The sequence below is a fragment of the Mesorhizobium sp. M1342 genome, assembly GCF_040317955.1.
GTDB lineage: Bacteria > Pseudomonadota > Alphaproteobacteria > Rhizobiales > Rhizobiaceae > Mesorhizobium.
The window spans coordinates 1-56,706 of record NZ_JAMYLI010000033.1; the positions used below are offsets into that span (position 1 = coordinate 1).

A 56,706-nucleotide genomic window follows, 5' to 3' on the forward strand; every position below is an offset into this window, starting at 1 on the left:
CCCCCCCCCCCCCCCCCCCCCCCCCCCCACCCCCCCCCCCCCCCCCCAATGATACTTACCGACAGAGAGATTCAAATCGCAATCAGCACAGAGGCGATACGAATAGAGCCCGTCCCCGATCTATCATATTACAGCTCAACCAGTCTTGACCTTACGCTCGGTGACCTACTTACCGTTTTTAAAGACCCAAAGATAGGCTTAGGTATTTGCATCGACCCTTCGGAGAAGGGCTATAATCACGAAGAGGTGATGGTCGAAACAACCAGCCCGATCAAGATTGATCCCGAAGCTGGCTACGAATTTAAACCTGGCCAGATGGTCCTAGCTTGGACTCGTGAGGTTGTTGAGCTGAAAATTCATTCTCGGATTGCAGCGAGAGTGGAAGGAAAGAGTTCGCTGGCCAGATTGGGGATCGGCATCCACCTGACAGCCCCGACCATACATGCTGGCTTCGCCGGTCAGATTAGACTTGAGATGGTGAATCACAACAAGCTTCCGGTGCGGTTGCGCATTGGAATGAAGATTTGCCAGTTGATTTTTGAGCAGACGCTTGGCACCCCCACAAAGGGCTACGAAGGCCGGTTTGCCGGCCAAAAGGCTGACGCGAAAAAAGGATAACCCAAGGTACTTTCGAAAACTTGGAAGCGGTCATACCTTGCGCACGGAGGGACCGGGGATGGTAATCAAATGTCGCCGCAATGGCGCTTATTCTGGAGTCGGCTCCGGGTCTGTTGACGGCGTTGTAAGGGGCTATCAGGGCGGCACGGTTGATATCGCCTTTTCGACAGGCGGCCTCTATCGAGGTACGACGTGGCGTGTGGAAATTTCCCAAATGTCATTTGAAGACGTAGCTAAGGCTATGGTCCTCGCAAATCCAGCTTATGCGATACGAGCCTTCGGTGCCGCGCTCGCATCATTCGACAGCGCTACCCAGCCGTAGGGGAATGGCCAATCAAACCTTATCCCACATGGCGGCGATGAACTGACAAGCGTTCTCCATGTTGCCGATCATCGCCTTGGTGTTCTTCGGCGCCTTGTGAATTTCCCCGGTCTGCACGTCTACCGACCAACAAAGATCGAATAAGGGCTGCCGATTGCCCGCAAGGTTCGCACCAACTTGCATCAGTACAAGGGTGGCAACAAAGCGTCCCATCTGGTCCCGCTTCGATTTTGCCTTATCTGTTTCGTCCTCGTCCGGCTTCGTGAGACGAAAAAGCGCAGCGCCAATGCACTCAACGCCTTTCACTGGACAGTGAATGAGAACATCGCAATTTACCGAAACGCCCACACCACCAATAGCCAGCATTGGTTGTTTCGGCGGAGACGGAACGAAATCGAATCCCTTTAGCAAATTCACCATTTTGCCGAAGGATTCCATAACGTCCAACGACTTGGATGCGTCCTCCCGACTCCATGCAGACAATGAGGCATCGGAGGCCTTCTGTTCAAAAGAGCCGAAGGCCGCAGCCAAAATCTGCTTCCCCTTGATAGGGTCACACATAGAAGCGGCAATAGCCGCTCTCACGTCAGAGTATCGAAGGGCTACCGCGCCTCTCTTCTCTTTCGCGCGCTTAATAATTCCCATTCGGCCCGTGTCGCCACTCACCATAAATCGCGCTAATTCATTTGCTGAGATGCGAGGCTCGGCATGATATTTTATATGGGAGCTTGCCATGGACGATGACTTCTTCGTTGCGACTCGAATCGATGAACATAGGAGTCTGTGCATCTCATCTATATCAAAGAAGACGTACCTAGAAGTCGGCGCCGAGTTTTTCCCCAGCGACCGTGGATACTTCATTTGCGAACACGACGATCGACAACCATCTGCTGGATTGTCTGTGCTTGCCAAAGTCGCGTCATTGGAAGCCGCCTACCGACTTGTGGACCTTTGGCAATCGATTACTCAACCTGCTCGTGAGACAGTGACCGGTCACTAAGATTTCTTTGGCTTGTCTTCTTTCGTCGGCGTGGCCTTCACCACCTTCTTCAAGACGCGGTCAAAGGCTTCCTCGAAGGCGGCGGCTTCATCGTGGAAGTAGGGACGGGGCGGACATGACTTATTCTCGGAACGGGGCTCTAACGTTCCCAAAAAATACCCCTGCGGAATAGGTCTGTTAAATATATAATCGCCCGGGAGATGGAAGAACGCTGCAGCTATTCGCTTGGCCGGTCCGCCGGATAGGGCGTCTTGACCAGGATCGCCATGCCGATGCCCAGGAACAGCACGATCACCGCCATGCCGAGCCGCGCCGAGCCGCTGGCCAGGGTGACCGACGCGACCATGAACGGCGCCAGGAAACCGGTCGCCCGCCCGGCCAGCGCATAAATGCCGAAATAGCGGCCGGATTCTGCCGCCGTGACGCTGCGCGCCATATAGGATCGCGACGACGCCTGCACCGGCCCGAAAGCCACGCCGATCAACAGGCCGAAGAAGATGTAGGCCTTTTCCGCTGCCGTGCCGAACAGGCCGCCGCTGTCCGGTCCAGGCATCATCCAGAGGCCGAACAACGTATAGCCCGGCCCAGTCGAGACGATGCCGATCGTGGCGATGCTGAGCAGGACCAGCGAGATCATGACGATGGTTTTTGAGCCAAGCGCCGTGTCGAGACGGGCTGCGACCAGGCAGCCGAAGATGGCGACGACGTTGAGAATGATGCCGAAAATACCGATCTCGGTGATCGACCAGTGGAACATCGCAGCGGCGAAAGTGCCGCCCAACGCCAGCAACGCGTTGACGCCGTCCTGATAGATCATGCGGGCGACCAGGAAGCGGAAGATACCGCTGCGCTTACGCACCTCGCCCAATGTCACTTTCAGCTCCGCCAACCCCTCTCGGACAGCCGGACCGATCGGCAGGCCCTTGATGGCGTCGGGGGTGAAAAAGAACATCGGCAGGATGAACAGGAAGTACCAGCCGGCTGACAAAGGCCCGGTTGCGCGCGCGTCCTCGCCGAGCTTCGGGTCGAGCCCGAACAGCGGGTCGATGCCGATGATCGTCTTGCCGGTCTCCGGCGAACCGGCCAGGCAGGCGACGACGAAGATCAGCGCGATCATGCCGCCGAGATAGCCAAGGCCCCAGGCCATGTTGGAGATCCTGCCGATCTCGCTCTTCGGCACCAGGCGCGGCATCATCGAGTCGTTGAACACCGTCGAAAACTCCGCCGCGACCGACGCCAGGGAGAAGAAGAACACGACCAGGAAAAGGTTCGAACCGGGGGCCGCGAACCAAAGCAGGCAAAGGCAGGTGATCTTGACCGCGGCAAAGAATGCGATCCAAGGCTTGCGCGGTCCGGTCTGGTCGGCGATCGAGCCGAGGATGGGCGACAGCACTGCAATGACAAGGCCGGCCGCGGCAATGCCGTAGCCCCAGGCCGCTTGCCCGGTTTCCGGATCGCTCGCCATCCGCGACACGAAATAAGGCCCGAAGATGAAGGTGGTGACGACGGTGAAGAACGGCTGCGCCGCCCAGTCGAACAACATCCATCCCCAGATGCCGCGCCCGGACGCACGCTGCACTGTCTCTACCGTCATGATGATCCCCCGGCACCGGTTCCGTGTCGGGCGCCATGTCTGCATGTTTCATGCGCTCATGCAATGAACGAAGCTTGGTGCCGTCCCTTGCCCCTGCCCGGGGTTCATTGTTGGAAAACCCAGCAATTGGCTTTCGTCCGCGGCGCGGGCCAAGCCCTTATTTTTTCTCGTGAGGGAAGTCGGACCGAAGGTCCGGCACCGTCCTCCACCCCCTGCTTCGCAGCGATTGCCGCCGTCGCGAATTTCTTGATTATTAAGTTGACTCTTTTTATCCGGTTTGACTAATTGCGCTCGCGTAGGGCCGGAAAGTCACCGGTCGAACGGCTCGATATTGGTCTGACAGGAATAAGAGATGACGATTGGTCGACAGGCATTGTTGCGCACTCAGGCAAGGCGATTGATTGCGAGCAGTGCCTTGATAGCGGCATCTTTTGGAGCGATGGGGGCCGGCCGGGCCCAGGAGGTTTCGCCGGACGATGCAACTCAACTGGAAACGATCGTCGTTACCGGCAAGTCGGACCGCGTTGTCGGGCCCGATCAAACGATCGTCGCCGAGGATACGGCGACCGGCACCAAGACCGATACGCCCATCGTCGACGTTCCCGCCTCGGTTTCAGTTGTAACCCAGAAGGAACTGGAGGCACGCCATGTCGAAAGCCTCCAGCAGGCCGTGGCCTACACATCCAGCGTCCTCACCGACGAGTTCGGCAACGATGACCGATACGACTATATTCGTATCCGCGGTTTCGACCAGACATCGCTCGGTACTTATCGCGATGGCCTCACGGCGCGCATCCCCGCTTGGTTCACGGCCAGCCGTCTCGAGCCTTACGGACTTCAGCGCGTGGAGGTCCTGAAGGGATCGACATCGACGCTTTTTGGTCTCAACGGCCCTGGCGGACTGGTCAATGCCATCACCAAGCGGCCGCTGGACCAGAAGCAGGGGGAGATTTACACGTCCTATGGCGACGGTACCAAGGAGGTTGGCGTTGATTTTGGCGGACCGATCGACCCCGATGGCGTGTGGACCTATCGGCTCACCGGGCTGGCCAAGGATGGCGATCAAGGATGGGACTATTCCAACGACGATCGGCTTTACATCGCGCCCGCGTTGACCATCAAGCCCGAGGAAGGAACGTCGCTCACCATCCTGACTGACTATTACAAGCGAGACGGGACAGGAGCACGCGGCACCCCGGCTGGCGGCAATATCGACGTCGGCACATTCCTGGGCGAGCCGGATTTCAACCGCTTCAACACGGAGCAGGTCGATATCGGCTACCAGTTCGAGCACGAGTTCAACGAGAACCTCACCTTCCGCTCCAATGCCCGCTACACGCATTTGAGCCTCGACTACGCCGAGGTCTACGGCGCGTCGCTTGACCCCACGGCGGATCGCACGGCATTTTCCGTCGATGGCGTGTCCAACCGCTATGCCTTCGACAATCAGTTGCAATACGATACGGGCTGGCACGGGATCGACAGCAAGACGCTTGTCGGCGTCGACTACGCCAATGACAACACCCGCGAAAACATCCTCTTCGGTACCGCCGGTCCCATCGACATCAACAATCCGACCTATTGCGGTCTGTCCTGCATCAATCTCGGCCCCTACGTGAACTGGCGGGTCAAGCAACAGGCGGTCGGTGTCTATGCCCAGGAGCAATTGACGTTTGACGACCGCTGGATCGTCACCCTGGGCGGGCGCTGGGACCGCGTGCATACGACGGCGGACTATCTCGACTCGGGAACGCAGGACGACGACACGGCATCCGCCTTCACCAAGCGCGCCGGCCTGACCTACAAATTCACCCCGAACCTCGCGGTCTACGCCAACTATTCGGAAAGCTTCCAGCCGCTCGTGGCGCCAAGCGCCAACGGATATGCGGTCTCGGGTTCGCTGAAGCCTCAAGAGGGCAAGCAGTATGAGGCAGGCATCAAGTACAAGCCCGACGGCTTCGACGGCCTGTTCACGGCCGCGGTCTTCGACCTTACCCAAACCAATGTTCCAACCTATGTCACGCCTGTTGTCCAGCAGCAGATCGGCAAGGTCGGCGTCCGCGGCATCGAACTCGAGGGCAAGGCTGCCATCGCGGAAAACCTGAACCTGACGCTTGCCTATTCCTACTGGGATGCCGAGATCCTGGAAGACGGCATTGGCGGTAATGCCGGCAATCGGCCGCAGCGTGTTCCTCGCCACCTGGCGTCGGCCTGGGTTGATTATACGCTTCCCGAGGAAGGACGGCGTGGCGACCTGACCATCGGCGGTGGCGTGCGCTATATCGGGCAAACCTACGGGGATGACGCGAACACGACTTCGATTGGCGGCTACGCACTGGTGGATGCGGCGATCAGCTACAAGATGACCAAGGACGTGACGTTGGCCCTGAACGCAACGAACCTGTTCGACCGGAAGTATTTGACAACCAGCTATTACGGAACCGAATTTTACGGCGACCGGCTGAAAATCGTCGGCACGCTCAAACATTCCTGGTGAGCTTTTTGAACGCAGGTTTCGAAGCGGATGGCATTCGAAAAGAGCCACACGCATCCGGTGATGCGTGTGGTGATCGTCGGCGGTTCACATCCCCGTCAGATCGCTCATCAGCCCCGACGCCACCGACAGCCGCGACACGGTGATGTCGCCGCCCTCGGTCAGTGCCTGCAGCCGCTCGCGGATGCGCGCCACCCGCTCGCCGCCGGCGTCCAGCCAGGCAACCACCGGATCGGCCGTCTTGGCGTGGCCGGTGAGTGCCGCCACCGCGATGCCGCGCCGTGCCGCGCCGATCGTGTCGGTGGCGCGCGACAGCGCCAGTTGATCATAGTAGTCCGAAGGCGTGATCGAGCGTGCGGCGTCCTCGACACGCGGGATGCGGAAGGCATCGCTGACGGCGAAGAACGCCTTGGCCGCGGCGACGATATCGGCGCCGGCGGTGCGCGCCGTCAGCGCGATGTCGGGGATAAGTTCCGCCACCTCGCTGAGCGCCAGTTGCCCGGCCAGCCCTTCCGGCGCGCCGCTCTTGAACAGCCCGTGCCGCTTCTCCTCGATGCGCTCGCGCGAGAAAGCCGGCAGCAGCGAAACGAGCTTGGGTTCCAGCGCCTTGCGTGCGTCCTGCAGCGCGGCGATGCGCTGGCCAAGCGGTGCCGTGCCGGCATCGTTCTTCAGATACCAGCCGCTGGTCACATAGATCAGCCGGCTGACCATCTGATAGAGATCGAGCTGCACCTGGCCGTCGATCTGGTTGTCGAGCGCATCGATCTCGCGATAGAGCGCCGGCAGTGCAAAACCGTCGCGCACCAAGGCGAAGGTCCGCACCACGTCAGCGGCGGTGCGCCCCGTGGCTTCCTGCAGCCGGTTGACGAAGGATGGGCCGCCGCGATTGACCAGATCGTTGGCGACGACGCGCGTGATGATCTCGCGGCGCAGCCGGTGGCCATGGATCTCAGTGGCGTATTGCTTCGCCATCCGGTCCGGGAAGTAGCCCATCAGGTCGCGATCGAAATGCGCGTCATCAGGCACGTCGCTGGCGACGATGTCGGAAAACAGCACGATCTTGGCATAGGCGAGCAGCACGCCAAGTTCGGCCCTGGTCAGCGGTTCGCCACGTGCTTCGCGCTCGGCGAGCGCTGACGGCGACGGCAGCGTCTCCACAGCGCGGTCGAGCAGGCCACGCGCCTCCAGCGCCGTCATGAACCGGCTCTGATGCGCGATGTCGGCGAGGCCGCGCTTGCGGGCGATCGAAAGCGCCAGCGTCTGCTGGTAGTTGTTGGACAGCACCAGCGAGCCGACCTCGTCGGTCATCTCGGCCAGCAGCTTGTTGCGTGCCGGGCGCGTCAACGACCCCTTGCGCATGGCGGACGCCAGCGCGATCTTGATGTTGACCTCGACGTCGGAACAGTTGACGCCGCCCGAATTGTCGATGGCGTCGGAATTGCAGCGGCCGCCATTTAGGCCGAACTCGATGCGCGCCCGCTGCGTGACGCCGAGATTGGCGCCCTCGCCGATCACCTTGGCGCGCACGTCGAGCGCGGTGATGCGAATGGCATCGTTGGCGCGGTCGCCGACCTCGGCATTGGTCTCGGTCGATGCCCGCAAATAGGTGCCGATGCCGCCGAACCACAGGAGATCGACCGGCGCCTTGAGGATGGCGGTCATGATCTCGCCCGGCGTGGCGGTGGTCTTGGCCAGGCCGATCGCCGCCGCCGCCGCCGCCGGCAAGGTGATCGACTTCTGGTTGCGCGAGACGATGATGCCGCCTTCCGACAGTTTCGTCTTGTCATAGTCCTGCCAGCTCGAACGCGGCAGCGCGAACATGCGCTCGCGCTCGGCCATCGAGGCTGCCATGTCGGGATCGGGGTCGATGAAGATATCGCGATGGTCGAAGGCGGCGATCAGCCGGGTTTTCGGCGACAAAAGCATGCCGTTGCCGAACACGTCGCCCGACATGTCGCCGACACCGACGACGGTGAAGGACGAGGTCTGGATATCGCGGTTGATCTCGCGGAAATGCCGCTTGACCGCTTCCCAGGCGCCCTTGGCGGTGATGCCCATCTTCTTGTGGTCGTAGCCGGCCGAGCCGCCGCTGGCGAAGGCGTCGTCGAGCCAGAAGCCGTGCTTCTCCGAGATCGCGTTGGCGGTGTCGGAGAAAGTCGCCGTGCCCTTGTCGGCGGCAACCACGAAATACGGATCGTCCTGGTCGCGTCTGATGACGCCGGCTGGCGGGATGACACCGTCGAGCCCGATATTGTCGGTGATCGACAGCAGGCTGGAGACGAAGTTCTTGTAGGCCGAGGTGCCGGCCGCAAAGATGGCGTCGCGGCCGGCGCCCATCGGCAGCTTCTTGGGATAGAAGCCGCCCTTGGCGCCGACCGGCACGATGACGGCATTCTTGACCTGCTGTGCCTTGACCAGGCCAAGCACCTCGGTGCGATAGTCCTGGGCGCGGTCCGACCAGCGCAGACCGCCGCGCGCCACCGGACCGAAGCGCAGATGCAGACCTTCGACCTCGGAACCGTAGACGAAGATCTCCCGCCACGGTCGCGGCGCCGGCAAGCCCTCGACCGCGTGCGAATCGAGCTTGATCGCCAGCGACTGGCCCTTTTCTTTCGTATCGGCAACGAAATGATTGGTGCGCAGCGAGGCTTCGATCAGATTGAGATAGCGCCGAATGATGGTGTCGTCGTCGATGTTGGGAACGTCTTCCAGCGCATCCTTGATCTTGGCCTTGAGGTGCTTTGCCGCCACCACGCCTTCTGTCTCGGCCGTTGGGCCAAGCCGGGCGATGAACAGCGCATGCAGGCCGCGCGCGATGTCGGGATAGCGGTTGAGCGCAGCGGCGATGAAATCCTGGCTTTGCGGAATGCCCACCTGTTGCAGATAGCGGCCATAGGCGCGCAGGATGGTGATCTCGCCAGACCACAGGCCGGCGGTCTGGGCGAGGCCGTTATAGCCGTCATTGTCGACGTCGCCGCGCCAGACGGAGAGGAATGCGTCCTCGAACAGCGCGCCGCCATCGGTCAGGTCGATCGGCTTGCCGTAGCTGTTCTCCAGTTCCATGTCATGAATGAAGACCAAGCTGGACTGGTCATCGCCGACCTCGAAGGTGCGTTCGCTGATGACGCGGAAGCCGATGTTTTCCAGCACCGGCACCCGGCGCGACAGCGCCACGGGACTGCCGTGGTGATAGATCTTCAGCGCCGCCTGGTGCGGCTTCTGCTCGGCGTGGCGATAATAGTCGATGGCGATCGGATTATCGGCGCTGATTTTGGCAATGCGCCGAGCATCGGCCAGCGCCACCGCCGCGCTAAACGAATCGCGGTAGCTTTCCGGCAGCCGCGCGGCGATCGCCTTCAAAGCCTGGTCGCCGCCACTGGCCTCGGCCGCATCGGAAAGGGCGTCCTCCCAGGTACGCACGATGTCGCGGATCGCCGCCTCAATCGTCGCTTGTTCGACCTTCGGCGTCTTGCCGCCGGAGCGGCCGATGATGAAGTGCACGCGCGCCAGCCCGCCCTCGGGGAAGGCCGGGTAATAGGCCGACAGCCGGCCTTCGAATACGGTTTTCAGATACGAGCCGATCTTCTCGCGCACGACGCTGTCGTAACGGTCGCGCGGCACGAAGACGAGGATCGAGACGAAACGGTCGAACTGGTCGGCGCGTACCAGCGCCCGCACGCGCGGCCGCTCGACCAGGCCAAGAATGGCTGCGGCGTGCTTCCTCAGCACCGGCACCGGCACCTGGAACAATTCGTCGCGCGGATAGCTTTCCAGAACATTGATCAGCGCCTTGCCGGAGTGATCGTGCCGGTCGAAGCCGGACTTGGCGATGATGGTTTCGGCCTTGGACCTGAGATACGGGATCTTCATCACCGAGCGCGTGTAGGCGGTCGAGGTGAACAGGCCGACGATGCGCAATTCGCCCGCGAGTGTGCCCTTGGCGGTGTAGGTCTTGACGCCGATATAGTCGAGATAGATGCGGCGGTGCACGGAAGACTTGGCATTGGCCTTGGTGACGATCAAGGGCTCCGGCCCATGCAGGAAGGCGCGGATCTCCGGCGTCGTCGTCACCGCTTCGGTGCCGCGCCTGAGCACCAGCACGTCGGGGTCGGACAGGATGCCGAGGCCAGGCTTTTCAGCGCGCTCCAGCGTGCCGCTTTCCTCGCCGCCGGTGTATTTGAACTCGCGCATGCCAAGGAAGGTGAAATTGTCGTCGCGCAGCCACTCCAGGAAGGCGAGGGCCTCGGCAACGCTCTTCTTGTCGAGCGGCACGGCCGTATAGCGGAATTCCGAGATCGCCTGATCGAGGCGGGCCAGCATCGGCCTCCAGTCGTGAACGGCGGCATGAACCTGGCCAAGGATCTTGCGCAGCCGCTCGCTCAATCCGCTCGCCTGCTCGGATGTCAGCCGCGGGATGTGGACATGGATGACGCTCAGCCGGTCGTGGCTGCCATCGTCCTTGGCGAAATTGCCGTCGCCGAGGATTTCTTCCACGCCGCCCTTGCCGTGGCGCACCACGATAACCGGATGAGTGACCAGGGTCGGTTCGCCCGATGTCTCGGTGATCTCGCCGAGGATGGAATCGAACAGGAACGGCATGTTGTCGTTGACGACTGTGACAACCGTCATCGGGCGGCCGTCTCGCACAACGCCCGAATCGGCATCGACGGCGACGACGCACTCGCCTTTCCTGTGAGTGGCGACTGCCTGGCCGGCGAGATCGGCGGCACGTTCCAGGTCGGCCACATCGTAGGGAGCAATGTCTTCAGCCGGCGCGCGGGCGAGCAGATAGTCCGCAAGCCTGGCTGGCATTTCCTCCGCTCTAATCGCTGCCGTGGCTTTTTTCTTCGGCTTGCTCGCGGATTTCACGCTGGCCATGACGCAATTCCCTCCCGTCAATGCTTTTACGACTATGGTAGCAGATGACCGCTGTTTGGCGACAAAGGTTTGACGGCTTGCCAAGAATTATCGGAATTTGGCGACAAGATGCCGCGCAACGAGGAGAAATGACCCATGACCGGCAAAATCACCGCGCTTGACCTTGGCCAGGCAGAGCTGAGCGACGCGACAAAAGCCTATTTCGCCAAATGCGAGGAGAAGCTCGGCCTCGTCCCCAACGTGCTCAAGGCCTACGCCTTCGACGACAAGAAGCTGCGCGCTTTCACCGACATGTACAACGATTTGATGCTGGGTGATTCCGGCCTCTCGAAGCTGGAGCGCGAGATGATCGCGGTCGTCGTCTCCTCGATCAATCATTGCTACTATTGCCTGACCGCGCATGGCGCGGCGGTACGTCAGCTGTCCGGCGACCCGGCGCTCGGCGAAATGATGGTGATGAATTCCCGCGCCGCCGATCTTTCGCCCAAGCAGACCGCAATGCTCGAATTCGCCGTCAAGCTGACGGAAGAACCGGCTAAGATCGTCGAGGCCGATCGGGCCACCCTTCGCAAGGCCGGCTTCACCGACCGTGACATCTGGGACATCGCCTCGACATCAGCCTTCTTCAACATGTCGAACCGGGTGGCTGCGGCAATCGATATGCGGCCGAACGACGAATACCACGCCATGGCACGGTGAGGCGCGGCAGCTGGGCCAGGTCGAGCGTTATATTAGCAGTTTCGCATTCTCGTTGCTTGTTTGCCGGTTTGGTCCGATGATCGGCAGGCGGCATGACCGCATGCCGGTTCGATGCCGCTCACCAAGGGAGGAGAACATGGCGAAGTATCTCTACGTCTATCATGGCTCGGGCAAGATGCCGACCGACGAGGCCGAGCGGAAAGCCGCAATGGACGCCTGGAACGGCTGGTACGGCAAGCTCGGCTCGGCCGTGGTCGACGGCGGCAATCCGGTCGGCATGTCGAAGATGGTGCTGCCCGGCGGCAAGGTCGAGAACAATGGCGGCAGCAATCCGACCGCGGGCTACACGATCGTCGAAGCGAAAGACATCGACGAAGCCGTCGCCAAGGCCAAGGATTGCCCGATCCTGATGGATCCGGGTTTCAGCGTCGAAATCGCGCCGATCATTGAAATGATGTGACGGGTTAGGACCGCGCCGCGATCGCGGCCGCCGCGCCGGCCATCGTCGTCGCGCTGACACGGTTGGCGATCTTCATGGCGCGCTTGCTTTTCAAAAGCTTGCGCGCCTGTGATGCAGCGAGCACCCAGGCGAGATCGATGGCGACCAGCACCACGGCCATGGTCGCCGTCAGCTCGACCCAGCCGACAATGCTGACCGAAGCGAGGTCGATGATGGTCGGCAGCAGCGCCAGGTAGAACATCATGATCTTGGGATTGCCGAGCGTCACCGCCATGCCGGCAAAGAACAGCTTTGCCGGAGAATCCTCGCGCGGCATCTCGCCCTCTTTCGCGTCGACAGGGGCGGTCCACATCTTCCAGGCGAGATAAGCGAGATAGGCAACGCCGACCCATTTCACCACGACGAAGGCGAAATGGAAGGTCTGCGCCACGACAGCCAGGCCGAACACCGCCAGCGACAGCCAGATGCCCTCGCCGATCCACATGGCGAGCAGGAACGGGAACACGTCGCGAAATCCTTTCGAGATGACGCGGGCGACAAGCGCCGCGATCGATGGCCCGGGCGAGCCCGCGGCAACGAACAGAGCGGCGGCGAAGATGAGCAGCGAGGTGAGGTGCATAACCGGGTCTCTGGTTGAAAACCTTCGATTTCGGATATTAGCGCAAGTGGCTCGGCTGCGGTAGCACCGACAAAAGACCCTTGTCGGTCCAGCATCTCGCGGCTAGAAAGGCCGCCGCGAAACAATTTCGAGCTTCACTTTGCCTACGTAACCGCCGGTCTCGCCAACTCCCCCGACACAAGCATGACACCGCGTTCGCGGTGTCTGTTTTCGTTTTCCATGTGTTCTTCTGGGCGGCGGTTCGAGACCGGTTTGGCACTGCTGAACCGCGTCGCGCGGCTTTTGCCCGTGACACCCGATTTCCAAAAACCGCAGCTTCTCGCCACGCCGTGCCCGCATGGGCATCTCGACATCGCCGGCCTGATGAACTTCCCGACGGGAAGGGCTTATCGGCATGTCTGGACCACTGCGTATCCATTGGACGATCGCACCCAAAACCCCACCTCGGCCGCTCATCAACTGCAATCGCTGCGGCACTGTGAAGGCCTATTGCAGCAGCGGGAAATTCCGCGTCAACGCCAATGGCAAACGCATCGACGTGTGGCTGATCTATCGCTGCATCGACTGCGACAACTCCTGGAATTTCGGCATTTTCGAGCGCTGCAACCGCCGCGACATCGACCCGGCGCTGCTGGCGGCACTCGAAAGCAACGATCCTGCACTCGCTCATCGTCATGCCTTCGATGTAATCGCGTTGCGCAACCGGATCGGGCGCGTCGAGGAGTTCTCCGATGTCAGCGTTCACAAGCGCAGGCTCGGCGACACCAGGGAAGCCGCGACCGTGTTGGAAATCCAGCTTGGGCTCGAAATGCCGACATCGCTGCGACTCGACCGGCTGCTCGCCGGCGAACTTGGCATCTCGCGATCACGGCTTCAGGCACTGGAGGAGAAGCGGCTGCTCATCGTTGACCCGGATGGAGCAAAGGCCCTGCGCAAGCCGGCCCGCGCGGGAATCGCGATCCGCATCGATCTGGCCGGCGAGACCGATCGGCAGGCCATCATCGCGGCTGCCGGTGAGTGAACGAAGAAGGGGCGGAACACTGGTTGCTCCGCCCCTCTCGATTGTTGGAAAATGTAGAGAGCTTACGCCGCGCCGACCGCCTTGGCCGACTTCTCGAAGCGCTTGCGCTCGTTCGGATCGAGATAGAGCTTGCGCAGACGGATCGTCTTCGGCGTCACCTCGACCAGCTCGTCGTCCTGGATCCAGGCCAGAGCCTTCTCCAGCGTCATGCGGATCGGCGGCGTCAGCTTCACGGCCTCATCCTTGCCGGCGGCGCGGATGTTGGTCAGCTTCTTGCCCTTGAGCACGTTCACTTCGAGATCGTTGTCTCTGGAGTGGATGCCGATGATCATGCCCTGATAGACCTTGACGCCGGGATCGATGACCATCGGACCGCGGTCTTCCAGGTTCCACATGGCGTAGGCCACCGCCTCGCCCTGCTCGTTGGAAATCAGCACGCCATTGGTGCGGCCCGGCAATTCGCCCTTGTAGGGCTCATAGGCATGGAAAAGCCGGTTCATCACGGCGGTGCCGCGCGTGTCGGTCAACAGTTCCGACTGATAGCCGATCAGGCCACGGGTCGGCGCGTGGAAGACGATGCGTTGGCGGTTGCCGCCGGATGGGCGCAGTTCGACCATCTCGGCCTTGCGCTCGGACATCTTCTGCACGACGACGCCGGCATGCTCCTCGTCGACGTCGATGACGACTTCTTCGACCGGCTCGAGCAGGTCGCCATTCTCGGCCTTCTGCATGACGACGCGCGGACGCGACACGGCAATCTCGAAACCCTCGCGGCGCATCGTCTCGATCAGCACGGCCAGTTGCAATTCGCCGCGGCCGGAGACGAAGAACGAATCCTTGTCAGGCGATTCCTCGATCTTCAGCGCGACATTGCCTTCGGCTTCGCGCAGCAGGCGGTCGCGGATGACGCGGCTGGTCACCTTGTCGCCTTCGGTGCCGGCCAGCGGACTGTCGTTGACGAGGAACGACATGGTCACGGTCGGCGGATCTATCGGCTGCGCATGCAGCGGTTCGCTCACGCTCAGGTCGCAGAACGTGTCGGCGACGGTGCCCTTCGACAGGCCGGCAATGGCGACGATGTCGCCCGCCTGCGCTTCTTCGATCGGCTGGCGCTCGAGGCCGCGGAAGGCCAGTATCTTGGAAATACGGCCGGTTTCGATCTGGGTGCCGTCATGGTGCAGCACCTTGACCGGCTGGTTGGCCTTCAGCGTGCCGCTCTCGATGCGGCCGGTGATGATGCGGCCGAGGAACGGATTGGCTTCCAGGATGGTGCCGATCATGCGGAACGGGCCTGGATGAACGGTCGGCTCCGGCACATGCTTGATGACGAGGTCGAACAGCGGCGCCAGTTGCTGGTCCTTCGGTCCTTCCGGATTTTCCGAAACCCAGCCATCGCGGCCTGAACCGTACAGAATCGGGAAGTCGAGTTGCTCGTCGGTGGCGTCGAGCGCGGCGAAAAGATCGAACACCTCGTTGACCACCTCGACATGACGGGCGTCCGGACGGTCGATCTTGTTGATGACGACGATCGGCTTCAGGCCGACCTTGAGCGCCTTGCCGACGACGAACTTGGTTTGCGGCATCGGCCCTTCGGCTGCGTCGACCAGCACGATGGCTGAGTCCACCATCGACAGGATGCGTTCGACCTCACCGCCAAAATCGGCGTGGCCGGGGGTGTCGACGATGTTGATGCGGGTATCCTTCCAGTCGACCGAAGTCGCCTTGGCCAGGATGGTGATGCCGCGTTCCTTTTCGAGGTCGTTGGAATCCATGGCGCGCTCGGCGACGCGCTGATTGTCTCGGAAGGAGCCGGACTGCTTCAAAAGCTGGTCGACCAGGGTGGTCTTTCCATGGTCGACGTGCGCGATGATCGCGATATTACGGATTTTCATGTTCTGGTCTCGGAAGCGTTGCAGGCAGCAGGCCAAAAGGCGCTGCCTCTTTCGGTTGCGCGGCTCATACAGGGTTTTTCGCAGTTGCGAAAGAGGAGGAGCGTCACCAAATACTCATCAAATCTTAAGCATCTGCGTGTGAGATGATTTTGTTAACCAAGGCGGGAACCCTTTGGGGCCCGGGCAGTTCAAACGTCATGACCGATAAACTCAACCGATTCTGGCCGCTCATCGCGTCCGTTGCCTTCGCCGTCCTGCTGGCCGCCAACGCCGCGCAGTCGGCGGCGACGATGAAGGAATCACGGCCTGCCTTGCCGTCGGAGGCACAGTCGGCCGAGCAGATTTTCGCCGACGCACCAGACGGCGTCGACCCGATGGTGACCGGCCCGGTCAGCGCCGCTTTCAAGCAGCGGCAGGACACCGCCAACTGCGACAGCGCCATCTGGCCGAATATCCCCATGGTCTGCTACCCGGACTAGTCGGCGCTTCCCGCCCCGTCTTGCCAGCTTCGCTTTGCGAAGCCGCCGCGCCGACCCTCCCCACAAGGGGGAGGGGAAAGCGCGCTTATGCCGAGCGGACCGGGTCGAGCGTCACCTTGTAGAGTTCGTTGTCGTCGCGATCCATCAGCCGCACCGTCATCTGCTCGCTGGCGCCTGAGATATCGACCAGCCCGAAGAATTGCAGACCGGCCGAGGGCGGCAGGTTCTGTCCCTGTTCGGCGGTCGGCGCCTTGATGAACTTCAGCTCCGGACCGAACGTCATGTCGAAATCGTTGGGACCGAACGTGCCGGCATGGATCGGACCTGAGACGAATTCCCAGAACGGATTGAACTCCTGGAACTGCGCCTTGTCCGGGTTGTAATAATGCGCGGCCGTGTAATGCACGTCGGCGGTGAGCCAGACGGTGTTGCTGATGCCGGCATTCTTTATGAAGCGCAGCAGGTCGGCGATCTCGAGCTCGCGCCCTTTTGGCAAGCCATTGTCGCCATTGCTGACCGCCTCGGCGCCGACCTTCTTGGCGCCGTCGTCCCACACGATGAGGCCGAGCGGCATGTCGGCGGCGATGATTTTCCAGGTCGCCTTCGAATTCGCCAGTTCGCGCTTCAGCCATTTCGTCTGCTGTTCGCCGAGCATGCGCGATTGCGGCGTCATCTCATCCTGCATGTCGGGACCATTGGGGCCGCGATAGGAGCGCATGTCGAGGAAGAACACGTCGAGCAGCGGCCCATAAGCGATCTTGCGATAGACGCGGCCGGGCTCGGAAGGTTCGTAGCGGATCGTCGTCATCTCGTGGAAAGCCCGCGCCGCGCGGGCCGCCAGCACGTGGATGGATTTTTCCGTGTAGCGGCTGTCGGCGCTGAGATCCTTGGAATCCGACCAGTTGTTCAGCACTTCATGGTCGTCCCACTGGTAGAAAGTCGGGCAGATGGCGCTCAGGCCGAGCACGTTCCTGTCCATCATGTTGTATTTCCACTGGTCCCGGTATTCATCCAGCGTCTCGGCGACTTTGCGCTTGCCGTCGATCAGCACGACGTTCTTCCACTTGCCGCCGCCGGGCAGGTCGACCTCGTCCTTCATGGCGCCGTCGGCATAGATGGTGTCGCCCGAATGCAGGAAGAAGTCGGGCGTGTGCTTGCCGATCGTGGCGTAGGTCTTCATGCCGGTCTCGTCGATGCCCCAGCCCTGGCCGGCGGTGTCGCCGGACCAGGCAAAGCGGATGTCGCGCTTCGAGGCTGGCGCCGTCCTGAAACGGCCGGTGATCGGCTCCGAAACGGCGTTGATGTCGGCGAGATCGGCCGATGTCATGCGGTAGAAGATATCCTGATCGGAAGCGAGGTCGGTGAGCAGCCGCTTGACCGTGTAATCGCTGGCCGGCGACGTATCGAGCGGCGCCAGGCGTGTCGCATTGGCGAAATTCTCCGTTGACGACACTTCGAACATGACGCGCGACGGGCGATCGGTGCGCGTCCACACCATGCCGCTGGTTGCGTCGACATCGCCGGACTGAACGCCATGGGTGAAGGAAGGCCGCTGATTGGCACGCGAATAGTAGGGCAGCGCCAGGCTGGAAACGCCGGCCAGGCCAACGGCGCCGGCGGAAGTGACAAAAGCGCGGCGGGTCATCGAAAGCTTGTTCATGGCTGTCTCCTGGATGGCTTGAACGGTGCCACCAAAATCCAGCGTCAATGTTTCAGGCGCATATCGGGATGATGAAGGTTTTCTGACGATTAACAGGCGGGTGGGCGTTTGCGCGGACGGCAAAGCTGCCGATCTCCCCCACGAGGGGGGAGATTGCAGCTTGGCCGGTAGCGCCTCTCCCTAAGCCGCTTGCGGCTCCGGATCGAACGCCGGCTTGCTGGTGTTGATCAGCAGCGAGATACAGGCGGCGGCGATTGCCGTCATGCCGGCGATCAGGAACGCCAGTTCGTAATTGCCCTGCAACTCGCGCATGGTGCCGCCAAAGGCGGCGGCAGCGGCCGCACCGATCTGGTGCCCGGCGACGATCCAGCCGAACACGATCGGCCCGCTGCGGTCGCCGAACGCCTCGTTGGCGAGCCGCAGCGTCGGCGGCACGGTGGCGATCCAGTCGAGACCATAGAGCACAGCGAAGATGATCAAGCTGGTCGCCGAGAAGCCGGAATAGGGCAGATAGATCAGCGACAGGCCACGAATGCCATAATAGACGCCGAGCAGCTTACGCGGATCGAAGCGGTCGGTGAGCCAGCCCGACAACGTCGTGCCGATCAGGTCGAAAATGCCCATCATCGACAGCAGACCGGCGGCCTGCACTTCGCCGATGCCCATGTCGCCGCAGAACGCGATAAGATGCGTGCCGACCAGCCCGTTGGTGGTGAAGCCGCAGACGAAGAAGGTGGCGAACAGATACCAGAACACCCGCGTGCCGGCGGCACGGCGCAGCGTCGAGAACGTATGCGCAAGAAAATTGCCCTGTGACGCAGGCGGAGTGGGCGGCACGTCGTCAGCCTCGGCGCCGTAGCGCACCATGCCGATCGATGCCGGCCGCTCCGGCACCAGCAGCCAGACCAGCGGTATCAGGGCAGCGGTCGCGATCGCGACCGCGATGACAACCGGCTGCCAGCCGCCCGACTGCGCCAGAGCGGCGATCAGCGGCAGGAACACCAGCATGCCCGAGGCGCTGGAAGCCGACATCAATCCCATGACAAGGCCGCGATTGGTCTTGAACCAGCGGTTGACGATGGTCGCGCCGAGCACGCTGGCGACAGCGCCGGAACCAATGCCCGAGAACACGCCCCAAGTGATGAACAAATGCCACGGCTTGGTCATCAGCAAGCTGAGCGCCGTGGAGCCCGACATCACCACCAGCGAGGCCAGCAATGTGCGGCGCAGCCCGATGCGCTCCATCAGGGCCGCGGCAAATGGCCCCGTCAGGCCGTAAAGCAGGATGCCGACACCTGCGGCCAGCGAGATGATGTCGCGCCGCCAGCCGAAACTGGTCTCCAGCGGCAGCATCATGACAGAGGGAGCGGACCGCAGACCGGCCGCGACCAGCAGGCTAAGGAAGATGACGCCGACCACGACGAAAGCGTAGCGCTGGCCAAATGGGCGGGATTGAGCTATCATGTTACTGACCGGTACGTTGCAGGTGGAGTATGTATACGTACCGATCGGTAACATTGTCAATCGAGCCACACGATGCCAACGGACAAAAATATTGATCTGACCATCAGCGACGGTCATGCGTCGGCGCCGCCGAAAGCAGCCAAGAAGATCCTCGATGTGGCCTATGACCTGTTCTACCGGCGCGGCATCAGGGCGATAGGCGTCGACGAGATCGTCAAACGTGCCGGCGTCACCAAGCCCAGCCTCTATCGCAGCTTTCCGTCCAAGGATGAACTGGCCGCCTCCTATCTCAGGCAGTACGATCTTGAATATTGGGAGCGTTTCGACGAGGCGGTCGCCGCTCATCCCGGCGAGCCGCGCGCACAGATCAAGGCTTTTCTGACCCGCATCGGCAAGCGCACGCAAGTGGCGGATTATCGCGGCTGCGGCATGACCAATGCGGCGGTCGAATATCCCGACCACAGCCATCCGGCCCGCGTGGTCAGCGAGGCCAACAAGCAGGAACTGCGCCGCCGGCTGCGCGCCATGGCGGCCGCGATGGGCGCGCAAGACCCTGACACGCTCGGCGACGGCCTGCTGCTGCTGATCGAGGGCGCCTATATCAGCGGCCAGCTGTTCGGGCTCGGCGGCCCGGCCCAGGCGGTTGCCCGCAATGCCGACCTGCTGATTGAAGCGAGCTTGAAGAAATAGCGTTTGACGCTACGCTGCAGCGGCTTGCAACGGAGATTGACCGCCATGCGTGCCATTCTGATCCCGCTTGTTCTGGTCGGTCTCGGTCAGGCGGCGCAAGCCGACGGCATTTCCAGCGCCTACACCGATCTGGATTCGAAAACGGACTGCGTGACCTACGCGCAGGCAGAAGAAGGCGACGGCGACTGGGCCGAACTTGCCTGTTCGGGCTATCGCGGCTATCCCGTACTGATCGCCTATGACGACGCGCGTGAATCGCTGTTCTACGGCTTTCCGCCCGGCGGCGACATGACGACGGTCTGGGAAAGCTTTTCCGGCTTCAATTCGTCCGGAGCCAAGATCGAATGGCGCATCGAAACCAAGGGCGACACGGCAGTGCCCTATGCCGCCATCCATCGCCGCTCGATCAGCAATCCCGAGGACGAGAAAAAGCCGACCGAGGTGCTGCTCGTCGCCAAGGTCGGCCAGATGGACGCCCGCGACGGCTGCACCGTCGGCCTGGTGCTGGCCACGGGCAATCCCACCGCCAACGATCAGGCGCGCAAGCTTGCCGACGGCAAGGCACGGACCTTCGCCTGTGGCAAGGACAGGCGCACTGTCATCGGCAACGTGCCGGCTTTCGGCCGGGTGGATAACTAGATCAGTTGCTTAGCACGGAACTTCTGCCACATGCAGGTCGCACACGTTGGGATTGACCGAACGCCTTTGACTTCGTCATCCACGGGCGCAGCAAGGAGCGTAGCGACGCAGCGCAGACCCGAGGGTCCATGCCGCGACATCAACACCGCCGCAGCGGCGCAGAATTTTGTCCCGCCGCTCACGTCACCGAGCGTCACGGCATGGATACCAGGGTCTCCGCGACGCCGCTTCGCGGCTGCTCCGCCCTGGTATGACGAAGTCGCGGGGCCTCGCGAGGCCTAGGCCCTGCGAGGTTGATGCTCCGCAGAGCCTAAGCCCAGCTACTTGCTCGCCTTGGCCCGCTCGATCGCGTCGACGATCATCTTCTTGGCATATTTGGAATCGTGCCAGCCTTCGATCTTGACCCATTTGCCGGGCTCGAGATCCTTGTAGTGCTCGAAGAAGTGCTGCACCTGCTGGCGCGTGATGTCGGGCAGCTGGGTGTATTCGGTAACGTTCTCGTAGCGCAGCGTCAGTTTCGGCGACGGCACGGCGATGATCTTCTCATCCTGGCCGGCATTGTCTTCCATGATCAGCACGCCGATAGGCCTGACGTTGATGACGCAGCCCGGCACCAGGGCGCGCGTGTTGCAGACCAGCACGTCGATCGGATCGCCGTCGCCCGACAGCGTGTGCGGCACGAAGCCGTAATTGCCGGGGTAGCGCATCGAGGTGTGCAGGAAGCGGTCGACGAACAGCGTGCCGGCTTCCTTGTCCATCTCATACTTGATCGGCTCGCCGCCGATCGGCACCTCGATGATGACGTTGACGTCCTCAGGCGGGTTCTTTCCGCTGGCTATGGCTTCGATGCGCATGGCTTAAATCCCTCTCTCGATGGACGATCGATAGCGGGCGGCGCGTCATGGTGCAATGCGGCGAATGGTGCTGGCTGCGATCGGAAGAGGCGGGCGGCCGAAAAGCCGGGCTGTCATTCCCAGACGAAAGCGACCTTCTTGAGCGCCTTCTGCTCGAATATCTCGACGCCTTCCGCAACGTCGCGGCCGCCGGCGCCGGCATAGAAGGCAAGCGCGTTCTGGTTGTCCTCCAGCGCCCACACCACCATGCCTTTCAACCCGTGATCGGCCAGACGCGCCCTGGCTGCCGCGAACAGGCGGCTGCCGAGCCCGATGCCCTGATATTCCGGGCGCAGGTACAATTCGTAGATTTCGCCTTGCTGGCGCAATTCGCGGGCGCGGTTCTTGCCGATCGTCGCATAGCCGGCGATCTTGCCGCCGATCTCGACCACCAGGACGGTGGCGGCGCGGCGAATCGCATTCGCCCACCAGTCGGTGCCGCGGCGGTTGATCATCGATGTCAGGGTACGGTGCGGAATGATGCCGGAATAGGCGCCGCGCCAGGCCTCCAGATGCACCTCGGCGATGGCACTGGCATCGCGCGGGTCGGCTTTCCGGATGTCGATCGTCAGCGTATTCATGATTTGTTAACCATAAACCCGCATCGCCCGATTGCAAGAGTCCCGGCGGCCCGCCGGCTGCTTTCTCACAGGCGGTCACCACCTAAGACAGGGCCCTCGAAGCTTCACTGGAAGGACTCAGATTTCGACCAAATGGTCGTCGAGTTCGTTGCTGTCGCCCACTGTGACCGGGAAATGCTCGGCCAGTACCGCACCCACCTGCTCGATCGCCTTGACGAAGCCGTCGGCAAGCCGGTCGTCGCCGGCATGCGCGGTAAGGTCGCGCACGACACCGTCCCAGACATGCTGGCCGACCTTGGCGTCGATGCCCGAATCGGCAACCACTTCGGCATAGCGTTCAGCGATCGAGACGAAGACCAGCACGCCGGTGCGCGCCGTGGTGCGGTGGACGTTGCGGGCAAGGAACTGCTTGACCGCGTTGGCGTGCGCCGCCTGGTAGCGCAGCCGCCTCGGCACCAGATGGATGCGCAGGCCTGGCAGCGCCCACAACAAGGCCAGCACGCAGGCAAGCGCCAGGAGCTGGGCGAGTACGAAATGCGGCAGCCGGATCGACAGCCACCAGGCCTCCAGACCGTAGCCGACCGCCAGGCTGACGATCAGCATGCACACGGTCGCCATGAAGGCGGCCGGGAAGAAATAGCCGTCGCTGGCATGGGCCACGACGCAGTAGATCTCGCCGTCGGTTTCCTCCTCGGCGCCGCGGATCGCGGTTGCGATGCGCTCATGATCCTGCGGGCTGATTGGTCGTGTTGCCATGATATGTCTCACCAGCTTCCTGAAGAACCGCCACCACCCGATGAGCCGCCGCCACCGGAAAACCCGCCACCGCCGCTTGACCCCGAAGACCAACCACCACCGGAGCTCCCCGACGACCAGCCGCCCGAAGACGAACCCGTTGTCCAGCCACTGCTGCCCGAGTACCCGCTCGGCCCACGGCCGTAACGAAACGTCATGCCCAGCCATCTGTACACGCCCGGCGACAGCTTCGTGCCGAACATCGGCGGCAGGAACGCCATCGCCAACCCGCCGAAAAACATGGTCGCCCACAGGATCAGGAACACGGCAACGATCGGATCGATGGACGTGCCGTCATCGGCGGTATTGCGCTTGCCTCGCGCTTCCAGTTCTTCGGGATTGCCCTTCAGTACCATGACCATGTCATCGACGGCTTTGCTGATACCGCCGGAGAAGTCCCCGGCGCGGAAGGCCGGCACCATGTCGTTTTCGATGATCAACTTGGTGTGCAGGTCGGTCAGCGTACCTTCCAGCCCATAACCGACCTCGATGCGCATCTTGCGGTCGTTCGGGGCAACCAGCAGGAGCACGCCATTGTTCTCGCCCGCCTGGCCAAGTTTCCAGAAGCGGAACAGGCGGTTGGCGTAGGGCTCGATCTCCTCGCCATCGAGGCTGGGGATCGTCGCGACGACGATCTGGTCGGAACCTTTTGTCTCGAAGTCGGCAAGCTTCCGCGTCAGCTTCGCCTTCGTCGCCGCGTCGATGATGCCGGCATTGTCGACGACACGGCCGGTCAGCGCCGGCAGGTCGGCCGCGTAGGACATGACGCAGGAGAACAGCACGACCGCGGCAATCAGGACAGCCGAGGCGAGGCGGTCGCGTTTCGACAGGCTGATGCTAGGTATCGTCATGCCATCACCAGCTTCCCGACGAGCCGCCGCCGCCGGACGAACCGCCGCCGCCGGAAAAGCCTCCACCGCTGCTTGACCCCGAAGACCAGCCGCCGCCGGAAGTCCCCGACGACCAGCCGCCACTGGAAGATCGCCGGCTTGGCTCGAAGGTCATGCCGAGCCAGCGGTAGCGGCCGGGACCGAGCTTCTGGCCGAAGATCGGCGGCAAGATGGAGACAGCAAGACTGCCGACCATAATGGTTATCCAGATGCCGATGAACACGGTGAAGAACAGGTCGCCGGACTCGAAGGGCGCCTGCTGGTTGCGCTTGCCGCGCGCCTCCAGCTCCTCCGGATTTCCTTCCAGCACCATGATCATGTCGTCTACGGCTTTGCTGATACCGCCGGAGAAGTCCCCGGCGCGGAAGGCCGGCACCATGTCGTTTTCGATGATCAGCTTGGTGTGCAGGTCGGTCAGCGTACCTTCCAGCCCATAACCGACCTCAATGCGCATCTTCCGGTCGTTCGGGGCAACCAGCAGCAGCACGCCGTTGTTTTCCTTCGCCTGGCCGAGTTTCCAGAATCGGAACAGCCGGTTGGCGTAGGGCTCGATCTCCTCGCCATCGAGGCTGGGAATCGTCGCGACGACGATCTGGTCGGAACCTTTTGTCTCGAAGTCGGCAAGCTTCCGCGTCAGCGCCGCCTTGGTCGCGGCATCGATGACGTCGGCATTGTCGACGACGCGGCCGGTCAGGGCGGGGAGATCGGCGGCGATGGCGAGTGGCAGGAAGAGGAAGCTGAGAATGACAGCCAAGAATGTCAGGCTGGCGTTTCTTGGCACCCCCCTCTGTCCTGCCGGACATCTCCCCCGCAAGGGGGGAGATTGGCTGTCATCACTGACGGCTCTTTTCCTGTGATGTTGAAAATTGGCCAATCCGCCAAAGCAGCCGATCTCCCCCCTTGCGGGGGAGATGTCCGGCAGGACAGAGGGGGGTGTGAAGGAACACAAGGTCGACAATGACCAAGCTCACCATGCGTCCTTCATCCGCCCTGCTTGGTGCCGAAATCGACCTTCGGCGGCTGCATCTTGTCTTCGGCGACGGTGAAATTGGCGAAGGGCTCGTTGCCGCGGAACCAGAAGGTCGCCCACAGCACCGAGGGGAAGGTCCTCAGCGTCAGATTGTAGTCCCTGACCGCTTGGATGTAGTCGCGCCGCGACACCGCGATGCGGTTCTCGGTGCCTTCGAGCTGGGCTTGCAGCGCCAGGAAATTCTGATTGGCCTTGAGGTCGGGATAGGCCTCCGAGACCGCGATCAGCCGCGACAGCGCGCTGGTCAGCCCCGCCTGGGCATCCTGAAACTTCTTGAGGGCTTCGGGATCCTTCAGCGTTTCCGGTGTTACCGTGATCTGCGTTGCCTTGGCGCGTGCCTCGACCACCGCGTCGAGCGTATCCTTTTCGTGCGAGGCATAACCCTTCACCGTCTCGACCAGGTTGGGGATGAGGTCGGCGCGGCGCTGATACTGGTTCAGCACCTCGCTCCATGCCGCCCTGGCGTTTTCTTCCGCTGTGGGGATGGTGTTGTAGCCGCAGCCGGCAAGCAGCGGCAGCACGATCGCCATCATCAGGAAGGCGGGCAGCGTGCGGAACGTGGACGGCGAGGCAAGGCGCTGGGCAAACATGATGGGGTCCCTCGGTAGAAGTTGCACGCGAAGCATTACCACAATCAGCGCGCAAGAAAACCGCCCGGGCCGGCAGCCCTCGCCTGGCATGCCCAATGCCGCTGCAAGGCTCTGTGATTGGCCGTACGAACGCGATAAGGTCCTGCAAAACGGGACATCATCATGGCGGAGCGCCAGGACAGCGAGAAGGAATCGCGCCGTATCCTCGAGCGCATCGCGCACGAGACGAATCCGGCGGGCGACTCGTTTGCGGGGCGGGCCGCGAAAGGCATGCACGATCACGTCACCGCGGCCGATGCTGATCGCGCCGATCCGATCGAAGTCTGGGGCACCCGCTTTGGCCGCACGCTCGGCCTGCTGCTGGCGCTGGGCCTGATGGTCTGGCTCGTGCTTTACGTCATCCGGGGCAGTTAGGAATCAAACGACAATGAGCGCCGAACAAACCGACGCGCCGCGTGCGGTCATCGTCATTTCCAGCCATGTCGCGCGCGGCTCGGTCGGCAACCGGGCCGCCGTCTTTGCGCTGGAGACCCTGGGTTTCCCGGTCTGGGCGGTGCCGACCGTCATCCTGCCCTGGCATCCCGGCCATGGACGGGCAACGCGGATCGTACCGCCGCTCGACCAGTTCAAGACGCTGATGGCCGATCTCGAGCGGGCGCCATGGCTGGGTGAAGTCGGCGCCGTGTTGTCCGGCTATCTCGGCGAGGCCGGCCAGGCCGAGGCCGTCGCCTCGCTGGTCGCCGCAGTCAAGGCAAGGACACCCGGCGCCGTCTATATCTGCGATCCGGTGATGGGTGATTCGGGCGGCCTCTACGTGCCCGAGCCCACCGCCATCGCCATGCGCGACCAGCTGATGCCGATCGCCGACATAGCCACCCCCAACCGCTACGAACTGGAATGGATGGCCGGCGCCGCGTTGCCAGACCTGAAATCGGTGATCGCGGCCGCACTCCACGCCGAGCCATCGACCATGCTGGTCACTTCTGCGCCGTCGATGATGATGGGCGGCACCGGCAATCTGCTGCTCGATAGCAGCCAGGCGCTGCTCGCCGAACATCGCCTGATCGACAAGCCGCCGAATGGCCTGGGCGATCTGACGGCGGCCGTCTATCTGGCACGTATCCTGTCCGGCCAGCCGCCGATCAAGGCGCTGCAATCGACGACGGCGGCGGTCTACGAGATCCTGGCGCGCACCGCCAAGCGCGGCGGCGACGAACTGCAGCTCGAAACCGATGCGCAGAGCCTGTCGCATCCGATGGCGATGGTCCAGCTTCGCCACCTCACGCATCCGGGGCGGGGCCGCCGGGCGTGACGTCGACTGAGGCCGTGCTTGTCGGCGTCGACGGCTGCAAGGCCGGCTGGATCGCCGTCCGGCGCGCTTCTGGCATGGCACCGTCGGTCGGTGTCTTTGCAACCTTCACTACCCTGCTCGCATCGCTTCCCACAGATACTGTCATCGCTGTCGACATGCCGATCGGCCTGCCCGACTTTTCGGGCAAGGGCGGTCGCGGCCCCGAGCGCTGGTGCGGCCGCTGCTCGGGGCACGCCAATCCAGCGTCTTCTCGATCCCCTCCCGTGCAGCGCTCTATGCCGATACCGGCGACTTCACCACCATTGAAGCCTGGTATGCCGCTCACATCCGCGCAAGCGAGGTGGCCATGGCCACATCCGACCCGCCGCGTGGCGTCTCGATCCAGGCCTTCGGCATTTTTGCCAAGATTCGCGAGATCGACGCCCTGCTGATCGCGCGACCCGATTTGCGCGGCCGCGTCTACGAATCACATCCGGAAGTCGCTTTCTGCCGCTTGAACGGCGATCAGGCCATGCAACTGCCGAAGAAGATCAAGGGCAGCATCAATCCGGCCGGCATGACGGAACGCAAGGCTCTGCTTTGCCGGCATGGCTATGAGACGGGCTTTCTCGACCAGCCGCCACCGCGCGGCGCAGCCGCCGATGATTTCCTCGACGCGGCCGCAATGATGCTGATCGCCGGTCGCATCGCCAGCGGTGAGGCACGGCCGCTGCCCGACCCGCCGGGCCGCGACAGCTTTGGCATTCCTGTCGCCATCTGGGCGTAACGCTGTTGGCCAAGGTTGCGCTCGATGCATGGCATTTCTAGCCAGCCCTCATAATTCTGCATTGCTCGCGACCGGCTTTTGCCGCTAGAGCCTCTCTAGACCGCAACGAGCTGCCGCATCCAACCCGGAAAGGCTCCAGACGCCGCCCATGTCCCATCTCCCTGAACATCTTCTCGCCGGCTACCGCAATTTCATGAATGGCCGCTATCTCACAGAGAGCGGGCGCTATCGCGATCTCGCTCGGGAAGGCCAGGCGCCGGAGACGATGATCGTCGCCTGCTGCGATTCGCGTTCGGCGCCCGAGGCGATCTTCGACGCCGGGCCCGGCGAACTCTTCGTGCTGCGCAATGTCGGCAATCTGGTGCCGCCCTATGCTCCCGACGGCGAGTTCCATTCGACCTCGGCGGCGCTTGAATTCGCCGTGCAGAGCCTCAAGGTCAAGAACATCGTCGTCATGGGCCATGGCCGCTGCGGCGGCATCCGTGCAGCGCTCGACACCAATTCAGCGCCGCTTTCGCCGGGCGACTTCATCGGCAAGTGGATGAGCCTGATCGCGCCGGCGGCCGAAACCGTCTCCTCCAGCACCTTCATGACCGCGTCGGAGCGCCAGACCGCGCTGGAGCGCATCTCGATCCGCTATTCCATCGCCAATCTCCGGACCTTTCCCTGCGTCTCGATTCTCGAGGGCAAGGGGCGACTGTCGCTGCATGGGGCCTGGTTCGATATCTCGACCGGCGAACTCTGGACGATGAACAAGGAGACCGGCGATTTCGAACGGCCGGAGCTGGGATGAACACAGCGGCGCGCAAGGTGGTGAACATCCGGTCGATCGTCTTGACGGCGGCCGCGCTGCTGATCGCGATTATTGCCGCCCGCGCCGATGATCGTGCCCTCATCAGCCGCTGGTATTCGGCGCTGCTGGTCGCCGACCGCACCGAACTGTCCGACCTGCTCGCCGACGATGTCCACATCAAGCTGGACGACCTCGGCATCGTGCAAAGCAAGCAGGAATTCATCGCTTCGATAGACGAGTGGAAAGGTGCGGTTGCCGGTGCGGCAATCCGGCACAGGGTCGAGAAAAGCGAAGGCGGCGTCACCACAGTGGTCGCCTGCTACGATTTCCCCAACAACGACATGCTGATGCACGAAACCTTCGCGGTAAGCGACAACCGCATCACCGCCAGTTCGCAAGCCACGATCGCCGAGAACTGCGACGGCTTCTGAGGCCGATATCGGCCAAATCCGCATATTGCGGGCCCGCCAGCCGCGCCCTACATCGGGTACCACCCACCTGCCTGCCCTCACCAGCGAAAGACTGTCCATGCCTTCCACGAAAGCCGTCGACCTCGCCGCCCATCCGCTGACCGCGTGGCAAGGGCCGCTCGGCCTGCCCGATTTCACGCGCATTGGCGACGGCGACTTCTCCCCGGTCTTCGACGCGGCGCTGAAGGCGCACGAGGCCGAGATCGAGGCGATCGCCGGCTGCAAGGATGCGCCGACCATCGAGAACACGCTTGCCGCGCTGGAACTCGGCGGCGAAGCGCTCGACCGCGTCTCGTCGATCTTCTGGTGCCGCGCCGGCGCCTACACCAACGAGACGATCCAGGCGCTGGAGCGCGACATCTCGCCGAAAATGTCCAGGCATTTCTCGGCGATTTCGATGAATGAGCGGCTGTTTGCCCGCATCGACGATCTCTACCAGCGCCGCGAGAGCCTGAAGCTCGACGCAGAGACCCTGCGGGTGCTGGAAAAGACCTGGAAGGGCTTCGTCCGTTCCGGCGCCAAGCTCGACGCCGACGGCAAGAAACGGCTGGCACGCATCAGCGAGGAATTGTCCTCGCTCGGCACGGCTTTCGGCCAGAATGTGCTGGCCGACGAGCGCGACTGGGCGCTGTTCCTCGATGACGCCGACCTTGCCGGCCTGCCGGATTTCGTGAAAAGCTCCATGGCCGAGGCCGCCGAAATGCGTGGCCAGAAGGGCCGCTATGCCGTCACTCTGTCGCGCTCGATTTATGAGCCGTTCTCGACCTTCTCCGAACGCCGCGACCTGCGCGAGATCGCCTTCCGCGCCTTCACCATGCGCGGCCAGAATGGCGGCACCACCGACAACACGAACGTGGTGCGCGACATGCTGCGCCTGCGGGCCGAAAAGGCAAAGCTGCTCGGCTATGCCTCCTTCGCCGCGCTGAAGCTCGATGACACCATGGCCAAGACGCCGAAGGCGGTACACGCGCTGCTCGATCCGGTGTGGGAGAAGGCGCTGGAGAAGGCAGCAAGCGACCAGATCGAATTGCAACGGTTGGCGACGGAGGCCGGCAGCAACGAAAAATTCGCTGCCTGGGACTGGCGTTTCTACCAGGAGAAACTGCGCGCGGAAAAATTCGCCTTCGACGAGGCGGAACTGAAGCCCTATTTGCAGCTCGACCGCATCATCGACGCTTGCTTCGATGTGGCGACACGGTTGTTCGGCATCACCTTCGAAGAGAAAAAGGGGATCGCGGCCTGGCATCCGGATGCCCGCGTCTTCGTGGTGAAGAATGCCGATGGCAGCGAGCGCGGCCTGTTCCTGGCCGACTATTTCGCCCGGCCGTCAAAGCGCTCTGGCGCCTGGATGAGCGCGTTGCAATCCGGCTACAGGCTCGGCCACGGTGCGAGCCCGGTCATCTACAACATCATGAACTTCGCCAAGCCGCCGGCCGGCGAGCCGGCGCTGCTGTCGGTGGACGAGGCGAAAACGCTGTTCCACGAATTCGGTCATGCTCTGCACGGCATGCTGACCGACGTCACCTGGCCCTCGGTTTCGGGCACCTCCGTCAGCCGCGATTTCGTCGAACTGCCCTCGCAGCTCTACGAACATTGGCTGACCGTGCCGGCGGTGCTGGAAAAGCACGCGCTGCATGTGAAGACCGGCAAGCCGATGCCCAAGGCGCTGCTCGACAAGATGCTGGCCGCGCGCACGTTTGGCGCCGGCTTCGCAACGGTAGAATTCACCGCCTCCGCCTTGATGGACATGGCCTACCATGCACGGCCTGATGCCCCGCAGGAGCCACTTCGTTTCGAGGCCGAAACGCTTGCGAAGCTTGACATGCCGGATACCATCGCGATGCGCCATCGCACCCCGCATTTCGGCCACGTCTTCTCCGGCGAAGGCTATTCGGCCGGCTATTATTCCTACATGTGGTCGGAAGTGCTCGATGCCGACGCTTTCGCCGCCTTCGAGGAGACCGGCGACCCCTTCAACCCGGCGCTCGCCGAACGGCTGCGCAAGAACATCTACGCCGCCGGTGGTTCGAAGGATCCGGAGGAGCTTTACACGGCGTTTCGCGGCAAGATGCCGTCGCCGGAAGCGATGATGGTCAAGCGCGGGCTGGTATAGCACCGAATAATCTCCCCCCTCGAGGGGGAGATGGCCGCGAAGCGGCCAGAGGGGGTCGGTCCGACCGGGCTCGACCTCCCGCGGCAGAAGAAGGTTGGCGCTTCACGCGCGACGACCCCCTCTGTCGCCTTCGGCGACATCTCCCCCGCAAGGGGGGAGATTACCCAGCCACCTTCCACGGATCCGCAATCCTTGGCCACACCGGCCGCGTCAGCTTCTTGTAATCGGTCACCGCCGGATTGCTGGGATATGAACTTGGCGCCGAGACATAGATGATCTCGGCGGCGATCGGCTCGAAGCCGGCGTAGAAATGGTTGGTCGACTTGATCAGCAGCACGTCCTTGGCCAGCGGATCGACGCCGATGTTGGAAAAGATATCCGGCTCGAAGGTCTGCGTGCGATTGGTGTTGAGGATGATGTCTACCTCGGTGCCTTCGAGGCGGACCAGCGCCGTCGGCCCGAGCGTCACCCGGCTTGGCCCGAAACTCTGCCAACCCTCCGGAACCGCCTTCAGCACGCGCACGCGCGCGTCGATCGGCTCGCCGGCCTGCGGCCCGGCCTTGCCGCCGAAGCGCAGGTTGATGACCGCGCCCTCGCCGGCCGCCAGGCAGAAGGTGACGGCGATCGGATCCCAGATCGTCGCCACGCCGAATTTGTCCAGGCTACGCGCCAGCATCTGGCGCAGCACGAAGGTGCCGTCGCCGGGCACACCGCCGCCGGGATTGTCCCAGATATCGGCGATGACCACCGGCTTGCCCGGATTCTCGGCGCGCACGGCCAGCGCCCGATCGATGCCGTCGGCGGCGCTCAGCATCGTCATCGCCGTCTTTTCGCGCAGCGCGTAGAGTTCCCGCCCGAGCCGTTCCGCCAGCGCGTCGCCCTTGGCCTTGTCATTGTCGGTGACGACCAGGATGCGCGTGCCCATCTCGGCCACGTCGGCCGCCATGAAGCCGTGGATGACGGAGACCGACAGCACGCCGTCCTTGCCGTGCAGCGCCTTGATCCGGTCGACGAAAGAGCGCATCGGCTCGCGGCTGGTCGGCAGGACCTGGATCATGCGGCAATCGAAGGTCGAGATGACCGGCTTGATCTCGCCCCTCGCCGCCGCAAGCCCAAGCTCGACGACGTGTTCGCCGCGCTCATAGAAATCGGTGTGCGGAAATTCGAGGAAGTAGGCGAGGATGTCGGAGGCCGCCACGCGCTTCGGTGTCAGATGGCTGTGCGGATCGAGTTCCACGGCGATCACCACCTCCGGCCCGACCATTGCGCGAACCCGTTCGAGCAGGTCGCCTTCGCAGTCGTCATAGCCTTGCGCCACCATGGCGCCATGCAGGCCGAGGATGACGGCATCGACCGGCAACGCTGCCTTGAGCTGGCCAAGGATCTCGTCGCGCAGCACCTCATAGGTCTGCCGCTGCACCAGCCCGCCCGGCTCCGCCCAGGTGGCGGTGCCCTCGATGACATCGAGGCCTTCGGCTACAGCGCGCCGGCGCAGGACAACCATCGGCGAGGAGCACAGCGTCGGTGTTTCCGGATGTTTGCCGGGCCCGGCATAGAAGGCCATCTCGAACGAGGCCCTATCGGTCGGCACCGGCGAGAAGGTGTTGGTTTCCGTCGCCAGCGAGGCGGTGAAAATACGCATGAAAGCTCCGTCCGTGAATAGGCGCTATTTGACCGCCCCGAGTGCCAGCCCGCGAACGAGGTAGCGCTGCAGCCAGATGAACAGGATGGCCACCGGCAAGGTCGCCAGCAGCGTCGCGGCCATGACGTGATGCCATTCGATGGTGTAGCGGCCGGCGACCAGCGAGAACACCTGGATCGGCAGCGTGTAGCTTTCCTGGCTGCGCAGCATGGTGAGCGCCACGACGAATTCGTTCCAGGCGTTGATGAAGGTGAAGATCGCGGTCACCGCGATCGCCGGCAGGCACAGCGGCAGGAACACCTTGCGCAAGGTCAGCCAGCGACCGGCGCCTTCCATCCAAGCGGCTTCCTCGAGATCGCGCGGGATGGTGTCGAAATAGCTCTGCAGCATCCACACCGTGAAGGCGACGTTGAAGGCCATGTAGATGAAGCCGAGCGCCGTCGTGCTTTCGACCAGGCCCCAGGCGGCCATCAGCCGGAACAGGCCGAGCACCAGCACTATCGGCGAGATCATCTGCGAAATCAGCAGGAACTGACGCAAGGCGCCGTAGCCGGCAAAGCGGAAGCGCGACATTGCGTAGGCCGCCGGAACCGAGATCAGGATGGCGCCGACGGTGGCGATCACAGACACGTAGAGCGAATTGAGCAACGCCTGGCCAAAGCCGGTCGCCACCCACATGTCGGAGAAATTCGACCAGCGGAATTCGCTCGGCCACCAGGTCGGCGACAGCACTTCCGGCCTCGGCTTGACCGCGGTCAGGAACATCACGGCGAAGGGAAAGAGCGTCACCACGATCAGCGGCGCCAGCAGCAGCCACGCGATGACGGAACGCTTGAGCTTGCTCGTCATGCGCGTTGCTCCCGCATCGCCAGCCGCACATAGATCATGGTGAAGACCAGCAAAATGGCGAACATCACCAGCGACACCGCCGATGCCTCGCCGAGCTTGCCGATGCGGAAGGCCAGCTTGTAGAGATGGGTGACCAGGATATCGGTCGAATTGGCCGGCCCGCCTTGCGTCATCACCCAGATGATCGGGAAGGAATTGAAGACATAGATGGTGTTGAGCACGATGGCGATGTTGATGAACGGTTTCAGGAGCGGAAAGGTGATTTCGCGGAACTGCTGCAGCGGCGTCGCCCCTTCGAGCGCCGCCGCCTCGTAGAGATCGTCCGGAATCGACGACAGCCCGCCGAGAAAGATCGTCGTCGTGAACGGCACCGTCACCAGGATGCCTATCAGCACCTGCATCGGGAAAGCGGTCTCGGCACTCGCCAGCCACTGGATGTTGTGGTCGATGAGACCGAGGCCGATCAGCGCGGAATTCAGCATGCCGCTTTCGCCGCTCAGCGCCCAGCGCCAGACCACCGCGGTCATGGTCAGCGACACCGCCCAGGGCAGCATGATGATGACGCGGGCGATGCCGCGGCCATAGAAATCGGTGTTGAGGATCATCGCCACCGGGATCGACAAGAGAAGCGCACCGCCGACCACCATCACCGTCCATTGGCCGGTGCGCCAGAGCGCGGCCGTGAAATCGGGATCGGCAGCGAGTGCCGCGAAATTGGCGAAGTCGTTGAAGTCGCGAAGCTGGCCGAAGCGGCTGACCTCATGCGTCGAGATCTGGATCAGGTCCCAGACCGGCCAGAAGATGACCACCGCCGCCAGAAACAGGCTGGGCAAGGTCAGGAGATAGGGCAAGAAACGATTTTGCATCTGCTGGCCTGCAACCTCGGTGCGCTGGATCAGAAGGTCTGCTTATGCGAATTTCGGATCCGCCGCACCGGGCCGGGAACCAAGGGGTGGCGCGCCCCGCCTGAGTGGAGCGCGCCACGGGCGCAGGGAGATACGCCCTATTTCTTCAGCACGGTGTTGGCCTTGGCGGCTGCGTCCTTCAAGCCCGCCTCGGGGTCGCCGCCGAGATAGATCTTCTGCATGGCGTCCGACGTGATCTGGGCGACTTCTTCCCAGCCCGGAATGACCGGCGCGAAGCGGGCGTCGGGCAGGAGTGCGGTGAACGCTGCCAGATCGGCATTGTTGACGTAGTAGTCCATCTTGGCCTCTTCCTTGTTCACCGGCAGGAAGCCCTCGCCTTGCGTGAACTTGGCGCGCTGCTCCGTGGTGAACAGGAAATCGAGCAGCTTCCAGGCTTCGTCCTTGTTCTTGGAGTTCTTAAACATGATGATGGAATCGGTCACGCCATAAGTGCCGCGCGCGCCGGTCGGTCCGGCGGGAATGGCCGCCACGCCGTATTTCAGGTTCGGCGCCTCGTCCTTGATCTGGTTGGACAGGAACGGTGCGGTGATCATCATTCCGACCTTGCCCTGCTTGAACAGGTTCTGCACGTCCTCGCGGTTGTTGGAGGTGACGCCGGGTTCGGTCAGGCCTTCGTCGATCATCGACTTGTAGAGCTTGGCGGCTTCAAGCGCACCTGGCGTGCTCAGGCCCGAAGTGCCGTCCTTGTTGAGGATCTCGGTACCCTGCGACCACATCGCATAATAGTAATAGACGTCGGTCTCGATCTCCTTGCCCTGCAGGCCGAAGCCGAACGTGCCGGCCCCCAACGCCTTGATCTTGCGCGCATCGTCCTGCAGCTCGGTCCAGGTTGCCGGCGGCTTGGCGATGTCGGCTTTCTCGAACAGCTCCTTGTTGTAGTACATGGCGCGCGCCGAGGCCGCGATCGGCAGGCCGTAGGTCTTGCCGTCCATGATCGAGGGCGACAGGAAGGTATCGATGAAGCGGTCCTTGAAGTCGGGTTTGATGTAGCCGTCGAGCGGCTCGGCGACATCCTGCTGGACGAAGTCGATCAGCCAGCGCGTGCCGATGATCGACAGATCGGCATTGGTGCCGGCGGTGATGTCGGTGGTCAGCTTCTGCAGCAGCACATCCCACGGCACCACTTCGAACTTGACGGTGATGCCGGGGTTCGCCGCCTCGAATTCCTTCTTGACGTCGGCGAAATAGGGAGCAGTCTTGGCGCTGTACTCGGCCACGGTGACCCGCACCTCGCCCGCATCCGCCTGCGCCGCAATTGCCAGCGTGCTCATTCCGGCCATCAGGCCGACAGTCCATTTTGCAAGGCTCATTTGATCTCTCCCATTTTGATTTTGCGCCTGCGCGCCTCTTCGTTGCCGGAGCAGAAGATTATGTGACTTTCCTACATTATCGATGATTTGAAGGCTTGCAAGCGGATTATTTTGTTGCTTAATTACATTTACGGGCCTAGGCCTTGCACGGTCTGTCAGAACTCCCGGAGGATGACGCACGGTGGTTTCGCAATCCGAGTTCGAAGGCAGGGCCAAGTTCGAAGGCAGGACCGAGTTCGAGGGCAAGACTGTCGTGGTGACGGGTGCTGGCGGCGGCCTCGGCACGGCGATCGTGGCGCTGATGGCGCAAAGGGGCGCCAGGGTCATAGGCTGCGACCAGTCGAGCGAGGCGTTGAAGAGCCCGCATTTTGCCTCCCGCCACGTCTTCGATCTTCTCGACAAGGCGTCGATAACCACGGCGATCGCTGCGATCCTCGACCGCGATGGCGTGCCCGACATTCTCATCAACAATGCCGGCTGGACACGCGCAGAGACGATTTCGGCGCTCGATCCCAACAGAATAGAGCAGGAACTCGACCTCAACCTGACCGGCGTGATGAACTTCGCCGACCCGCTGGTCAAGGCGATGGCCGGCCGCGGCTCCGGCAGTGTCGTCTTCATCTCGTCGGTCAATGCCATCGCGCATTTCGGCAATCCCGCCTATGCCGCGGCCAAGGCCGGCATCAACGCTTACGCCAAGGCGATCGCCGTCGAACTCGGCCGCAGCGGCCTGCGCGCCAATGTCGTCTGCCCCGGATCGATCCGCACCGCCGCCTGGGACCACCGCCTTGCCAAGGATCCCGAAATCCTCGGCAAGCTGCAGCGGCTCTATCCGCTCGGCCGCATCGTCAACGCTTCGGAAGTCGCGGAAGCCGTCGCTTTCCTTGCGTCCGATCGCGCATCGGGAATAACAGGCGTGGTGATGCCCGTGGACGCGGGGCTGACCGCCGGTTGCCTGCCATTCATCGACGACATTCTGGGAGCGTGACCATGACCGACGTCGAATTTCGCGACCTGTCGAAATCCTTCGGGCAGCACAAGATCCTCGAGAACATCAGCCTCGATATCAAGAGCGGCGAGTTCGTCGTCCTGGTCGGCCCGTCCGGCTGCGGCAAGTCGACCTTGCTGCGCATGCTGGCCGGCCTGGAGACGATCACCTCCGGCGACCTGTTGATCGGCGGCGTGCGCGCCAACGCGCTGCCGCCGCAGCAGCGCAACATCGCCATGGTGTTCCAGTCCTATGCACTGTTTCCGCATCTGAAGGCATCTGACAATATCGGCTTTGGCCCGAAGATACGCGGTGAGACGCGCACGGTGGTCGACGAGAAGGTCAAGAAGGCGTCCGGCGTCCTTAATCTCTTCTCCTATCTCGACCGCTATCCCCGCCAGCTGTCGGGCGGCCAGCGCCAGCGCGTCGCCATGGGCCGCGCCATCGTACGCGAACCGTCTGTGTTCCTGTTCGACGAGCCGCTGTCCAACCTCGACGCACAATTGCGCGTGCAGATGCGCGTCGAGATCAAGGCGCTGCACCAGCGGCTGAAATCGACGATCGTCTACGTCACCCACGACCAGATCGAGGCCATGACGATGGCCGACCGCATCGTCGTGATGGACCGCGGCAGGATCCAGCAGGTGGGGGCGCCGCTGGAGCTCTATGACAGGCCGGCCAACAAGTTCGTGGCTAGTTTCCTCGGCTCCCCGTCGATGAGCTTTGTGTCCGGTTCGCTCAAGGCGGCAGCTCAGAAAACCTGGTTCGAATCGGCCGGTGGCGGGCGGCTTGCGCTTGCCGGCAAACAGGTGCCGGCGGACAGCGCGGTGGAGGCTGGCATCCGGCCCGAGCATTTTGTCATCGGCGAGGCTGTCGACGCGATGGCGATCAGGGTGGATGTCGTCGAGCCCACCGGCTCCGAAACCCATGTCTACGGCGCTATCGGTGCTGATACGGTACGTGCCGTGTTCCGTGACAGGGTGCCGGTCAGGCCGGGAGACCTGCTCCCGGTCTCGGTCGATCCCGGCAACATCCATCTGTTCGACAAGGCGACGGGGCTGCCTCTATGAAAATAGCAGCATGAAGACGCCGGCCGACATCATCACGCGCCTGCAGCTGATGTCGCAGGACGGAACGAAGTCGGATCGCAAGCTGGCCGGCTTCGTCTTGGCAGACCTCGATTTCGTCTCCAAGGCAGCGATCTCGGAAATTGCCGCCCGCGTCGGCGTCAGTGAGCCAACGGTGACGCGGTTCTGCCGCAACCTCGGCTGCGAGGGCCTGCGCGACTTCAAATTCTATCTGGCGCAAGCCATCGCCATCGGCGGCCAGTATCTGTCGCCGGAGCCGTTGAGCCGCGATGCCCGCGAACAGCGCATCGCTTCCGCCATCACCGAAGCGGCGATATCGGCCATCCAGCGCGCCAGCGAGAACCTCGACATGACGACGCTGGTCGCCGTCGCCGCGCGCATCGCTGTTTCCGGTAATGTGCTGTGCATCGGCTCCGGTGGCATTTCGTCCATGATGGCGACCGAAATGCAGAACCGGCTGTTCAGGCTTGGCGTGTCGGTGCTGGCGCAGATCGACGGACAGTTGCAACGCATGTACGCCGCCGTTGCCACCCCTGACACCACGCTGATCGCCTTCTCGGTCTCCGGCTATGCGCGATCGGTCATCGATGCGGTGCAGGTCGCCCAGCAATATGGCGCCACCACGATCGCCATCACCCCGCCGGACTCCGCACTCGCCAAGGTCGCCGACACGGTCATCCATTTCCAGTCACTCGAAGACGGCAACATCTACAAGCCGACATCGTCGCGCTATGCGCTGCTGTCGATCGTCGACATGATCGTCACCTCGGTCGCCGAGACGCGCGGACCACGGGTTTTGGAAAATCTGCGCCGCATCAAGCAGAGCGTGAACACGTTGAAAGTCGATGATCCGCGTTTGCCATTGGGCGATTGAACCCCTACGGCCAAGGACATCAGGACTGGCGGCCGAGCGCCTCGATGCTTTTCGCCAACGTCGCCGGATCGCCTTCAATGCGCGCGGTCTTCAGCCGCGCGGTGCCGCCGGCGACAACCGAGACAGCGGACCCGGGCACGCCCAGAGCCTTGGCCAGCAGCTTTTCGAGCGCATGATTGGCGGCGCCGTTTTCCGGCACGGCGCGGACGCGCGCTTTCAGATGGCTTCGCCCGTCCGCCGTGGTCTCGAAGCCTTCGAGCCTGTCCAGCGCAGCGTTTGGCGTCAGCCGGACAAACAGGTCGGCGCCGTTTTCGCGCAGGCGAAACGGCGTGCTCATAAGGTCATCCTGCTCACAGGATCAGAGGCGCCACCGTGGTGAGCAGAAACTGCCGCAGGAAGAACAGGATCAGAAGCAGGATGATCGGCGAGATGTCGATGCCGCCAAGGTCCGGCATGAAGCGGCGGATAGGCCGCAACGCCGGCTCGGTCAGCCGGTAGAGCATGTTGCCGATGCTGCCGACGAACTGGTTCTTCGAATTGACGACGTTGAAGGCGTAGAGCCAGGAAAAGATCGCCGAGGCGATGATGATCCACCAGTAGAGGTCAAGCGCCATGACGATTGTTTGAATGAGGGCGAGCATGCCGGTCTCCAATTGTTGCCGACATGTAGCCATTGCACGCGAAGCCGGCAAGGGCCGCCTTTCTGTGGGGCGCCAATGCCGGCTCGGTCGGACCTGTAGGGCTGCATGTCGCGACACCCCAACGAAGGCACGACTACACAAAACCGGCAAGGGCCGCTTTCCGCCGGCGCCAGCTCGACGCTTGACGGCACTGGATTTCGGCAAACCTCCGCCTTGACAGGAAACCGCGGCGCCCGATAAATGCGCCCATCCGCTGGACGGGGCTGTAGCTCAGCTGGGAGAGCGCGTCGTTCGCAATGACGAGGTCAGGAGTTCGATCCTCCTCAGCTCCACCAGCGGAATAATTCTCCACGCTGCGCGCCAGATGCCCATCTCTGCGCCACATGCAGTCCGCGACGCCCGTCCCGGCTTGCCCCCGCGGTTGGCATTTGCTGTGCCAGCGCACCTTAAAAGGCCGCGCTACATCGCCTATTTCGCAATATCCGGCAAAACTTTTGTCAATTGGACTTATGGCGGAAGCGCTCGCTGATTGTTTCCGTTTTTTTTGGAAACCACCCCACTAAATTGACGTTACCAAATCAGTTTTTCTGTGCGTTGTGACCAGGGCGTTTCGGCGGGGGCGACCGGAGGCGCTATATCGATTTCGAGTCGAAATGAAAAATCCGCCTGCGGAAGCAAAGACGTGTCAATTCGCGAGAATCTCGCTGTAAACCTTAGACGGCTATGCAAGGAACATGCCTCCGTAAGTGCGGTGTGCCGTGAGCTGCACATCAACCGCACGCAGTTCGAACGCTACCTGCAAGGGCAGACCGTTCCCAACAAGGCCACCGCCAAGCTGATATGCGATTACTTTCGGATCGACGAGGCCGAACTGTACCAGGATCCCGGCGCACCCGAGCCGGCGATGCGTGGCTTGCCGCCGGTGTCCGAGAGCCTGTTCAACCAGATGATCCGCCCTCCCAGTCCTTCGATCGCGGGCGGCACCTATTTCACCTATTTCTCGATCCCGGGCCGCCTAGACCTCCTGATGCGCTCGGTGACCTTCGTGCGGCGCGAAGCCGAACTGGTCACCTTCCGAAGGGTCACCGGATGGTCGGAGCGCCGGGGATCGACCTGGGCACGAGCGCGCGGCAATCACTATGGCGTGGCGATCTCGCGGCTGAACTGGATTTATTTCAGCGGCATCAATCGCCGCCAGACCGGGGAGCCGTCGCTGATCTCCGTGCAATGGGCTCCCATCTCCGAACCGGTGCTGATGGGCAAGGCCATGCTACTGACGGAGGCCGGCCCGGCATTCGTGTCCGTCATCATGCGGCGCGACATCGCCAACATCCACCGAAGGGATGCCATCAGCATGGCGCATGTCATCAATCTCGACGATCCGGGCGTCGATCAACTGGTTGTCAGCCTCACCCGGGACGGGTTGGGCTAACCCCCCCGGATCGCCGTGTCTTACGCCAAATAAGAATAAGCGTACGCCGATAAAGCGTATGCCAACGATTGTCTACTCTGTATCTGAATAAAATCGATATTTTACACTTTAATGCCAGGAAAGATAATCCACGGGTCCGCCTTAGGCTCGTGGTTTTACTATAATTTTAACAAACCATTAACTCTTCCGACCTTACCTTTCTTCACGCGGATCCCGTTCTGGGGGTCTTTCAACGGATCCCAAATTGGGGTCAGGAAAGGGATGAAAATGGCCAAGAAAATGACCAATGCTCCGAAGCTGACGATTGCCGCCGGCACGCAGGCCGTCTTCTTTTCGCAGGGCATGCACTACAACAAGCGCTGAAGCCGTTCTGCGCCGACGAGCGTCTTGCTTGTCGGCGCCTCGGCTCCGCAGATGGCAACCAGCTTCATGAAAATGCGCTCTTCTAAAACGCTTGTTTTCTACCCCGGACCGAACAAGGTCACGGCCTGCAACTTCCTGACCAGAAGCGTGTTTGAATGCAGCCCCGAGATGGTCGGCCTTCTCGCATCGTGGGACAAATGGGCATCGACGGCGGACATTGCCCGCGCCCATGGATGGTCGAAGTCCGAGTTGAAGGCTGTCGTTCCCCAGTTGCTCGATTTCTCCGCGCTGGTCACAGCCGGATCGCCTCTCGCCGAGCAGGAGGAGCAGTTTTCAGGACAATGGAGTTGGGGGCTTCCGACGGCGCTGATGCATTTCTGCGTCCAGGACAGCGAATACATGACCATCGAGCAAGCGGAAGAGCGGCAGATAGAACGCGCCGGCCATACGCCGCAGCCGAACCTCATGCTCAAGAATTCCGCGGGCGCCATCCAGCTGCCGAATGCACTGGAAGACAATGAACTTCTCAGCTTGATGGCGCGGCGCCGCACCAACCGCACGGCGGCTCAGCCCACCATCACGGCCAAACAGCTTTCCGATTGCCTGTTCGCAGGGCTCGGCATCATCGGCGAGACCGCCAATTGCGTTGGCACCCTGCCGCTCGGCATGACCCCTTCAGGCGGCGCGCGAAATCCCTATGAGGCCTATGTGGTCGCGCTCGGCGTCGATGGCCTCGAACCCGGTGTCTATCACTATTCCGCCGCGGATCACGACCTTGGCAGGATTTCTGCAAACCATCTGCCGAAGATCTCCGAACTGGTCGGCGGACAGGAGTGGGCCGACGCCATGCCGTGCCTTGTCCTGCTCTGCGCCAAGCTCGATCGCACGATGTGGAAATATGAGGACGCCAACGCCTATCGTGTCGTGCTGATCGAGGCCGGCCATATCGGCCAGAACATCATGCTGGCGGCGACCAACCATGGCCTGTCGGCATGTCCGACAGCCGCGCTCAGTCATTCCGCGATCAAGCGGCTGCTTGGTCTCGACAGTTTCACCGACGCACCGATCTATGCCTTGACCCTCTCGACCCCGGAAAGAGATCCCTCGACGGCGGGCCAATCCATCAATTAGTCGACCAACTATGTGCATCGCGGCCAGTAACGCGTTCCCTAGGTATAACCAGAGACAGGAGCAGCACGTGCCAAATCAATCCTTACGCCAGTCGGAAATCGATAGTCTTCAATATATTTCCTCGATGACCAATGAGCTCGTGCAAATGGCCGAAGCCAGCCGTTTTCCGATGATCTCCTATCTGCTCGGCATGGCCTATGCAGAGGCCTTCGACGTTCTTCGCGGCGCACGGCCGGCCAGGCATGCGCAGCTCAGCGGCAACCCGCTGCACCCCAAGGCGCAGGCAAAAGACACTCGGGCCGTCCAGCCACGGAGAGCGTAGCGACATGCAATCGTCAGCCGCATGCGCGGTGGCCGGCTCGACCTCCCCAAACCGGTGGGAGACACTGTGCGCGTTGCAAAGCCTGCTGCCCTTGCTGAAGAAGGCCGCGACGGACCTGCGCCGCGCCGACATGGTCTACTGGTTCGAGCAGGCCGATGCCGAGGTCGCCAACATCATCAGGGGCCATCCCTCCGATCCAACCGCCATCCCGGCCCTGATTGCATCCTGCCCGCAGGACCGGCGGTCGGTCGCTCAAGCTTGATGCATGTCGCCCGCCCAAACGCGACGCGTTCATTGGCGCCGCTGAAAATGCTCTGATCGCCAGTTTTTCAATTTCGGACCGGAACCTATTGCGCGTCTGGAATGCCAAGGGGGACCTGCACATGAACATGATAGCCAACATCAGAAGCGTCGATGCCAGGGAAAGCATTTTCAGCCGGCTCGACGTCTTGATCGCCAGGCGGCCGCCGTCGCCTGACGCCGCGCGGGTCGAGGCCCGCCAACTCGTCTCGATGGCGATTGCCGACAGCTGCCAGGCCGACAGTCTCTGGGGTACAGTGGACGCTTTCCACGCCCATTTCGACTTCATGATGCAGACCGTCGAGATCAACGGCGCCGATGACCCGGGCCTCGGGCCCTTGCGCACGAAATGCCGATTCTATCTCGAACAGGTCGAGGCCCTGAGCCTGTCACTGGCCTATTGACAGGCCGGCCCGATCAAGTTCGGCTCTAGAGCAATTCTAGGAAAAGTGTGAAGCGGTTTTCCCGGGAAAAGCGCGTAGCGCTTTCCCTAGAGAATTGCGTCAAAACAAAGAGTTAGAGCAGCTCGCCGTTTCCGTGAAACGGTGAATGCTCTAGTTGCGCAGGCTGAACACGAACGGCGCTGTACGGCTCAGACGCGAACCAAGTTCCGGTGGCGGTGCCGGCACCGTGGCGCCTTGCAGCACGGCGAGCGCCGCACGGTCCAGATCCGCATCCCCCGAGGAACGAGAGAGCCTGGCGGACAGGACCCGGCCGGACGAGTCGACCGTGAAGGCGACATACGGCCTGCCTTCGACGCGTCGGGCCTTGGCAGAACTGGGATAGCGCGTGTGCCGCTTGATCCAGGCACCCAGACGGGAGTCCCATTTGCTGGAGTCGCCGGAGCGAGACGTCGATTCGGCCGACTTCGGCGCGGCGGTCCTGGCCGCGGGCCGTGCGTCGGCGCTGGTGGCGGTTGCCGTCTTCGGCGGGGCTGCCTTCTCCTTCTTAGGCCGCGGCTTGGGCTTCTCGAGAGGCTTTTTCGCCTTGGCCGCGACCGGTTTCTTGTCTTTGACAGCTTCGACCGGTTTCGGCTGCGGCAAGGGAATGACGACGTCGGGCGTGACAGCCTCGGCAACATCGGGGACGACCTCATCCGGCGGCGGCTGATCGACCTCTTCAACCGTTTCGGTCTGGGTGGGTTCTGTCTCGTCTGGCGCGACCGCTTCCGGCGGCTCGACAACCGGCTCCGCCTTTTCGACCGGTTCTTCAGGTGTCGGCTCGGTCGTCGGTGTCGGTTCGGTCTGATCTGGCGTCACCGCATCCAGCGCGGCGACCTGTTCTTCCACGGCCGGCATCACCACCATCGGTGCCATCTCGATCATCTGCGCGGGGGGGGGACCGCCATCCGCTTCGGTGACCATTGTGAGGTTCTGCACTGCATAGGCGACCGCGACATGGGCTCCAAGGACCAGCGCGGCAGCACCGGCCCACAAGCCAAGGTCGCGCCAACCGAAGCGCGACAACTGGACCGAGGGCACAGCGACCGCCTGCGTCATGGCGTCGGCGCACCCGTGGCTGCGGGCGCCGGAGAATTGGACGCGGGAGCCGTCTCCAGGCCGACCAGCGCGATCTTCAGATAGCCGGCACCGCGCAATAGGTTCATCGCCTCCATCAGGTCGCCATAGGCGACCGCCTTGTCGGCGCGCAGGAAGATGCGCGTCTGCTTGTCGCCCTTGGTCTTGGCGTCCAGCGTCGTGGCGAAAGCCGGGCGCGGCACGCTGTCATTGCCGATCGCCAGCGTCAGATCGTCCTTCAGCGTCAGGAACAGCGGTGTCTCGGGCCTCGGTGCGGGCGTTGCCGTCGAACCAGGCAGATCGACATTGACATCCACCGTGGCCAGCGGTGCCGCGACCATGAAGATGATCAAGAGCACCAGGATGACATCGATGAACGGGGTGACGTTGATCTCGTGGCTTTCCTCGAGATCATCATCCATGGCCTGTCGGATTCTGCTTCCCATGGCGCCTACTCCGCCGCCAGTGGCGTTGCCGGCGCAACGGTGCGGAAGTCCAGGTCGCGGCTGACCAGCCGTTCGACCCCTGCGGCGGCATCGGCGAGGATCTGCCGATAGCCGGCTATCGAGCGGGCAAAGACGTTGTAGATGACAACGGCCGGTATGGCCGCGACCAGGCCCATCGCGGTGGCCAGCAGCGCCTCGGCGATACCCGGCGCGACCACGGCGAGATTGGTGGTCTGCGCCTGCGAGATGCCAATGAAGGCGTTCATGATGCCCCAGACCGTACCGAACAGGCCGACGAAGGGCGCTGTCGAGCCGATCGTCGCCAGCACGCCAGTGCCGCGCGACATGCGCCGCGCCGCCGCCGCCTCGATGCGCGACAGGCGCGACGTGACCCGTTCCTTGAGGCCGTCGCCCGAGACATGATCGAGCGCGCCGGCCGAGAGTGCGGTCTCCTCCTCGGCCGCCCGCACCAGCAGCGCGCCGGGGCCGCCGCTGCGGTCGAGGGTACGGCTGGCCTGCTTCAGCGTGGCGGCCCCGCCGATCGCCCGCACGGCGCGACGGATGCGCAGCTTCCCGCCGAAAAGCTCCAGCGACTTGGCCAACCATATCGTCCAGGTGACGAGGGAGGCAAAGGCCAGCCCGATCATCACTGCCTTGACGACGATATCGGCCGCCATGAACATGCCCCATGGCGACAGGTCATGCGGCAAGGTCATCTCCATCGCCGTCGAAGGTCCGGTCTCGGCCGGCGCGGCCGTATTCGGCTGCGTGCCTGGCTGCGAAGGCGCCATTGTGGCCGGCGGAGCGACTGCCGGTGCGGCGGGTGCGGGTGCAATCGGCGCTGGGGCTGCGGGTACGGCGGGGGTTTCGACCGCCGGCGCGGCACCGGCGGGTTGCTCCTGGGCCATCGCGCTGCCGGCCGACAGGATGACGGATGCGACCAACGCCGCCAACAAACCAGTTCTCGACAACAGCTTCTTCCTTGTTCTCACAGCGGCCTGCCGCCTTTTATTTCCCGCCGCCGCATCAGATATTGTCACTGCACATAGCCGACAGGCTGGCCGGTGACGGGGTGCGCGAACACGCCCATCTCCACACCGAAAATGCCTTTCAGCACATCGCTGCGCATGATTTCGCCGGGCGTGCCGCGCGTCAGCAGCTTGCCGTCCTTCAGCGCGATCAGTTCGTCGCAGTAGCGCGCCGCCATGTTGGGATCGTGCAGCACGACGACGACACATAGGTCGCGTTTGCGGCTGAGCTCCTTGACCAGCCCGAGCACCTCGACCTGATGGGCGATGTCGAGTGCCGAGATCGGCTCGTCGAGCAGCATGACGCCGGCGTTCTGCGCCACCAGCATGGCGAGCCAGGCGCGCTGGCGCTCGCCGCCCGACAATTCGTCCACCAGCCGGTCGGCAAAACCCTCCATATCGGTCAGGGCCAGCGCCTCCTCGACATGCTGCCTGTCCTCGGCGCGGAAACGGCCAAGCGCGCCATGCCAGGGATAGCGCCCGAGCGTCGCCAGTTCGCGCACGGTCAGGCCGGTCGCCGCAGGCGTCGTCTGCGGCAGATAGGCAAGCGCGCGGGCAAATTCGCGGGCACCCCATTGCGGCAACGGACGCCTGGCGAAAGTGATGGCGCCTGAACTCGCCGGCTGCTGGCGCGCCATGAGCTTGATAAGCGTCGACTTGCCCGAACCATTGTGGCCGATCAGCCCATAGACGCGCGAGCGCTCCAGTTCGAGCGAAACCGGACCGAGCAGCGTCCGCTCGCCGACGGCAAAGCGTACGGCATCGATATGGAAGGCAGTCTGGGCATCAATTCCAGCCATGCTCATGGCTTTTCTCCAGTGCGGCCGCCCGCATTTCCAGATTCCGGCTTTCGACAGGTCATGCCCGGTTGACTATGAAACATGACCTTACTAGTCAACATTGAAGATGACTGCAATGATCAACAAATCGTCGCGACCGGCGATATCGGCACGGAATTGGGAAATAGGAGGCGCACCGGATGATTTCAGGACATGGACCGATTTGGCAGAACCGGATGGCGCGCAAGCGCCTGCTGATCGCAACGGTGTCGCTGCCGGCCCTGCTTGGCTGCGGCCATGCACTGGCCCAGGAGACGGTCACCACCACCCTGGACCCGATCAACGTCCAGGAACGTGTCGAAAGCGCATTCGGGCCGGTTAAGGGCTACGTTGCCACCAAGGGCTCCACCGGCACCAAGACCGACACGCCGCTGATCGAGACGCCGCAATCGATATCGGTCATCACCAGGGACCAGATGGAAGCGCAAGCCGTCGACAGCCTGAACAGCGCGTTGCGCTACACACCCGGCGCCACCGGCAATCTCTACGGCACCGACAATCGCGGCCTCGGCCTGCAGTTGCGCGGCATTTCGAACGCCAGCGGCGTCTTCTACAGGGACGGGCTGCAGCTCAAGGAGAGCAATTTCACCCTGTTCACCGCACTCGATTCCTATGGCGCGGAACGCTACGAGGTGCTGCGCGGACCGGCGTCGGTGCTTTATGGCCAGGCAAGCCCCGGCGGCATCATCAACTATGTCAGCAAACGGCCAACCGAGGAAAACCTGCGCGAGGTCGAATTCGGTGGTGGCAGCTTCAACCGGTATGAAGGCAGGTTCGACTTCAGCGGTGCCGTGAACTCCGACAAGTCGCTGCTGTTTCGCCTCACCGGTGCCGCTCACATGGGCGACACGCAGACCGATTTCGTCAAGGACGACCGCATCTTCATCGCGCCGGCGATCACCTGGCAGCCAGATGCCGACACCAGCCTGACCATCCTCGCCAACTATCAGCGCGATCGCTCGGGATGGGCGATGCAGTATCTGCCTGCCTACGGCGCGGTCATACCGGGCAAGGACGGCAAGTACCTGCCGAACAGCATGTTCGTCGGCGAACCCGGCTTCGACTCCTACAACAACGACCAGGCCTCGATCGGCTACGAATTCGATCACCGTTTCAACGAAACCTGGCAGGTTCGACAGCATGCCCGCTACGTCCACCTTACCCACTCCGAGGAAGGCGTCTTTGGTGGCGGACTGACGGACTCGAACGGCCTGGAACCTTCAAGCGGCGACTACTACCGTTATGCAGATGCCGGTGGCACCAAGCTCAGCGGCGTCACCATCGATAACCAGGCACAAGCCGATTTCGACACCGGGCCGCTTGCCCACACGCTGCTCGTCGGCCTCGACTACAAACGCTACACTTACCGCGACTATGCCTCGGAAGGGACCGTCGAGGACGGTTTCAACGTCTTCGATCCGATCTACGGCTACAAGATCGGTGATCTGACGCCCTATACCGATACCGACACCACCCAGCAGCAAGTTGGCCTCTATGCGCAGGATCAGATCAAGCTCGGCAACTGGCGGCTGACCCTTGGCGGCCGCCAGGATTGGTCGGACGCCAAGGTCTACGACAATCTGGCCGGTGGCTACATTCCCGAGCAGAAGGACAACGCCTTCACCAGCCGGGCGGGGCTCGTCTACCTCGCCGACAACGGGCTTGCGCCCTATGTCAGCTATTCCGAATCGTTCCAGCCGGTGGCGGGCGCCGACAGCGACGGCAATCTGTTCGTGCCCGAGACCGGCAGACAATACGAGATCGGGCTGAAGTACCAGCCGACCGGCTGGAATTCCTTCATCACGGCCTCAGTTTTCGACTTGACCCGGCAGAATGTCGTGCGTTCCGGCAATGAGGGCTCACCCAACGATCTGTTCCAGACCGGGGAGATCCGTTCGCGCGGCGTGGAACTGGAAGCCGTGGCGAGCCTGGATGCGGGCCTCGATCTGAGAGCGGCCTACACCTACCTCGACACCAAGATCACCAAGGCGACCGCTGTCGAAGACGTCAACGGCGTCTGGGTCAGCAACGAAGGCAACATGCCCTTCGGCGTGCCGGCCCATTCCGCATCGCTTTGGGCCAATTACACCTTCATGAGCGGCAAGCTCGAAGGTCTCGGCCTGGGTGCCGGCGTCCGCTATGTCGGCTCGACCTATGGCGACGACGCCAACAGCTTCAAGGTTCCGTCGGTCGTGCTCGCCGACGCGGCGGTGCATTACGCCTGGCAGAACGCCACGCTCAGCCTCAATGCCAGCAATCTGTTCGACAAACGCTACGTCGCCTCCTGCTTCTCCTCGGGCTTCGGCTGCTTCTACGGCGAGGGCCGCAGGATCAACGGTTCGGTGAAATACACATGGTAGAAGCAAGGTGGCGGGCCGACCCAAAATGGCGGCGCTGACACGGCGCCAGTATCTTGCCGGCCTCGCCGCGACCGGCCTCGCCTTGCCGGGCGGCATGGCACGCGCGGCACCTGCCCGCGTCGTCTGCCTGGAATGGACATCGGCCGAAATCGTGGTCTCGCTCGGCCTGTCGCCGCTCGCCGTCGGCGACATCAGGGGTTATGGCGATTGGGTGCAGGGCCCGGCACTGCCGCAGGCCACCGTCGACCTGGGATCGCGCGGCGAACCCAATCTCGAACTGCTCAGGGAATTGCGACCCGACCTGATCGTCGGCGCCTATGGCTATGGCTTGGACGAGAGCAGCTTCACCAGACTGGCGCCGACCTTCAACGTTCCGTTCTACAGCGGCAAGGCTCCACCTTACGCGCAGGCGCAACAGGTGACGCTGCAGCTTGGCGACATGCTTGGCCGTGGGGCGGAAGCAGAAAACCTTGTCGGGCGCATCAAAGCCTCGATCGCGCACGCCCGCGCCAGGCTGGAGCGGGCGGTGCAAAAACCGGTCTGCGTCGTCAGCATGTTCGATGATCGCCATGTCCGCGTCTACGGCGCCGGCAACCTGCTGCAGGATGTCCTCGACCGGCTCGGCCTCGTCAACGCCTGGACCGGCGCCACCAATGAATGGGGTTTTTCGACGGTCGGCATCGAGGAACTGGTCGCCGTCGGCAAGGCGCAGCTGATCTCGCTCGATCCTATCCCGCCGCACATCAGGATCAGGATTGCCCGCAGCTCGCTCTGGGCCAATCTGCCCTGCGTCCGGAACGGCCAAGTGCGGACCATTCCGCCGGTCTGGCCGTTCGGCGGTCTCACTGCTGCCGCGCGTTTCGCCGAATTCGTGGCAGCGGCATGATCGCCCAGGCAATGTCCCTGCCGCGACAGAGCGACGGCATCGGCGCGCTTATCCTGTTGGTAGCCGTGCCTGCGGGGCTGGCGCTGATGCTGACCGTCTTCGATCTCATCCACCTTCTGCCTACGCACCTGTGGTGGCAGGCGCTCACCGCCCCCGACACATCCGATCCAGCGCAGTTGCTGTATCGCTATGCCTTCCTGCCGCGTGTCGCTGTCAGCATGCTGGCCGGCGCTGCACTTGGTCTCGCCGGTGCCATCATGCAGCATGTGCTGCGCAATCCGCTGGCCGAGCCGACCACGATCGGCACCAATGCCGGAGCGAGCCTCGCTCTGGCGGCCGCCACTCTTTACGCGCCGTGGCTGCTGGAAGGTGGGCGCGAAGGCGTGGCGCTGGCCGGCGGCGCGCTCGCCACATCAGCCGTTTTCGCACTGGCGCGCGGGCGCAGCTTTTCGCCAGTGTCGATCATCATCGCCGGCCTCGTCGTCAGCCTCTCTTTCGGCTCGGCCGGCGCGCTGCTGATGGCGCTCAACCGCGAATACACCGAGGAGCTGTTCATCTGGCAGAGCGGCTCGCTGGTGCAGAATGGCGACGCGGAGGTCGTTGCTCTGGCGCCGTGGCTGCTGGCCGGCATCTGCGCCGCGTTCCTGCTCTGGCGACCCCTCCGGCTGCTCGATCTCAGCGACGACGGCGCGGCATCGCTCGGCACCCGGCCGGCCGTCATCCGCCTTGCCGGCATGGCTGTCGCCGTCTCGCTCAGCGCGCTGGTCGTCGCCGAGGTGGGCGTCATCGGTTTCGTGGCGCTCGCCGCCCCGGCGCTGGCGCGGCTGGCCGGAGCGCGCACGCTTGGCCGCCGCCTGGTCTGGTCGCCGCTGGGCGGCGGCACCCTGCTCTGGCTCACCGACCGTCTGGTGCAGCATCTGCCGTTCGCCGGCGAAATCCCCGCCGGCACCGCGACCGCTTTGCTCGGCGCGCCGCTGCTGCTGTTCCTGTTGCCGCGAATGCGAACCACTCCCGAAAGGCAGACCGACATGGTGTCGTCGGTACGCCTGCCGTCAAACGGCCTGCCGTTGATCGCGGGCCTGCTGGCGCTCATCCTCGCGGTTGTTCTCGCCATCGGCTTTGGCCGTGGCGCAAGCGGTTGGCACTGGATCGCATCCGAGGATTTGACCGAGCTGCTTGCTCTGCGAGCGCCTCGCGTCGTCGTCGCCCTGTCGGCGGGCGTCCTGCTCGCCGTCGCCGGCACGCTGATGCAGCGCATGACCGGCAACCCGATAGCCGCGCCCGAGGTCCTGGGCATTTCCGGCGGCGCCTCTTTCGGCGTGCTGGCGCTGCTGTTGCTCAGCGACGGCTTCAACCGCGCGGCAATGCTCGGCGCCGCCCTCGCCGGCGCCATGCTGGCGCTGACGATCGTTGTTTTGACCGGGCGGCGCAATGCCCTGTCGCCGGAACGGCTGCTGCTTGCCGGCGTCGCCGTTGCGACGGTCGCGTCCGCCTTCGCCGCGCTGCTTCTGGCCAGCGGCGATCCGCGCATGGACTTCCTGCTCACCTGGCTGTCGGGATCGACCTATCGCGCAACACCCAATGATGCCCTCACCGCCGCAACGGTCGCGGTCGCCGTCCTCGCGCTGGCGCCGCTGACCGCGCGCTGGCTCGATATACTGCCGCTCGGCGAAACCGCCGCGCGTGGCCTTGGCCTGCGACTGGGACGTGTTCGCGCCACATTGCTTGCGCTCACCGCATTAGCCACCGCAACCGCGACATTGGTCATCGGCCCGCTGAGCTTCGTCGGCCTGATGGCGCCGCACCTCGCACGCATGCTCGGCTTCCGCCGCGCCGTGCCGCAGCTTCTGGCCTCGGCCATGACAGGCGGGCTGATCCTCGTTGCCGCCGACTGGGCAGGGCGGACGCTGATCTTTCCCTGGCAAGTGCCGGCCGGCCTCATCGCCGCCTTCGTGGGCGGCCCCTATTTCATGGCGCTGATGTGGAAAGGCAGGCAATGAAGTCGGCCCTGGCATATTGCCGGCCCTGCCCTGCCGATTGTAAGCAGCGCCCATCGATGGCGGCCGGCGCCCTCGCCGCGTCCATCAAGACAGCTTGCGGTTCACCTCGATGATCAGACGTTTCCTTTCCTACTACGCGCCCTGGAAGGGGCTGTTCGCGCTCGACTTCTCCTGCGCGGTGCTGGCCGGTCTGCTCGAACTCGGCTTTCCCATGGCGGTCCGCACCTTCGTCGACCAGCTGCTGCCGCAGCAGGACTGGACGCTGATCATCATCGCCTCGACCGGGCTGCTGGTGATCTATCTGCTCAACACGGTGCTGATGGCGGTCGTCACCTATTGGGGCCACATGCTCGGCATCAACATCGAGACCGAGATGCGGCGCAAGAGCTTCGATCATCTGCAGAAACTGTCGTTCCGCTTTTACGACAATCACAAGACCGGCCATCTCGTCGGCCGCGTCACCAAGGATCTCGAGGAGATCGGCGAGATCGCGCATCATGGCCCCGAGGACCTGTTCATCGCCATCATGACCTTCGCCGGCGCCTTCGTGCTGATGTTCACGGTCAACATGCATCTGGCGTTGATCACGGCGGTGATCGTGCCTCTGATCGCCTGGGTGACGATGCGCTACGGCGACCGCATGGAGCGCAACTGGCAGGCGCTCTATCGGCGTGTCGGCGATTTCAACGTCCGCATCGAGGAGAATGTCGGCGGCATGCGCGTCGTCCAGGCCTTCGCCAATGAGGAGCATGAGCGCACGCTTTTCGCGCATGACAACCAGCGCTACCGCCAGACCAAGCTCGACGCCTACCGCATCATGTCGGCCAGCAATTCCCTGAACTATATGGGCATCAGGCTGATCCAGCTCGTGGTCATGATCGCCGGCAGCTACCTCGTCATTACGGGAGGCCTGAGCAATGGCGGCTTCGTCGGCTTCCTGCTTCTGGTCGGCGTCTTCGTGCGGCCGATCGAAAAGATCAATTCGGTGATCGAGACCTATCCAAAAGGCATTGCAGGCTTCCGCCGCTACACCGAGCTGCTCGACACCGAACCCGACATCGCCGACCGGCCTGATGCCGTTACCGCCAGCGGGCTCAAGGGCGACATCGAATATCGCGGTGTGAGCTTCGGTTATGGTGACGGCAAGCCGGTGCTCAGGGATATCGATCTCGCCATTCACGTCGGCGAAACCATCGCCTTCGTCGGCCCGTCGGGCGCCGGCAAGACCACCATATGTTCGCTGCTGCCGCGGTTCTACGAAGTCAGCGCCGGGCGGATCAGCATCGACGGCATCGATATCAGGGACATGACGCTCGCTTCGCTGCGTGGCCAGATCGGCATCGTCCAGCAGGATGTCTTCCTGTTCGGCGGCTCGATCCGCGAAAACATCGCCTATGGCCGTCTCGGCGCCTCCGACGAGGCCATCACCGATGCCGCGCGGCGGGCGCAGCTAGACGGCATGATATCGGGCCTGCCGGCCGGCTTTGACACGATCATCGGCGAGCGCGGCGTAAAATTGTCCGGCGGCCAGAAGCAGCGGCTGGCGATCGCCCGCATGTTCCTGAAGAACCCGCCGATCCTCATCCTCGACGAGGCGACGTCGGCGCTCGACACCGAGACCGAGCGCGAAATCCAGAAGTCGTTGGCCGAACTTGCCGAGGGCCGGACCACGCTGGTCATCGCACACCGGCTGGCCACGATCCGCGGCGCCGACCGCATCGTCGTCGTCTCGGAGTCCGGCGTCGTCGAACAGGGTTCGCACAGCGAACTGCTCCGCGCCGGCGGCATCTATCGGCGCCTGCACGACGCCCAGCATCTGGTGTCGTCGCGCTGATCCACTATGGTGGCGGCCCAAAGCAGGGAGCCCCGGATGATCAAGGCAACGCCCTTCGATTTCCCCTATGACGGCAGGCTGGTGGCCGAAAACACCGCGCTGATCGTCATCGACCTGCAGCAGGATTTCCTTTCGACATCAGGCTACTTCGCCAGGCAGGGCTATGACCCGTCGCCTCTAAGGGCGATCCTGCCGACGGTGAGCCGGCTGATCGCGGCCGCGCGCAAGGCCGGCGTCAGGGTCATCCACACGAGGCAGGGCTAGCGGGCCGATATGGCCGATATGACGCCTTACGAAAAATGGCGCCGCAAGCGCGCCGGTCTCGACGGCACCGATATCCTGCTGCGCTCGGGCACGGGGTTCCAGATCGTTCAGGAGATCGATGTGGCGCCGCAGGACATCATTGTCGACAAGACCTGCAACAGCGCCTTCATTTATACGGATTTCGAGCTTGTCCTGCGCGCGCAAGGCATCACGCATCTCATGTTTTCCGGATGCACGACGGATGTCTGCGTCCACACCACGCTGCGCGAAGCCTGCGACCGGAATTTCCAATGCCTGACGATCTCGGACGCTTGCGCCAGCGGCGACAGACAAGCGCACGAAGCAGCGCTTCACATGGTGACGGTTGAGGATGGCGTCTTTGGCGCGCTCGCTGATTCCAGCGCTGTCATTGAAGGCTTGTCGCGATTGTCGGGCATGGCGAGTTAGGGCGCCAAGATCAATGCCGGCGGGACAGCACCCCCCTCTGGCCTGCCGGCCATCTCCCCCGCAAGGAGGGAGATTGGCTGTCATCTCGGCTTTCACTAATCGCCAACGTGGCAAGACGAGCGCTGCGGGTGAAGCTGTCGATCTCCCCCCTTGCGGGGGAGATGTCCGGCAGGACAGAGGGGGGTGTGAAGGATCTCGGCGTTACCGGAATAGCTTTCATTCCGTAGGCCAGAACTCAGCCCGTTGCGCGCGTCTCCAATCCTGCACGAGACGCATATGCCCCAGGCTGGAATGCCTCGTGTTCGCGACGCGCCAGCGAATTGCGCAGCAGGGCGATGGTTTCCCGGCCGACCGTTGCGATCTCACGCGGCGTGTCGACGCCGACAATCATGAATTCATCGATCCCGAGGGCTGCATAGGCAAGCAGCGACAGGGCGGCCTGGGCTGGCGGCCCGGCAACATCGATCGCCTTGTGGCCGGAGGCGGAAGCACCTTGGTGAATCCCGACCGGAAGCGCGAAGCGCAGCTTGCCGGCCCGGCCATGTTCGGCGGCCGAGCGGCGCACCCGCTCCATCAATTGCCGGATCTCATCGATCGAGCCCGGTGCCAATTCAAAGACATCGGCATGCCGGCCGGCAACTTTGAGTGCCGTTCCGGACTGCCCGCCCATGCGGATGACCAGGTCGGCGCCGTGCGGTCCCTTGCGCGGCACGTAGCCGCCCTTGATGCTGTAGAACGTTCCTTCGTGGTCGAAGGGCCGGTCGTTCGACCACAGCCGCTTCAGCAACACCAGATATTCGTCTATGCGCTGCCAAATGACGGTGTGCCCGACCGGCCGTGTTTCGGCGTCGGCGTCGCTCAGCGGCTCGCTGATCATCCTCAGCGCCAGGCGTCCGCCGCTTTTCCTGTCGATCGACGCCAGTTGGCGGGCTGCCACGGTCGGTTCGACCACGCCCGCCCAATGGGTGAGCACGACTTCCAGCGACGAGGTGCGATCGAGCACTTGGGCCGCAAGATCCATGTTGGTCAGCAGCCCGGCCGAATCGTCGACGACGATCTTGCGGAAGCCGCCATCCTCGATCAGCCCGAGCTTGGTCGCGGTCTCGGCAAAGTCGTAGAAAAAGGGAACCGCGGCATCGGCGGTCTTACCCGGAATATGCGTGAACTCGATCGGCATTGCCATGTCCTCCGTTGTGTCGGGCGCGCGAAAGCACGCCGAGGATTCGGTTCATTCAACTCCGATTGCCTGAAAGCGGTGGGCAGCTAACCCCGGTCGATCTGACGACTCAGGGAATAAGGCCCAGAACAACTGCCCCGGTGAACACGAACGCAAGGGCAAAGACGAGATAGGCGAAAGCCCCGGCATAGGCCGGGCGAAAGGCCTGGGCATTGGCCGACCGCTGAGCGCTGCGATCCGTCTGGGCGTTCTGGATGTAGGACATATCGACCTCCGTCTCGGCGACTAATCTATAAAACTGGTAGACTTTGTCGATTGCTATTTTTGGGCTAAAGACAGAATAATTTTCTCCTATGATGCCGGAAGTTGGTAGGCACTTGCTTAGAGGGAGCGCTCGGACGGCCGATCCATATGGCGCGTCCGTTTTTTGCTTCTGCGTCCGAATGGACCTATGGCCTTGCCCTCGCTGCGCTCAATTCGTGGATTGGCCGCCCGGCACGGGCGCGGTAGCATCGCCCAACCAGCAAAGCGAAATCGTCACACAGGGGCAGAAAAATGGGCACAAGACTGGCCGGCAAGGTCGCCATCATTTCGGGAGGAGCGACGGGAATGGGCGGAGCGGCTTCGGAGCTGTTCGCCGCCGAAGGCGCCAAGGTGGCGATCATCGACCGCAACGGCGAGGCGGCCGCCGCAACCGCAGCGGCGATACGCGCGCGGGGACAGATAGCCGAGCATTTCATCGCCGACGTCTCCGACGAAGCCCAGGTCGAAACGGCGGTGAAGGGTGCTATCGAAAAACTCGGACCGGTCACCGTGCTGTTCAACCACGCCGGCACCATCGTCATCAAACCCTTCCTGGAGACGACGGTCCAGGAATGGGACTGGCTGCATGCCGTCAATGTGCGCTCGATGTTCCTGATGACGCGCGCCGTTTTGCCCGGCATGATTGCGGCCGGCGGCGGCTCGATCGTCTGTACTTCGTCGATCTCGGCGGTGGCGGCGACTCCCAACGAAGTGCTCTATGACACCACCAAGGGCGCTTGCCACATGTTCGCCCGCGCCATCGCCGTCGAGTTCCGCGACCGCAACATCCGCTGCAATGCGGTCTGCCCCGGCTTCATCCGCACGCCGCACGGCCTGCGCGAGGTCGCCGACCTCGGCAGGCTCGGCGTCGACGTCTCCGACGCGGCGCTGGCCGCGCAGCAGGGCCGCATCGGCGAACCGGAAGAGGTGGCGAGGGCAGCGCTCTACCTGGCCAGCGACGAGTCGAGCTTCGTCAA

51 protein-coding genes, 1 tRNA gene and 2 pseudogenes (1 of these 54 only partly in view) are annotated in these 56,706 nt (G+C 63.0%); 29 read left to right on the forward strand and 25 right to left on the reverse strand.

Annotated elements, in window-relative coordinates; genetic code table 11:
• Window positions 1-48 precede the first annotated feature (48 nt).
• The gene (gene dcd, locus NKH06_RS27010) at window positions 49-618 is read left to right on the forward strand and encodes a dCTP deaminase (RefSeq protein WP_352441030.1); all 570 of its coding nucleotides are present in this window, start codon (window positions 49-51) and stop codon (window positions 616-618) included.
• Between the two features lie 334 nt (window positions 619-952).
• On the opposite strand, the gene NKH06_RS27015 is transcribed toward dcd, so the two are convergent.
• Together NKH06_RS27015 and NKH06_RS27020 are read right to left on the reverse strand one after the other, a co-directional pair.
• Window positions 953-1,675, reverse strand: coding sequence for a hypothetical protein (locus tag NKH06_RS27015; protein ID WP_352441031.1), 723 nt, complete (start codon window positions 1,673-1,675; stop codon window positions 953-955).
• A gap of 482 nt (window positions 1,676-2,157) precedes the next feature.
• A complete protein-coding gene (locus NKH06_RS27020) occupies window positions 2,158-3,534 on the reverse strand; it encodes an MFS transporter (protein ID WP_352441032.1) in 1,377 nt (458 codons plus the stop codon).
• Between the two features lie 352 nt (window positions 3,535-3,886).
• On the opposite strand from NKH06_RS27020, the gene NKH06_RS27025 reads away from it, so the two are divergent.
• Window positions 3,887-6,031 (forward strand): TonB-dependent siderophore receptor, encoded by a 2,145-nt coding sequence (locus NKH06_RS27025; protein ID WP_352441033.1) that lies wholly within the window; start codon window positions 3,887-3,889, stop codon window positions 6,029-6,031.
• An 84-nt stretch (window positions 6,032-6,115) separates the two neighbouring features.
• Here NKH06_RS27025 and NKH06_RS27030 read toward each other — a convergent pair whose 3' ends face one another.
• Window positions 6,116-10,906, reverse strand: a complete 4,791-nt coding sequence (locus NKH06_RS27030; RefSeq protein WP_352894677.1) for an NAD-glutamate dehydrogenase — start codon at window positions 10,904-10,906, stop codon at window positions 6,116-6,118.
• Between the two features lie 135 nt (window positions 10,907-11,041).
• Between NKH06_RS27030 and NKH06_RS27035 the strand changes: the two genes are divergently transcribed.
• Together NKH06_RS27035 and NKH06_RS27040 are read left to right on the forward strand one after the other, a co-directional pair.
• Window positions 11,042-11,605: a peroxidase-related enzyme gene (locus NKH06_RS27035; protein ID WP_352441035.1), complete on the forward strand. Its 564-nt coding sequence runs from the start codon at window positions 11,042-11,044 to the stop codon at window positions 11,603-11,605.
• Window positions 11,606-11,741: 136 nt separating this feature from the next.
• Entirely contained in the window at window positions 11,742-12,065 is a 324-nt protein-coding gene (locus tag NKH06_RS27040; RefSeq protein WP_023811729.1) for a YciI family protein, read from the forward strand.
• A gap of 4 nt (window positions 12,066-12,069) precedes the next feature.
• On the opposite strand, the gene NKH06_RS27045 is transcribed toward NKH06_RS27040, so the two are convergent.
• Window positions 12,070-12,684 (reverse strand): LysE family translocator, encoded by a 615-nt coding sequence (locus NKH06_RS27045; RefSeq protein ID WP_128304079.1) that lies wholly within the window; start codon window positions 12,682-12,684, stop codon window positions 12,070-12,072.
• A 394-nt stretch (window positions 12,685-13,078) separates the two neighbouring features.
• Here NKH06_RS27045 and NKH06_RS27050 point away from each other — a divergent pair, with 394 nt between their 5' ends.
• The gene (locus tag NKH06_RS27050; protein ID WP_128304080.1) at window positions 13,079-13,705 is read left to right on the forward strand and encodes a DUF1062 domain-containing protein; all 627 of its coding nucleotides are present in this window, start codon (window positions 13,079-13,081) and stop codon (window positions 13,703-13,705) included.
• 62 nt (window positions 13,706-13,767) lie between these two features.
• Here the strand turns inward: NKH06_RS27050 and typA are convergent, their stop codons facing one another.
• Window positions 13,768-15,597, reverse strand: a complete 1,830-nt coding sequence (gene typA / locus NKH06_RS27055; protein WP_128304081.1) for a translational GTPase TypA — start codon at window positions 15,595-15,597, stop codon at window positions 13,768-13,770.
• A gap of 197 nt (window positions 15,598-15,794) precedes the next feature.
• Between typA and NKH06_RS27060 the strand changes: the two genes are divergently transcribed.
• Entirely contained in the window at window positions 15,795-16,076 is a 282-nt protein-coding gene (locus NKH06_RS27060; protein ID WP_245486184.1) for a hypothetical protein, read from the forward strand.
• Between the two features lie 85 nt (window positions 16,077-16,161).
• Here NKH06_RS27060 and NKH06_RS27065 read toward each other — a convergent pair whose 3' ends face one another.
• Together NKH06_RS27065 and NKH06_RS27070 are read right to left on the reverse strand one after the other, a co-directional pair.
• Window positions 16,162-17,736 carry an alkaline phosphatase D family protein gene (locus tag NKH06_RS27065; RefSeq protein WP_352676978.1) on the reverse strand — a complete coding sequence of 525 codons (1,575 nt, stop codon included), beginning with the start codon at window positions 17,734-17,736 and terminating at the stop codon, window positions 16,162-16,164.
• A 180-nt stretch (window positions 17,737-17,916) separates the two neighbouring features.
• Window positions 17,917-19,200: an MFS transporter gene (locus NKH06_RS27070; RefSeq protein WP_352676976.1), complete on the reverse strand. Its 1,284-nt coding sequence runs from the start codon at window positions 19,198-19,200 to the stop codon at window positions 17,917-17,919.
• 72 nt (window positions 19,201-19,272) lie between these two features.
• On the opposite strand from NKH06_RS27070, the gene NKH06_RS27075 reads away from it, so the two are divergent.
• Together NKH06_RS27075 and NKH06_RS27080 are read left to right on the forward strand one after the other, a co-directional pair.
• A complete protein-coding gene (locus NKH06_RS27075) occupies window positions 19,273-19,890 on the forward strand; it encodes a TetR/AcrR family transcriptional regulator (protein WP_023811722.1) in 618 nt (205 codons plus the stop codon).
• Window positions 19,891-19,935: 45 nt separating this feature from the next.
• Window positions 19,936-20,529 (forward strand): hypothetical protein, encoded by a 594-nt coding sequence (locus NKH06_RS27080; RefSeq protein WP_023811721.1) that lies wholly within the window; start codon window positions 19,936-19,938, stop codon window positions 20,527-20,529.
• Window positions 20,530-20,849: 320 nt separating this feature from the next.
• Here NKH06_RS27080 and ppa read toward each other — a convergent pair whose 3' ends face one another.
• The 6 genes from ppa to NKH06_RS27110 form a co-directional block, all read right to left on the reverse strand.
• Entirely contained in the window at window positions 20,850-21,383 is a 534-nt protein-coding gene (gene ppa, locus NKH06_RS27085) for an inorganic diphosphatase (RefSeq protein WP_013528997.1), read from the reverse strand.
• Window positions 21,384-21,496: 113 nt separating this feature from the next.
• Window positions 21,497-22,003 carry a GNAT family N-acetyltransferase gene (locus NKH06_RS27090; RefSeq protein WP_023811720.1) on the reverse strand — a complete coding sequence of 169 codons (507 nt, stop codon included), beginning with the start codon at window positions 22,001-22,003 and terminating at the stop codon, window positions 21,497-21,499.
• Between the two features lie 117 nt (window positions 22,004-22,120).
• Window positions 22,121-22,759, reverse strand: coding sequence for a TPM domain-containing protein (locus tag NKH06_RS27095; protein ID WP_023811719.1), 639 nt, complete (start codon window positions 22,757-22,759; stop codon window positions 22,121-22,123).
• Window positions 22,760-22,767: 8 nt separating this feature from the next.
• Window positions 22,768-23,649, reverse strand: a complete 882-nt coding sequence (locus tag NKH06_RS27100) for a TPM domain-containing protein (protein ID WP_352894678.1) — start codon at window positions 23,647-23,649, stop codon at window positions 22,768-22,770.
• A 4-nt stretch (window positions 23,650-23,653) separates the two neighbouring features.
• Window positions 23,654-24,469, reverse strand: coding sequence for a TPM domain-containing protein (locus NKH06_RS27105; protein WP_352894679.1), 816 nt, complete (start codon window positions 24,467-24,469; stop codon window positions 23,654-23,656).
• Window positions 24,470-24,669: 200 nt separating this feature from the next.
• Window positions 24,670-25,308: a LemA family protein gene (locus NKH06_RS27110; protein WP_023811716.1), complete on the reverse strand. Its 639-nt coding sequence runs from the start codon at window positions 25,306-25,308 to the stop codon at window positions 24,670-24,672.
• A gap of 162 nt (window positions 25,309-25,470) precedes the next feature.
• Here NKH06_RS27110 and NKH06_RS27115 point away from each other — a divergent pair, with 162 nt between their 5' ends.
• From NKH06_RS27115 to NKH06_RS27140, 6 genes and pseudogenes are all read left to right on the forward strand, one after another.
• Window positions 25,471-25,722 carry a hypothetical protein gene (locus NKH06_RS27115; protein ID WP_352555505.1) on the forward strand — a complete coding sequence of 84 codons (252 nt, stop codon included), beginning with the start codon at window positions 25,471-25,473 and terminating at the stop codon, window positions 25,720-25,722.
• A 13-nt stretch (window positions 25,723-25,735) separates the two neighbouring features.
• On the forward strand, window positions 25,736-26,620 hold the full coding sequence (pdxY, locus tag NKH06_RS27120; protein WP_352894680.1) for a pyridoxal kinase PdxY: 885 nt from the start codon (window positions 25,736-25,738) through the stop codon (window positions 26,618-26,620).
• A gap of 74 nt (window positions 26,621-26,694) precedes the next feature.
• Window positions 26,695-27,386 (forward strand): annotated as a pseudogene (locus NKH06_RS27125) (DUF429 domain-containing protein).
• 148 nt (window positions 27,387-27,534) lie between these two features.
• On the forward strand, window positions 27,535-28,179 hold the full coding sequence (locus tag NKH06_RS27130; RefSeq protein WP_023811712.1) for a carbonic anhydrase: 645 nt from the start codon (window positions 27,535-27,537) through the stop codon (window positions 28,177-28,179).
• A complete protein-coding gene (locus NKH06_RS27135) occupies window positions 28,176-28,610 on the forward strand; it encodes a nuclear transport factor 2 family protein (RefSeq protein WP_352894681.1) in 435 nt (144 codons plus the stop codon). Before NKH06_RS27130 ends, NKH06_RS27135 begins: the two co-directional genes overlap by 4 nt.
• Window positions 28,611-28,707: 97 nt before the next feature.
• Window positions 28,708-30,762 (forward strand): M3 family metallopeptidase, encoded by a 2,055-nt coding sequence (locus tag NKH06_RS27140; RefSeq protein ID WP_352894683.1) that lies wholly within the window; start codon window positions 28,708-28,710, stop codon window positions 30,760-30,762.
• Window positions 30,763-30,922: 160 nt separating this feature from the next.
• Here the strand turns inward: NKH06_RS27140 and NKH06_RS27145 are convergent, their stop codons facing one another.
• The 4 genes from NKH06_RS27145 to NKH06_RS27160 form a co-directional block, all read right to left on the reverse strand.
• Window positions 30,923-32,404 (reverse strand): M81 family metallopeptidase, encoded by a 1,482-nt coding sequence (locus NKH06_RS27145; RefSeq protein WP_352894684.1) that lies wholly within the window; start codon window positions 32,402-32,404, stop codon window positions 30,923-30,925.
• 24 nt (window positions 32,405-32,428) lie between these two features.
• On the reverse strand, window positions 32,429-33,253 hold the full coding sequence (locus tag NKH06_RS27150) for a carbohydrate ABC transporter permease (RefSeq protein WP_352442137.1): 825 nt from the start codon (window positions 33,251-33,253) through the stop codon (window positions 32,429-32,431).
• The gene (locus tag NKH06_RS27155; protein ID WP_352442136.1) at window positions 33,250-34,119 is read right to left on the reverse strand and encodes a carbohydrate ABC transporter permease; all 870 of its coding nucleotides are present in this window, start codon (window positions 34,117-34,119) and stop codon (window positions 33,250-33,252) included. Before NKH06_RS27155 ends, NKH06_RS27150 begins: the two co-directional genes overlap by 4 nt.
• A gap of 137 nt (window positions 34,120-34,256) precedes the next feature.
• On the reverse strand, window positions 34,257-35,489 hold the full coding sequence (locus NKH06_RS27160) for an ABC transporter substrate-binding protein (protein WP_352442135.1): 1,233 nt from the start codon (window positions 35,487-35,489) through the stop codon (window positions 34,257-34,259).
• A 181-nt stretch (window positions 35,490-35,670) separates the two neighbouring features.
• On the opposite strand from NKH06_RS27160, the gene NKH06_RS27165 reads away from it, so the two are divergent.
• Genes NKH06_RS27165 through NKH06_RS27175 form a run of 3 tightly spaced genes read left to right on the forward strand, consistent with a single transcriptional unit; the run spans window position 35,671 to window position 38,439 of the window.
• On the forward strand, window positions 35,671-36,477 hold the full coding sequence (locus NKH06_RS27165; protein ID WP_352442134.1) for an SDR family oxidoreductase: 807 nt from the start codon (window positions 35,671-35,673) through the stop codon (window positions 36,475-36,477).
• Window positions 36,478-36,479: 2 nt separating this feature from the next.
• Complete coding sequence (locus NKH06_RS27170) at window positions 36,480-37,547, forward strand: ABC transporter ATP-binding protein (RefSeq protein ID WP_352442133.1); 1,068 nt, start codon at window positions 36,480-36,482, stop codon at window positions 37,545-37,547.
• A gap of 10 nt (window positions 37,548-37,557) precedes the next feature.
• Window positions 37,558-38,439, forward strand: a complete 882-nt coding sequence (locus tag NKH06_RS27175) for a MurR/RpiR family transcriptional regulator (RefSeq protein WP_013528979.1) — start codon at window positions 37,558-37,560, stop codon at window positions 38,437-38,439.
• A 19-nt stretch (window positions 38,440-38,458) separates the two neighbouring features.
• Here NKH06_RS27175 and NKH06_RS27180 read toward each other — a convergent pair whose 3' ends face one another.
• Both NKH06_RS27180 and NKH06_RS27185 read right to left on the reverse strand, forming a co-directional pair.
• Complete coding sequence (locus NKH06_RS27180; protein ID WP_352442132.1) at window positions 38,459-38,776, reverse strand: DUF167 family protein; 318 nt, start codon at window positions 38,774-38,776, stop codon at window positions 38,459-38,461.
• Window positions 38,777-38,789: 13 nt separating this feature from the next.
• Complete coding sequence (locus tag NKH06_RS27185; RefSeq protein WP_023811703.1) at window positions 38,790-39,080, reverse strand: YggT family protein; 291 nt, start codon at window positions 39,078-39,080, stop codon at window positions 38,790-38,792.
• Between the two features lie 259 nt (window positions 39,081-39,339).
• Here NKH06_RS27185 and NKH06_RS27190 point away from each other — a divergent pair.
• The 6 genes from NKH06_RS27190 to NKH06_RS27215 all read left to right on the forward strand — a co-directional run bounded on the left by NKH06_RS27190 (window position 39,340) and on the right by NKH06_RS27215 (window position 43,032).
• Window positions 39,340-39,415, forward strand: a tRNA-Ala gene (locus tag NKH06_RS27190).
• Between the two features lie 347 nt (window positions 39,416-39,762).
• A complete protein-coding gene (locus NKH06_RS27195; protein WP_128304096.1) occupies window positions 39,763-40,512 on the forward strand; it encodes a helix-turn-helix domain-containing protein in 750 nt (249 codons plus the stop codon).
• Between the two features lie 429 nt (window positions 40,513-40,941).
• Window positions 40,942-42,006, forward strand: coding sequence for a SagB/ThcOx family dehydrogenase (locus tag NKH06_RS27200; RefSeq protein ID WP_127268064.1), 1,065 nt, complete (start codon window positions 40,942-40,944; stop codon window positions 42,004-42,006).
• A 67-nt stretch (window positions 42,007-42,073) separates the two neighbouring features.
• A complete protein-coding gene (locus NKH06_RS27205; RefSeq protein WP_023811699.1) occupies window positions 42,074-42,328 on the forward strand; it encodes a hypothetical protein in 255 nt (84 codons plus the stop codon).
• 4 nt (window positions 42,329-42,332) lie between these two features.
• The gene (locus tag NKH06_RS27210; protein WP_352864720.1) at window positions 42,333-42,590 is read left to right on the forward strand and encodes a hypothetical protein; all 258 of its coding nucleotides are present in this window, start codon (window positions 42,333-42,335) and stop codon (window positions 42,588-42,590) included.
• Between the two features lie 121 nt (window positions 42,591-42,711).
• Window positions 42,712-43,032: a hypothetical protein gene (locus NKH06_RS27215; protein WP_031213427.1), complete on the forward strand. Its 321-nt coding sequence runs from the start codon at window positions 42,712-42,714 to the stop codon at window positions 43,030-43,032.
• 150 nt (window positions 43,033-43,182) lie between these two features.
• On the opposite strand, the gene NKH06_RS27220 is transcribed toward NKH06_RS27215, so the two are convergent.
• The 4 genes from NKH06_RS27220 to NKH06_RS27235 form a co-directional block, all read right to left on the reverse strand.
• A complete protein-coding gene (locus NKH06_RS27220) occupies window positions 43,183-44,127 on the reverse strand; it encodes an energy transducer TonB family protein (RefSeq protein WP_352736506.1) in 945 nt (314 codons plus the stop codon).
• Window positions 44,124-44,591 (reverse strand): TonB system transport protein ExbD, encoded by a 468-nt coding sequence (gene exbD / locus NKH06_RS27225; RefSeq protein ID WP_352442129.1) that lies wholly within the window; start codon window positions 44,589-44,591, stop codon window positions 44,124-44,126. The genes NKH06_RS27220 and exbD overlap by 4 nt, the downstream gene beginning before the upstream one ends.
• Window positions 44,592-44,596: 5 nt before the next feature.
• The gene (gene exbB / locus NKH06_RS27230) at window positions 44,597-45,562 is read right to left on the reverse strand and encodes a tonB-system energizer ExbB (RefSeq protein WP_352864715.1); all 966 of its coding nucleotides are present in this window, start codon (window positions 45,560-45,562) and stop codon (window positions 44,597-44,599) included.
• A gap of 65 nt (window positions 45,563-45,627) precedes the next feature.
• Window positions 45,628-46,419 carry an ATP-binding cassette domain-containing protein gene (locus tag NKH06_RS27235; RefSeq protein WP_164762277.1) on the reverse strand — a complete coding sequence of 264 codons (792 nt, stop codon included), beginning with the start codon at window positions 46,417-46,419 and terminating at the stop codon, window positions 45,628-45,630.
• A gap of 179 nt (window positions 46,420-46,598) precedes the next feature.
• On the opposite strand from NKH06_RS27235, the gene NKH06_RS27240 reads away from it, so the two are divergent.
• From NKH06_RS27240 to NKH06_RS27260, 5 genes and pseudogenes are all read left to right on the forward strand, one after another.
• Entirely contained in the window at window positions 46,599-48,818 is a 2,220-nt protein-coding gene (locus tag NKH06_RS27240) for a TonB-dependent siderophore receptor (protein ID WP_352894687.1), read from the forward strand.
• Between the two features lie 25 nt (window positions 48,819-48,843).
• Window positions 48,844-49,704, forward strand: a complete 861-nt coding sequence (locus NKH06_RS27245) for an ABC transporter substrate-binding protein (protein ID WP_352442126.1) — start codon at window positions 48,844-48,846, stop codon at window positions 49,702-49,704.
• The gene (gene fhuB, locus NKH06_RS27250) at window positions 49,701-51,704 is read left to right on the forward strand and encodes a Fe(3+)-hydroxamate ABC transporter permease FhuB (protein ID WP_352894689.1); all 2,004 of its coding nucleotides are present in this window, start codon (window positions 49,701-49,703) and stop codon (window positions 51,702-51,704) included. Before NKH06_RS27245 ends, fhuB begins: the two co-directional genes overlap by 4 nt.
• Window positions 51,705-51,813: 109 nt before the next feature.
• Complete coding sequence (locus NKH06_RS27255; protein WP_352894690.1) at window positions 51,814-53,538, forward strand: ABC transporter ATP-binding protein; 1,725 nt, start codon at window positions 51,814-51,816, stop codon at window positions 53,536-53,538.
• A gap of 36 nt (window positions 53,539-53,574) precedes the next feature.
• Window positions 53,575-54,249, forward strand: a pseudogene (locus NKH06_RS27260) (cysteine hydrolase family protein).
• A 235-nt stretch (window positions 54,250-54,484) separates the two neighbouring features.
• Here NKH06_RS27260 and NKH06_RS27265 read toward each other — a convergent pair.
• Both NKH06_RS27265 and NKH06_RS27270 read right to left on the reverse strand, forming a co-directional pair.
• The gene (locus tag NKH06_RS27265) at window positions 54,485-55,426 is read right to left on the reverse strand and encodes an LLM class flavin-dependent oxidoreductase (RefSeq protein ID WP_128304108.1); all 942 of its coding nucleotides are present in this window, start codon (window positions 55,424-55,426) and stop codon (window positions 54,485-54,487) included.
• A gap of 109 nt (window positions 55,427-55,535) precedes the next feature.
• Complete coding sequence (locus NKH06_RS27270) at window positions 55,536-55,691, reverse strand: hypothetical protein (RefSeq protein WP_023811179.1); 156 nt, start codon at window positions 55,689-55,691, stop codon at window positions 55,536-55,538.
• A gap of 290 nt (window positions 55,692-55,981) precedes the next feature.
• Here NKH06_RS27270 and NKH06_RS27275 point away from each other — a divergent pair, with 290 nt between their 5' ends.
• A protein-coding gene (locus NKH06_RS27275) for an SDR family NAD(P)-dependent oxidoreductase (RefSeq protein ID WP_023811180.1) crosses the window boundary here: on the forward strand, window positions 55,982-56,706 show its 5' portion. Its footprint extends 43 nt past the window's final position; 725 of the gene's 768 nt are visible here — the first part of the coding sequence; its start codon is at window positions 55,982-55,984; its stop codon lies beyond the right edge, outside the window.

Excerpts from the sequence above, each read along its gene's own strand:
- NKH06_RS27255 (WP_352894690.1), top strand. The coding sequence starts at position 51,814 with ATGATCAGACGTTTCCTTTCCTACTACGCGCCCTGGAAGGGGCTGTTC.
- NKH06_RS27040 (WP_023811729.1), top strand. The coding sequence starts at position 11,742 with ATGGCGAAGTATCTCTACGTCTATCATGGCTCGGGCAAGATGCCGACC.
- NKH06_RS27030 (WP_352894677.1), bottom strand. The coding sequence starts at position 10,906 with ATGGCCAGCGTGAAATCCGCGAGCAAGCCGAAGAAAAAAGCCACGGCA.
- NKH06_RS27150 (WP_352442137.1), bottom strand. The coding sequence starts at position 33,253 with ATGACGAGCAAGCTCAAGCGTTCCGTCATCGCGTGGCTGCTGCTGGCG.
- NKH06_RS27075 (WP_023811722.1), top strand. The coding sequence starts at position 19,273 with ATGCCAACGGACAAAAATATTGATCTGACCATCAGCGACGGTCATGCG.
- NKH06_RS27025 (WP_352441033.1), top strand. The coding sequence starts at position 3,887 with ATGACGATTGGTCGACAGGCATTGTTGCGCACTCAGGCAAGGCGATTG.
- pdxY (WP_352894680.1), top strand. The coding sequence starts at position 25,736 with ATGAGCGCCGAACAAACCGACGCGCCGCGTGCGGTCATCGTCATTTCC.
- NKH06_RS27080 (WP_023811721.1), top strand. The coding sequence starts at position 19,936 with ATGCGTGCCATTCTGATCCCGCTTGTTCTGGTCGGTCTCGGTCAGGCG.
- NKH06_RS27045 (WP_128304079.1), bottom strand. The coding sequence starts at position 12,684 with ATGCACCTCACCTCGCTGCTCATCTTCGCCGCCGCTCTGTTCGTTGCC.
- NKH06_RS27100 (WP_352894678.1), bottom strand. The coding sequence starts at position 23,649 with ATGACGATACCTAGCATCAGCCTGTCGAAACGCGACCGCCTCGCCTCG.
- NKH06_RS27160 (WP_352442135.1), bottom strand. The coding sequence starts at position 35,489 with ATGAGCCTTGCAAAATGGACTGTCGGCCTGATGGCCGGAATGAGCACG.
- NKH06_RS27130 (WP_023811712.1), top strand. The coding sequence starts at position 27,535 with ATGTCCCATCTCCCTGAACATCTTCTCGCCGGCTACCGCAATTTCATG.
- fhuB (WP_352894689.1), top strand. The coding sequence starts at position 49,701 with ATGATCGCCCAGGCAATGTCCCTGCCGCGACAGAGCGACGGCATCGGC.
- NKH06_RS27015 (WP_352441031.1), bottom strand. The coding sequence starts at position 1,675 with ATGGCAAGCTCCCATATAAAATATCATGCCGAGCCTCGCATCTCAGCA.
- NKH06_RS27065 (WP_352676978.1), bottom strand. The coding sequence starts at position 17,736 with ATGAACAAGCTTTCGATGACCCGCCGCGCTTTTGTCACTTCCGCCGGC.
- NKH06_RS27145 (WP_352894684.1), bottom strand. The coding sequence starts at position 32,404 with ATGCGTATTTTCACCGCCTCGCTGGCGACGGAAACCAACACCTTCTCG.
- NKH06_RS27200 (WP_127268064.1), top strand. The coding sequence starts at position 40,942 with ATGAAAATGCGCTCTTCTAAAACGCTTGTTTTCTACCCCGGACCGAAC.
- NKH06_RS27215 (WP_031213427.1), top strand. The coding sequence starts at position 42,712 with ATGAACATGATAGCCAACATCAGAAGCGTCGATGCCAGGGAAAGCATT.
- NKH06_RS27220 (WP_352736506.1), bottom strand. The coding sequence starts at position 44,127 with ATGACGCAGGCGGTCGCTGTGCCCTCGGTCCAGTTGTCGCGCTTCGGT.
- NKH06_RS27070 (WP_352676976.1), bottom strand. The coding sequence starts at position 19,200 with ATGATAGCTCAATCCCGCCCATTTGGCCAGCGCTACGCTTTCGTCGTG.
- NKH06_RS27210 (WP_352864720.1), top strand. The coding sequence starts at position 42,333 with ATGCAATCGTCAGCCGCATGCGCGGTGGCCGGCTCGACCTCCCCAAAC.
- NKH06_RS27135 (WP_352894681.1), top strand. The coding sequence starts at position 28,176 with ATGAACACAGCGGCGCGCAAGGTGGTGAACATCCGGTCGATCGTCTTG.
- exbD (WP_352442129.1), bottom strand. The coding sequence starts at position 44,591 with ATGGGAAGCAGAATCCGACAGGCCATGGATGATGATCTCGAGGAAAGC.
- typA (WP_128304081.1), bottom strand. The coding sequence starts at position 15,597 with ATGAAAATCCGTAATATCGCGATCATCGCGCACGTCGACCATGGAAAG.
- NKH06_RS27240 (WP_352894687.1), top strand. The coding sequence starts at position 46,599 with ATGATTTCAGGACATGGACCGATTTGGCAGAACCGGATGGCGCGCAAG.
- NKH06_RS27140 (WP_352894683.1), top strand. The coding sequence starts at position 28,708 with ATGCCTTCCACGAAAGCCGTCGACCTCGCCGCCCATCCGCTGACCGCG.
- NKH06_RS27035 (WP_352441035.1), top strand. The coding sequence starts at position 11,042 with ATGACCGGCAAAATCACCGCGCTTGACCTTGGCCAGGCAGAGCTGAGC.
- NKH06_RS27175 (WP_013528979.1), top strand. The coding sequence starts at position 37,558 with ATGAAGACGCCGGCCGACATCATCACGCGCCTGCAGCTGATGTCGCAG.
- NKH06_RS27235 (WP_164762277.1), bottom strand. The coding sequence starts at position 46,419 with ATGGCTGGAATTGATGCCCAGACTGCCTTCCATATCGATGCCGTACGC.
- NKH06_RS27180 (WP_352442132.1), bottom strand. The coding sequence starts at position 38,776 with ATGAGCACGCCGTTTCGCCTGCGCGAAAACGGCGCCGACCTGTTTGTC.
- NKH06_RS27170 (WP_352442133.1), top strand. The coding sequence starts at position 36,480 with ATGACCGACGTCGAATTTCGCGACCTGTCGAAATCCTTCGGGCAGCAC.
- NKH06_RS27050 (WP_128304080.1), top strand. The coding sequence starts at position 13,079 with ATGTCTGGACCACTGCGTATCCATTGGACGATCGCACCCAAAACCCCA.
- NKH06_RS27270 (WP_023811179.1), bottom strand. The coding sequence starts at position 55,691 with ATGTCCTACATCCAGAACGCCCAGACGGATCGCAGCGCTCAGCGGTCG.
- NKH06_RS27115 (WP_352555505.1), top strand. The coding sequence starts at position 25,471 with ATGGCGGAGCGCCAGGACAGCGAGAAGGAATCGCGCCGTATCCTCGAG.
- NKH06_RS27155 (WP_352442136.1), bottom strand. The coding sequence starts at position 34,119 with ATGCAAAATCGTTTCTTGCCCTATCTCCTGACCTTGCCCAGCCTGTTT.
- ppa (WP_013528997.1), bottom strand. The coding sequence starts at position 21,383 with ATGCGCATCGAAGCCATAGCCAGCGGAAAGAACCCGCCTGAGGACGTC.
- NKH06_RS27110 (WP_023811716.1), bottom strand. The coding sequence starts at position 25,308 with ATGTTTGCCCAGCGCCTTGCCTCGCCGTCCACGTTCCGCACGCTGCCC.
- NKH06_RS27095 (WP_023811719.1), bottom strand. The coding sequence starts at position 22,759 with ATGGCAACACGACCAATCAGCCCGCAGGATCATGAGCGCATCGCAACC.
- NKH06_RS27090 (WP_023811720.1), bottom strand. The coding sequence starts at position 22,003 with ATGAATACGCTGACGATCGACATCCGGAAAGCCGACCCGCGCGATGCC.
- dcd (WP_352441030.1), top strand. The coding sequence starts at position 49 with ATGATACTTACCGACAGAGAGATTCAAATCGCAATCAGCACAGAGGCG.
- NKH06_RS27185 (WP_023811703.1), bottom strand. The coding sequence starts at position 39,080 with ATGCTCGCCCTCATTCAAACAATCGTCATGGCGCTTGACCTCTACTGG.
- NKH06_RS27060 (WP_245486184.1), top strand. The coding sequence starts at position 15,795 with ATGACCGATAAACTCAACCGATTCTGGCCGCTCATCGCGTCCGTTGCC.
- NKH06_RS27020 (WP_352441032.1), bottom strand. The coding sequence starts at position 3,534 with ATGACGGTAGAGACAGTGCAGCGTGCGTCCGGGCGCGGCATCTGGGGA.
- NKH06_RS27245 (WP_352442126.1), top strand. The coding sequence starts at position 48,844 with ATGGCGGCGCTGACACGGCGCCAGTATCTTGCCGGCCTCGCCGCGACC.
- NKH06_RS27265 (WP_128304108.1), bottom strand. The coding sequence starts at position 55,426 with ATGCCGATCGAGTTCACGCATATTCCGGGTAAGACCGCCGATGCCGCG.